Consider the following 57,671-nt stretch of genomic DNA (forward strand, 5'->3'; position numbering starts at 1 on the left):
TATAGGGACCAGCCTTCGCCCCCTCCCCCGCCTCGGCGTCGACGTCGTCCATCAGGCGTTCGGCCTGGGCCTCGGTGAGCACGGTGGGCAGGGTCCGTGGGATCTTCGGGGTCATCAGCATGGCCGCGGGATCCGTGGGGATCATCTCGTGGTCATACGCCCACGAGAAGAAGGAGCGGACCGCGACGGTCTTGCGGGCCATGCTGGAACGGGCGTGGGTGCGCGACTCGGACGCCATCCAGCCACGCAGGTCGTCGATCGTGATCTCACGCAGGTCCTCCACGCCGCGCGCGGCGAGCGTGTCGAGGCATCCGGCCACGTCGGCCAGGTACGCCTTGAGCGTATTGGCGCTCAGTCCTTTGTTCGCCTTGAGGAACGTACGGTATGCGTCCAGCAGTCCGTCAAAGGCCATATCACTCCCCTTCGCTTGGGACCGGGCGTCAGAACCCGGTCAGTTAGACTATAACCGTTCGGACAACAGGGGTTGTTGGCTGAGGAGGGCGTAAGGAATCATGGCACGGCATGCGGCGAAATCGACGGCGAAATCGACGAGGAAAGTCAGGAAGACATCGCGCAGGGTCCCGAGGACGGCCTCCGGCTCCGGCGCGCTCCGGCCCGCATCCGACACCACGCCGATGGCTGCGGGGTCCGGAACCGGCGACGGCATCGTGGCACGCGCGATCGACCTGACGAAGACGTACGGCGAGCGCGACTCGCAGGTCGTGGCGCTCGACCATGTCAGCGTCGGGTTCGCGCGCGGCGAGATGACGGCGATCATGGGCCCGTCCGGTTCGGGCAAGTCGACGCTGATGCACTGCATGGCGGGGCTCGACCAGCCGACGTCGGGCAAGGTGGTCGTCGAGGGGCTTGAGGTGTCGTCGATGAACCAGCGTCAGTTGACGAAGCTGAGGCGTGAGCAGATCGGTTTCATCTTCCAGTCGTTCAATCTGGTGCCGACGCTCACGGCCGAGGAGAACATCCTGCTGCCGTTGCAGATCGCGAAGCGTCCGATCGACCGCGCGTGGTTCAACAAGGTCGTCGACGTGGTCGGCCTGCGCCCGAGGCTCACGCACCGGCCGAGCCAGCTGTCCGGCGGCCAGCAGCAGCGCGTCGCGTGCGCCCGCGCGATCATGGCCCGTCCGGCGGTGATCTTCGCCGACGAGCCGACCGGCAACCTCGACTCGCGTTCCAGCAGGGAAGTGCTGGGCTTCCTCAAGGACTCCGTGCGCGAATACGGGCAGACCATCGTGATGGTCACGCACGACCCGCGCGCCGCCTCGTACGCGGATCGCGTGCTCGTGCTCGCCGACGGGCGCATCACCCGCGATCTCAAACACCCCAGCTATGAGGAGATCCTCGACGTGTTCGCCACGGAGGGCGACGAGGACGCGGAAGTCGCCACACACGTCGCCGCGGACGTCGTGGAGGGCCGCGCATGATCCGGATCGGCCTGCGCGACGCACGCGCGCATTTCCCCCGTTTCCTGATGTCGATCATCGCGATCGCGCTGGGCGTGTCCTTCGTGGTCGGCTCGTTCTGCTTCCGCGAGATGATGAACGATCAGGTCGACCAGATGATGGGGTCGAACACCGACCACGACGTGTACGTGCGCGGCACGGTGGAGAAGAAGGACGATGCCTCCTCGGCGGAGGGTTCGAGCTCGTCGTCGTCCGACGCATCCGCCGGCTCGTCGCTCAAAACCTACAACGACATCGACGACTCCCTGGTCGACGACGTCGCCGCGGTGGACGGCGTGAAGACCGCCGAGGTCACGTATTCGGTGTCGGGCTCGCTGGTGCTGGTCAGGAAGGACGGCAACGCGGTGTCCACGATGGGCTCTCCGACGATGGGCATCGGGCTGGCGAAGGGCACATGGCGTTCCGCGCATCTGACCGAGGGCCGTTGGGCGGGGAACGACGGCGAGATCGCCCTGCACGCGTTCGCCGCCGAGACGGCCGGACTCAAGGTCGGCGACACGACGAAGCTCGTCTACCCGTCGGGGCCGAAGGACGTGAAGGTCGTCGGCGTGTTCGACACGGATTCCTCGCAGGCGGGCGCGATCATCATCGGACTCGCGCCCGATGTGGCGAAATCCCTGTATCAGGAGAAGACCGGCGAGATCGGCACCACGCAGTACATCGGCGTGTACGGTTCGGCGAACGGCGGCGCGCCGCTGAGCGACGAACAGCAGCGGGAGCTCGCGAAACGCATCGACAAGGCGCTGCCCGCCGGCTCCAAGGCGACGGCCGTGACCGGCGACCAGCTGCGCGACGAGTATTCGCAGGCCATCAAGGACCAGCTCGGCTTCATCCAGCCGCTGATCCTGATCTTCGCGGTGATCGCCCTGTTCGTCGGCTCGTTCATCATCGCGAACACGTTCTCGATGATCGTGCGCGAGTCAATGCGCGGCTACGCGCTGCTGCGCTCGGTGGGCGCCTCCCCCGCGCAGGTGTTCTCCACGGTGATCGTGCAGGCGCTGCTGTTGGGCGTGGTCGGCTCGGCGGCCGGCATCGGGCTCGGCTGGGGCATGGTGAAACTGATCGTCGCCGGCATGGCGCGTATGGGCACGCCGATGAGCGGCGTGGCCACCCCGAGCGTCACCGACATGCTCGCCGGGCTCGTAGTGGGTCTGCTGGTGACGCTCGTCGGCGCCGCCCTGCCGGCCCGCCGTGCCGCGATGGCCCCGCCGATCCAGGCGATGAACGAGACCGTGAATCCGGAGAGGCCGGTGTGGCCGCGTGGCGTGGCGGGACTGGTGATGATCGCACTGGGCGTCATCTCGTGGGTGTTCTGCGTGGCGATCGCCGCGGCCGGCGACGACGGCGACCCGACCCCGGTCGCGTTCCTCAACGATCTGGCCTCGCGCTACGGGACCGGCTGGCCGCTCGGCATCGGCGCCGGGCTCATCGTCATCGGCGTGATCGTGCTCGCCCCGGCGCTGGTCGGCCCGGTGGGCGCGGTGCTCGGCTGGATACCCTCGCATGTCTTCCCCGTGACCGGGCGTCTCGCCACGCGCAATCTGGCGCGGCAGAAGCGCCGCACGGCGAACACGGCGGCGGCCCTGTTTGTGGGCGTCGCGATCGTCAGCTGTCTCGGCGTGGTCGCCTCATCGGCGAAGGCGTCAGTCGCGGGCATCGTCGACACAGGACTGAAGTCCGATTTCACCGCAATGTCCGCGTCGTCGGGGCGCATCCCGGACGACGCGGTCACAGCGATCGAGAAGGTCAAGGGCGTGAACTCGGTGTCGAGGAGCCGCATGCTCATGGGCGTCACCTACGGCAGCGGGGACGACAAGGCGCAGGCGATGACGTTCGCCGAACAGCCGTCGCTATTCGCGAAGGTGTTCGCGCCCGTCACCAACTCGGGCGACGCGGATCGGGCGCTGCGCGACGGCGAACTCGTCGTCGGCCTCACCGTGGCGCAGGACAACGGCTGGAAGGTCGGCGACACGGTCCGGGTCAACGGCAGGCAGGTCGTGGTCGACGAGGAGGCGACCGCCAAGGCGCAGGCGGAGTATCAGGCGCAGGTCCAGCAGCAGGTCGCCGGATTGCAGGCCGAGGCGCGGCGTCTGCTCGCCGCGGGCGACCGCGCGGGCGCGCAGGCCAAGTCGGCCGAGGCGCAGCAGGCCGCCGCGGACGCGCAGCACGTCGACCCGTCGACGCTCGTCAAAACGAAGACCGAGGAAACGCACCGCGATGTCAAGGTCGGGGCGATCATCGAAAACTCCGTCTACCGTTCGATGGTGCTCGTGAACGACTCGCTAGCCGAGAAGCTCGCCAACGACTACACGATGTTCACGATCATGCTGTTCATCAACGCCGACCCCGGCGCGGACGTGGCCGCGGTCAAGGAGCGGCTCGTCAAGGCGGTCAAGCCGTTCTACGTGATCACCGTGCAGGACCGCGACGAGTTCAAGTCGTCGATGAGCTCGATGGTCGACCAGATCCTCATCATCCTGTACGCGCTGCTCGCCCTGTCGATCGTGATCGCCGTGTTCGGCATCGTGAACACGCTCGCGTTGAGCGTGTCGGAGCGCACGAGGGAGATCGGCCTGCTACGGGCGATCGGCACGTCGCGCGGTCAGGTGCGCGGCATGCTCGCGATCGAGGCGTCGCTGATCGCCGTGCTCGGCACGCTGCTGGGGCTCGTCGTCGGCGTCGGCGCGGGCGCGGTCATCCAACGGGTGTACCAGTCCAACGGCCTGGAACGGCTCGCGGTGCCGTGGGACCAGCTGGGCGTGTTCCTCGCGCTGTCGATCGTCGTAGGCGTCATCGCCGCCTTGCCGCCGGCCCGCCGCGCGCTGAAGGTCCCCGTCCTCGACGCCGTCGCCACCGACTGACCGACTGACGAGGCATTGCGCAGGAGACACGGCCCGATGGCGTCGACGGTGTACGTGCCGAGTACCGCCGGCTGGACGTTCCTGCGCGCATATGCGGCGTAGGTCCCCTACCGCATGGTGTATACAGAACTATTCTTGACTAGGAATAGTTCTGTATACAATAGTGATATGGCCATTAGAACAAATCACACGTTGCTTACACGGCGGGAAGCAGCCCGCAGGCTCGGAGTGAGCGAGCGGCGAGTCAGCGCGCTTTGCGCTGTCGGCCGGCTCGAATCGTTCTCCGCGGGAAGCGGCACACTGGTCACAGAGGATTCCGTGCGACGCCAAGCACAGTGGCGAGGTGCGGACGGACGCCCGTATTCGCCGGACATGGCGTTCGCCGCATTGTACGTGCTCAGCGGGCTCGAAACGCCGTGGCTGGGCCGGCAGCAGCGGTACCGACTCAAGGGGTACTTGAGGCAGGCGGATGCGGAAAATCTGACCCGTCTTGTCCGGAGGCGTGCGACGATGGTCGAATACTGGTGCAGGGACTCCAATCTTGCAAAGGTCGCTGGTCTCATTCGCCCTTCCGCAGCCACCGGAGCGTTGGCGGATTCGTTCCAGCTGACCGTCACGGATGTGGTGGAAGGCTATGTCACCGTCGACGATTTGGATGATGTCGTCCGGCAATGCCGCCTGAAGCAAGGCGTAACGCCCATCCGAGCGCGACTCCACGTCACCCGCAATCTTCCCGTCGGAGAAGGGCCGATGCCTCTCGGCGTCTGCGCGGCCGACCTGACCGAATCCAACGATCCGAGGGAACGCCGCGCCGGACTGGAAACCCTCCAACAGCTGATCGACGACTACCACCGCAAGGAGCATCAGCAATGATCCCAACAATCCACATACCTAACACGGGCCACCCATGGAGCACCGTGTACGCGGTCGCCGCAGCCGACATCCCGGAATCATGGCTACTGACGGGCGGGCTCATGGTCCAACTGCACGCCATCACGGGAGGATTGACCGCACGCCCCACCACCGACGCCGACCTGCTCGCCGACCTCATGACCGACCGACGCGGCATCGCCAGACTGCGCAGCATCCTTGCCACTCGCGGGTTCGAGACGCAACCGGGCACGCTGACCGGATACACAACCCGAATGAGCACGCCAAACGGCGACGTCGTGGATCTGCTGGTCGCCGACCATCTGCCCAAGTTCCTCGGTGCCGATCACGCCGGCTACGGCGACCGTCATCTCTACGACGCCGCCATGCTCGCATCGCTCATTCCGGATCCTGATACCGAACTCACACGCCTGCACAGCGGCACCGACCGTAAACGTATCAGACTCCTGCATGACAAGCTCACCGAGGACTCCCCGTACTGGAATAACCTCGACGAATCACACCGTCAAGACGGACTGGACACCATCGAGACACTTGCCACATGGTAATTGTTGTCGGCAATTCCATTTTTCCGTGAAGTCGGCCGATGGTGTCAACGTTCTTAACCGTTCGATTATCATGCACTGCGATTCTTGTTCCTGGACAGGAAAATCCTTACGGAATAGATGATTTCCACGAGTATGGAGGCTGCCAACAGGATGGAGACCAAAGGCATATAGGAGATATAGAAATCCCTCATATCAATATCCGCTTTCGCCGAATACGCGACATCGCAATATGCCAGCATTGCGAAAGCGGCGGAGACGATCGAGACGAGCACAGGCGGAACGAACACGTGCGCGGGAATCCGCTGAGATCGGTGCCGATCAAGATGACGCAGATAATGCATGTTACATCCGATCATTGAGCAATAGAGAAGCAGCGTCCACATCGGAGCCAACTCGATGGTGTTGAATACGGTCATTTCACTCCTGTCTTGTTCGCGGGCCGAGCAAAGTGCAGCTAGACACGTTTCACCGCTTTGCGCAGCAGCCATGCGCTTGCCGCGGCGATGGCGACGCCTACCGGGATCACATAGGCGGCGAATCCCACCCCGTTCAACATCCATGTGGTCGGTATGGCGGCGTACAGGATCGGCGCGTCCTCGAACATGCCGGAGCTGACTGTAAGACCGGCGATAATGAAGAAACCGACGATGCCCCAAGCGGCAACGGGATCGATCCAGAGCCGTAACACGAAGCACGCCGGAGCAAGAGCGGCGGCGGTGAATGCAAGCATCAGAACGGTATGCGACGAAAGCGGCCGCCCATTGACGACGAATCCGATGGCAAATCCATACAACAGGGTCAGACAGACGTTGACCGTGACACCGAACGCCAGCGACTTCAAGGTAAAACGAAGCAGAAGCTGGTCGTGGATGCTGAAGGAACGATACGAGCAGGGCACCCTCGCATGGGAGAAAACAAGGCCTGCAGAGGCTATGGGAAGCGCCATCACCATCGCAGTCTGCGCCACCGCACCCGTGTTCCCGTAACGCAGAAAGAGCAGCGGAAGAAACAGGACGGCCATGAAGGCGAGCGTCGGCCAGCGGATCAACGCCACGTATCCAATACGCAATAAGGATTTCATTTTTTCGCTCCTTTGCAATGGAACCAGCTCAACAGAACATGGGCAGCCAAGAGCGCCACAATCGGGACGACAACCATCACGGGACCGACGGGTGGCCGGCTCACCGCTTCCGCCGGCGACATCACGGTGCCGTTCAGGTTCAATCCGACGAGCCGCAAGGCATTCGCAACGTAGGGCGTCGCATAATCGGGAAGATCGCCCGGCAACAGGATCCACACATAGAAGAGGATGCCCGAGACGACTCCGGCGGCCGTGGGATTGGCGGCGATCTCGATGATCGAGTAGACCAGCGCGATCAGCAGGCTTTGCAATACGACGAAGCACAGGACCGTGGCCAGGTGCGGGTGCATTGCGGCGCCCGTCAGGATCATGATGGCGTCGAAGCCCAAGACGCCCAATAGGTTCACGGCGATCAGGACCAGCGCCCGGAATACGGTTCTGAGCGAGCATGGCTTCCATGCGAAATACATCCGTGGGGGCAAGCCTCCGTAGTGCGCTTTCGCGACCCTGGCATCGCACATAAAGAGCAGCGCGAGACAGATCAGTGGCTGGGTGCCGGTGAAGAAGAAGCTGTACCCTCCGGTGATCGGGGTTCCGTTCGCCTCGCTTGAAATCCACGAGCCCATCAGGAGGGACGCTACGGCCCCGAGCAACGCGGCGAGGAAATACCACGCGCTCCAGTAATACATGACCAGCGCGCGGACAGGGTAAACGGCTCTCACGACTCGACCTCCCGTGATCTCTCGTGATACAGGTCCGCGATGTTCACCCCGGTCAGATCCGGGATCTGCACGGCCCGGCCATGGCGGATCACAATGCATTCGTCCGGGACCCCCTGGATCTCGTGGAGCAGATGCGTGGAAATCACTACGCAGTTTCCCGCATCCCGATAGGCGCGCAGCGTTGCGGTCAAGGAGATCATGCCGTCGGCGTCCAGACCGTTCTGCGGCTCGTCGAGGAACAGGAACCTTGGGTGCGACAGCATGGCAAGGCACAGCTCCAGACGCTCCTTCATGCCCGTCGAGTAGTCCTTCGCCTTCCGCCCATGCGCCGCGCGGGCGATGCCCACACCGTTCAACGCCGACTCCGGGTCCACGTCCAGTCCCCAGAACGCCGAGGCCACCTGGACGTTCTGCCTGCCACTCAGGTAGGGGAAGTAGCTCGGATGGTCTATCGCCGCGGCCATCTCATCGATACTCGTCCGCGTGTACGTGACGCTCCCGCCCACGGGCCTGATCCGCCCGAGCAGCGTCTTCATCAACGTGGTCTTGCCCGCACCGTTCGGCCCGAGCAGACAGATGATCCTGCCTGTCTTCAACTGCAGGTTGATGTCGTTGACGATCGGGGAACCCTTATACCCGATCGAGAGATTCGTCGCCGATATCGCTGGCATGGTCCGCCCTCCACATAACTCTGGATTGACGTGAACCGGTTGTGTTCACGGTACGGGATTGTGTCACCGATGAGAATCCGCGGCCATCATTCGTGGGAATGAAAGCCGTATCAACGGGCGAGACGAGATTCAGCCCTACGGACGATGGTGTCCGTTGCGTCTCCCGTCCGCTCCGTCCGCCTATCTCAGGGAATTCAGCGTGAAGCACGTGGGGAATCGTGTCGAGTCCCCCGGGCTCGTGGGATTCAGCGCGATTGTGGATGGTTTCGTCGTTGAGTCCCGCGACTTGAACGCCAGCCCCGCAACCGCCTGTCGGTCGTGAAATGGAAATCATTGGAATTCCGCCGTTTTGCGGCGGCGCTGACAGGTCGTCTCTGGTCCGATGCCGGTGTGGGAGGGCTTTGCTGCGGGACTCAGCGTGAGAATCGCGGGGAATCGCATTGTTTCCCCCGGACTTGCGGGATTCAGGTGCGGAATCGGCTTTGGCTGCGCTGAATCCCTGCAGGCCGTGGTTTCCTCAAGACCGACCCAACGCTCCCGGCGTGGCGTCCGGGACGAGGTACAGTTAGAGAGAAGTGATGACAGGCGGACGCGGTGGTCCGCCGCCGGTTCGTCCATCGATCCATACGGGTCTATGTGGGAGGAATATATGGCATTGCCGCAGTCGATTCCGAACGGCGCACGCATCGTCGTGCGCGTCATCGAGGGCGTGGATCCGGACGACGGGCGCACGAAGTTCCGCGATTACGTGGGGCATGTGCTCTCGTGGGACGGTCGCACGCTCGAGCTGTCGCGGGACGCGGCCGCGAACGGCTCGCGCCCGAAACAGCATGTGATGATCGAGGCCGACACCATTGCCACGCTGAAGCCGGTGCCGGAACGCCCCAAGCCGCGGCCGTAACGGCCGCCTCGTTGCGGCTCCCCTTGTCAGGGGAGCTGGACCGCGAAGCGGGACTGAGGGGTAGTCCGGTGCGGAATACAGGAACAACCGGTATCACAGGGCGGAACGCAGCTGGACGCGAACCGTGCGCGGGCCCGCGAGCGCGATGATGTGCTCGCCGCGCCTAGCCGAGGCCAGCAGATCCGTCTGCCAGTGTTCCGGGGTGAAGTCGACGAGCCGTTCCTCGTAGGCGAGCTCGCCGGAAGTGCCATCCGTGCCACCCCCCTGCGACGCGATGGCGCGCTGTCGCGCCTTGTAGTCGCGGAACGGCTGGCCTTCGGCGAAGAAACGCTGCATCGCGGCCACCTGCGGATCGGACGCCACCTCCGACGCGGCGGCGGTCCGTTCGTCGCGCAACAGGTCCGCGACGGCGTTCAGGCGCGCGGCCATGTCGCGCAGCAGCCCTTCGACATTGGCCGCGTCCTCCTCGACCATCGCGCGCGTGCGGTCGGGGTCGGTCAGGGCGACGCGGGTCATGTCGCGCCAGCTGCCGGCGGCGAGCGCGGCGGCGATGTTGCGGTTCGGGTCGGCGGTGAGTTCGTTGATGAGGGCCGTGGCGACGACGTGCGGCATGTGGCTGATCATCGCGGCGGCCTTGTCGTGCGTGTCGTCGTCGAGGACGATCACGCGGTTGCCGACGCCGTCGACGATGAGCCGTGCGACGGTGAGGAACCGATCGAACTCGGTGTCGGACGTGACGGTGATCGCCCACAAGGCGTCGTCGTAGAGGGCCGGGTCGGCGGCCGTCCAGCCGGACAGCTCGTTGCCGGCCATCGGGTGCGCGCCGACGTAGCGGTTCCCCAGTCCGGCGGCCTCGACCTGATCGCGCACCATGCCTTTGACGCTGCCCACGTCCGTGAGGATGATGTCCGGCGCGGCGTCGAGCAAGGGCTTGAGCTCGGCGAGGATCGCGGGCATGGCCTTGAGCGGGTTGCACAGGACGATGACGTCCGGTTCGGTTTCAACGAGCGCGGTGAGCGTCGGCACGCAGTGGATGCCGGCCCGTTCGGCCTCGGCGTACGGGTGCGGTCGGTGGTTCCACGCGACGACCTTCACGCCGCGATCGACGAGTCGGCGGGCGAGGGAGCCGCCGATCAGGCCCATGCCGACGATGCCGACGGTCATCGAGATCTCTCCCCCGGTCAGCTTCGCTGACAGCCCCCTCGTCAGAGGGGGCCGAACATCTGCACGATTGCTCGTGCCTGTTTCGTTCTTCTCTACCACAGCAGTTCCCTTTCCACGGCGGCGGCCGTCTGCCAGTCGCGTTCGATGCGCATCGCGTCGAGATGTACGCCGCCCTGAGGCAGCATCCACGCGTCGACCGGCGGGTTGGGACGCTCGCGCCTCGGATAGACGGCGAGGGTCTTGAGCCAGATGCCGTGCGTGGCGAGCGTGTCGAGCACCTCGCGGAAGCGCGGCTCCCACGGGGCGGCGTCAAGCGTGTCGATGAAGCTGTAGGTGCCGTCGTGGCCCTTGATCGGCCGGGACATGAAGCTGGTCATGTTGAGGCCCGCGTCGCGCAGGATGTCGAGCACGTTGGCGACGACGCCCGGTCCGGTGACGAGCGGGATGAACGTGATGATGGTCTCGAATTCGCCGACGCCGTGCGCGCGGAACGTCGCGGACAGGTCACGCACGTCGTCACGGCGGGCGAGGACGAGGAATTCGGTGCGTGCGCCGTCGAAGTCCTGCACGCGCTCGGCGAGCGTGTCGAGACCGTACAGGTCGCCGCAGATGCGCGGGCCGAACGCGACGCGCCCCGGCTTCAGGTCGCGGCATGCGGCGGCGTTGGAGGAGGCGGGCACGGCCTTGAGCCGGTGTTCGGCGATGAACCGCTTGCACTGGGCGAGCCCGTGCGGATGGGCGGAGACGACGACGGGCTCGCCTCCCCCTTGTCCGCTCAGCGGGTCGTCACCCGCCACGGCGAACGCGTCGAAGGCGACGTCGACGCCGACGCGCGCGAATCCGGCGAGGTCAGTCGCGTCGATCAGGGCGTCGAGGTTCGGCACCACGTACCCCTCGACGTTGTTCTCCCACGCGATGACGCCCCAGCCGCGTCCTGACTGGACGGCGTCGATGATCGCGGGGACGTCGGGCAACGCGGTCAGCGTGAACCCGGAAGCGCCGCCGCCCGCGGCATCGACGCCGGACTCGGCATCAGCGTCTTCGACGTACGGGCGCAGCTGGTCGGCGGCCTCCATCGCCGCCTGATGGGTGAAGGTGCCTTCCGGCCCCAGATAGAACAGTTCCTTGCGTGCCATAGGCTCCTACTGTAGCGGGAGGAGCGGCGATCGGAGCGCAGTCACACGCATATGGTGGACGCCGGGCGGGAAACACCACGGTTCAGTCGGCCTTGCGCGGCGGGATCGCGAACCAGCGGGCGGGAAGGACGAGCAGGACGACCTGCAGCACGATCACGCCGTAGAGCCAGATGTAGCCGACGTGCTGGCTCATGAACGGCACGGCGGCGGAGAAGCCGGCGACGGTGAGCGCGTCGCCGCCGGGGCCGCCGACGATCGCCAAACCCCACGCGACGGCCGACGAGACGGTCAGGTGCAGGCCGATGCCGACCGCCCCCTGACGCGCACGCGCGCAGTAGGTGGAGAGTCCCACGATGAGCAGGGCCAGCACGAGGCCGTAGGGGATGTTCATCGACGCGCCCATGCGGTGCGCGAACGTGCCGACGAACGCCGACCCGACGCCGGTGGCCATTGTGACCAGCGATCGGCCGACGGGGCCGAACCGGTGCGACCACGGCATCAGGGACGGGTCATTATGGCGTTGCGGTTGCTGCTTCATACCGGATCACTGTACCCGCCGCCCCGCCGAACCGGTGTCACGAGACGCCACGGGCGTTCTCTTCCCCCCGTCGGCTTCGCCGGCAGCCCCTTTCGCGACGAATGTGACGAAGACGACATTTTTCGTTTTCCCGCGTTCGCGGAGCCTCGTTGAACCCCTGACGCACCTACTGTTCACTGGATTCCCGAACACTACATGTAGTGGCGACACGCTCGACATGCCACAGGGGTAGTGTTTCCGATCAAATCACATGGATGTAATCTGGTTCCCCAGCGAGCGCGCGTGACCTCCTCACGGTTCGCGCCCCAGCCAATACAACAGCCATACACCAAACCAGCTACGGGATTCGATCGGACCCCGCATCCACTGAGCCTCAAGACAAGGAACAGCCATGACCGTCACCGTGTTCACCAAGCCCCGTTGCCCGCAGTGCGACGCCACCAAGCGTCAGCTCACCAAGCTCGGCGTGCCCTTCGACACCGTGGACCTGTCCGAGAACCCGTCCACTTTGGAGCAGCTGCAGGCCGCCGGCTTCCGTCAGGCGCCGGTCGTCATCACCCCGGACAACTCGTGGACCGGCTACCGTCCGGACCTGATCAGGGAGCTCGCGAAGGCGCAGGCCGCCGAGGCCGCGGCCAACGTCACCGCCTCCGCCGAGGCGACCGTCAACGCCTGATCGCGGGGCCGACCGTTCGATGCCGTTCACCTCGAAGATCACACCGAAGATCAGCACCAGCGCCGCCGGCACGCGCGGCGAGGCCGACGCGTACGCCGCAGACGGACCGACCGGGCGCACCGGGCGCACCGGCCGCACCACAGCGCCGAAGAGCGCGCCGGTCGCGATGCACGCCGACCCGACGCCCGCGAGCGACGACACCGCCTCCAGCACGCCGGAAGCGGCGGCCGACACCGCGGATGGCGGCGGCAAGGCCATCGGCGCGCTGGTGTACTTCTCCTCCGCCTCCGAGAACACGTCGCGGTTCGTCGCCTCATGCCATCTGCCCGAGCTCGGGATCAACGTCTACCGCATCCCCCTGAAGCCCGGCCAGCCGCCGCTCAGGGTGCGTGAGCCGTACCTGCTCATGGTGCCAACCTACGGCGGCGGCGACGCGGCCAAGGCCGTGCCCGTGCAGGTCAAGAAGTTCCTCAACAACGCGGCGAACCGCGCGTGGATCCGCGGCGTGATCGCCTCGGGCAACACGAACTTCGGTTCCGCGTACGCCGCCGCCGGCGACATCATCGCCGCGAAATGCCGCGTGCCCTACCTGTACCGCTTCGAGCTGATGGGCACCCGCGAGGACACGCGCAAGGTGCGCGAGGGCATCGTTCGCTTCTTCCGCGGGGCGTGACCCCGGCGGCGCACCGGCATACCGCCGGCACACAGCCTGCAGACCACCGACATTATCGACATCATCGACAACACCGACCGATCGACCAACAGGACCAATCACCCCATGACCACCACCTACGATCCCTCCACCGACTACCACGCGCTCAACGCGATGCTCAACCTCTACGACGAGCACGGCCTCATCCAGTTCGGCAAGGACAAGGAGGCGGAGCGCGCGTACGTCGCCTCCGAGATCGAGCCGAACACGATGCGCTTCGACTCCACCGCAGCCCGTCTCGACTACCTCATCGGCCACCAGTACTACGAGGGCGACGTGTTCGCCCGTTACTCCCCCGAGTTCCTCGACTCGTTCTACGAGCGCGCCGCCTCCAGCGGCTTCGAGTTCGAGACGTTCCTCGGCGCGTTCAAGTTCTTCCGCTCCTATGCGTTGAAGTCGTTCGACGGCAAGACGTACCTCGAGGACTTCCCACAGCGCTGCGCCGCCGTGGCGCTCGACCTCGCCGCCGGCGACGAGCACGCCGCCGTGCGCTACCTCGACGAAATGCTCTCCGGCCGCTTCCAGCCGGCCACGCCGACGTTCCTCAACCTCGGCAAAGCGCAGCGCGGCGAGCCGGTCAGCTGCTTCCTCGTGCGCATCGAGGACAACATGGAGTCGATCTCCCGCGGCATCAACGCGGCCCTGCAGCTGTCCAAGCGCGGCGGCGGCGTGGCGCTGCTGCTGTCGAACCTCAGGGAGCTTGGCGCGCCGATCAAGCACATCGAGAACCAGTCCAGCGGCGTCGTGCCGGTCATGAAGCTCCTGGAGGACTCGTTCTCCTACGCGAACCAGCTCGGCGCGCGACAGGGCGCCGGCGCCGTGTACCTGAACGCCCATCACCCGGACATCATGCGCTTCCTCGACACCAAGCGCGAGAACGCCGACGAGAAGATCCGCATCAAGTCGCTCGCCCTCGGCGTCGTCGTCCCGGACATCACGTTCGAACTGGCCAAGCGCAAGGAGCAGATGGCCCTGTTCAGCCCGTACGACGTCGAACGCGTCTACGGCAAGCCGTTCGCCGACATCTCCGTGAGCGAGCACTACGACGAGATGGTCGCCGACGATCGCATCAGCAAGACGTACATCGACGCGCGTAAGTTCTTCACGACGCTCGCCGAACTCCAGTTCGAATCCGGCTACCCGTACATCGTGTTCGAGGACACCGTCAACCGCGCCAACCCGATCGACGGGCGCGTGACCATGTCGAACCTGTGCTCGGAGATCCTGCAGGTGCAGGAACCGAGCGCGTACGCGGAGGACCTCTCCTACACGCATGTGGGCCGCGACGTGTCCTGCAACCTCGGTTCGCTCAACATCGCCAAGGCGATGGACGGCGGCCTCGCCGACACGGTCGAGACGGCGATCCACGCGCTTACCGCGGTGGCCGAGCACACGAGCATCGACGCGGTGCCGTCGATCCGCCGCGCCAACGAGGAGGGCCACGCGATCGGCCTCGGCCAGATGAACCTGCACGGCTTCCTCGCGCGCGAGGGCATCATGTACGGCTCCGACGAGGCGCTCGACTTCACCGACATGTACTTCATGACCGTCGCCTACCACGCCTACAAGGCCTCGCACGATCTGGCCGTCCGCCACGGCAAGGCGTTCGTCGGCTTCGAGCGCTCCGACTACGCCAAGCCCGCCGGAGCGGGCAACTACTTCGACAAGTACACCGACGGACGCCGTTCGATCGAACCGCGCACCGCACGCGTGCGCGAGCTGTTCGCGCGATTCGGCGTCGCGATCCCGACCGTCGCCGACTGGGAGGCGCTACGCGATGAGATCCTCGCCGACGGCATCTACAACCAGAACCTGCAGGCCGTGCCGCCGACCGGATCGATCTCGTACATCAACCACTCCACGTCGTCGATCCACCCTATCGCCTCGAAGATCGAGATCCGCAAGGAAGGCAAGATCGGCCGCATGTACTACCCCGCGCCGTACATGACGAACGACAACCTCGAGTATTTCAAGGACGCCTACGAGATCGGATGGCAGGCGATCGTCGACACATACGCCGAGGCCACGCAGCACGTCGACCAGGGCCTGTCGCTGACGCTGTTCTTCCCCGACACCGCCACCACTCGCGACGTGAACAAGGCGCAGATCTACGCCTGGCGCAAGGGCATCAAGACCCTCTACTACATCCGCATCCGCCAGCAGGCCCTCGAAGGCACCGAAGTGGCCGGCTGCGTGTCGTGCATGCTGTGAGTGCTTAACCGTTGACCGTGGGTGGTGGGGTGTGCGATACCCGACACACTCAAGGCCGTTCGGCCAAGCCTACGGTCGTGCATCGCACACCCCACCACCCACTCCGTTGGTCTCACCACGCACGAAACGTAGGAGGAACAGCGAACGAGCAGCCGGTCGTGGAACGCAATTCGCGACCATGAAGACTTGGCCAGAGCGGCCCGGAGCGTGTCACGAAATGCGTTCCACGACCGGTTGCGGACGACACGAAAGAGGTCCACATGTCACCGATGATCTATCGCATGATCCTGCGTCTGACGGCGCCAGAGGAGTATGCGGACAAGTACGATACACGCGATAACGACAACGCAAACGAGTAACGAGTAAACACAGGAAACGAGGAAGAATATGGCACCGATCTCCGTACCGCGCAAACCGCTCAAGCTCATCGACCGCGTCAGCGCGATCAACTGGAACCGTCTCGAGGACGACAAGGACCTCGAGGTGTGGGACCGTCTGACCGGCAACTTCTGGCTGCCGGAGAAGGTCCCGGTCTCGAACGACATCCCCAGCTGGCAGTCGATGAGCGAGGAGGAGCACACGCTCACGATGCGCGTGTTCACCGGGCTCACGCTGTTGGACACGATCCAGGGCACGGTCGGCGCGGTCTCGCTGATCCCCGACGCGCTCACCCCGCACGAGGAGGCCGTGTACACGAACATCGCGTTCATGGAGTCCGTGCACGCGAAGAGCTACTCGTCGATCTTCTCGACGCTGTGCTCCACCGAGCAGATCGACGCCGCGTTCTCGTGGAGCGAGGAGAACGAGTTCCTGCAGAAGAAGGCGCAGATCGTCCTCGACTACTATGAGGGCGACAGCCCCCTGAAGCGCAAGGTCGCCTCCACGCTGCTGGAGTCGTTCCTGTTCTACTCGGGCTTCTACCTGCCGATGTACTTCTCGAGCCACGCGAAGCTGACGAACACGGCCGACGTGATCCGCCTCATCATCCGCGACGAGGCCGTGCACGGCTACTACATCGGCTACAAGTACCAGCGCGGGCTCGAGCAGGTGAGCGACCAGAAGCGCGAGGAGATGCGCGAGTACACGTACGACCTGCTCAACGAGCTGTACGACAACGAGGTGGAGTACACCGAGTCGCTGTACGCGAGCGTCGGACTCGTCGAGGACGTGGAGAAGTTCCTGCGCTACAACGGCAACAAGGCGCTGATGAACCTCGGCTACCCGGCCCTGTTCCCGGCTGAGATCTGCGACGTGAACCCGGCGATCATCGCGTCCCTCTCCCCCAACGCCGACGAGAACCACGACTTCTTCTCCGGCTCCGGCTCCTCCTACGTGATGGGCAAGGCCGAGGAGACCGACGACGAGGACTGGGACTTCTGAATCGGTGACGTTCCCGCGCCGGACATCCGGCACCCCCGAATCAGCCCCCGCATCGGACGCATCGGACGTTCGGATGCGGGGGCGTGTCACAACGTGGTTCCTGGCGTCTTTTCGATACGTTGTGACGATTTCCGTTGTCACAACTCACCCGAATCATCGTGAATCGCACGTTGTGACAAGAACGCCGGACCGACGTCGTAAGACGACGGGGAGACGACGGGGAGCTGGTCGGCGGAAAGCTTGGAATTCCGCCATTCCGTCGATTCCCTTTGCCACGCGATCCCACGCGCCGCCAACGATCCGTGTCACGACGCGCGAAAATCGCCGGGAATTGCGCGTTGTGACAGCTTTTCCTGTCACAACGTACCGGGATCGGCGTGGATCTGCACGTTGTGACAATCACCGGAAACCACCGGAATCACACCAGAATCACCAGAAACCATAAAAGGCTTTCCAAGGATCCGTGATGGATCTTTGGAAAGCCTTTTTAGATTTGACCGACGGTCACTTGCCCTGGGCGGCGGCCTCCTGAGCGGCGTTCTGGCGGCGCTGCTTGGCGCGCCACTTGTACCAGTCCTCGCGGCCGAGGATGATCTTGCGCACGCGGACGGACTCCGGGGTGACCTCGACGCACTCGTCCTCGTTCGCGAAGTCGAGGGACTCCTCGAGGCTCATCTTGATCGGCGGGGTGAGGGTCTCGAGCACGTCGGCGGTGGAGGAGCGCATGTTGGTCATGTGCTTGGCCAGCGTGATGTTGACGTCCAGCTCGTCGGGCTTGTTGTTGACGCCGACGACCTGGCCCTCGTAGACCGGGGACTGCGGCTCGACGAAGAAGTTGCCGCGGGCCTGCAGGCGCTGCATGGCGTACGGGGTGGCGACGCCCTTGCGGTCGGAGACCATGGAACCGTTCTGGCGGGTGACGATCTGGCCCGCCCACGGCGCGTAGCCGGCGGAGATGGAGGCGGCGATGCCGGTGCCGCGCGTGGCGGACAGCAGCGCGGTGCGGAAGCCGATCAGGCCGCGGGACGGCACGGTGAACTGCAGGCGCACCCAGCCGGAGCCGTGGTTGGACATGGAGTCCATGCGGCCCTTGCGGTCGGCCATGAGCTGGGTCACGGTGCCCATGTACTCCTCGGGCACGTCGATTGTGGTGTTCTCCATCGGCTCGTTGACCACGCCGTCGATCTTCTTGGTGACGACCTGCGGACGGCCGACGGTCAGCTCGTAGCCCTCACGGCGCATCTCCTCGGCGAGGACGGCCAGCGCCAGCTCGCCGCGGCCCTGCACCTCCCAGGCGTCCGGACGGTCGGTGGGCAGCACCTTGATGGACACGTTGCCGATGAGCTCGCGGTCGAGGCGGTCCTTGATCATACGGGCGGTGAGCTTGTGGTCCTTGCCCTCGGTGCCGGCCAGCGGGGAGTCGTTGACGCCGAAGGTCATGGAGATGGCCGGGTCGTCGACGTGGATGAGCGGCAGCGGCTTCGGGTCGTTCGGGTCGACGATGGTCTCGCCGATCATGATGTCGTTGACGCCGGCGACGGCGACGATGTCGCCCGGGCCCGCGGATTCGACGGAGATGCGCTCGAGGCCCTGCGTGCGCAGCAGCTCGGTGACGCGGAAGTTCTCGATGGTGCCGTTGACACGGCTCAGGCCGTAGTTCTTGCCCTTCTCCAGCGTGCCGTTGTAGATGCGCACGAGGCCGAGTCGGCCGAGGAAGTCGGAGGAGTCGATGTTGGCGACGTGCGCCTGCAGCGGGGCGCCCTCCTCGTACTCCGGGGCGGGGATGTACTTGATGATGTCCTCGAACAGCGGCTCGAGGTTGTCGTTGTCCGGCAGGGCGCCGTCGGCCGGCTGGTTGACGGACGCGTAGCCCGCCTTGGCGGCGCAGTAGACGACCGGCAGCTCGAGCAGGTGGTCGAGATCGAGGTCGACGCCCTCCTCGACGACGTCCTGGGCGAGGCCCAGTAGCAGGTCGGTGGACTCGGAGACGACCTCGGAGATGCGGGCGTCCGGACGGTCGACCTTGTTCACGCACAGGATGACCGGCAGCTTGGCCTCGAGGGCCTTGCGCAGCACGAAGCGGGTCTGCGGCAGCGGGCCCTCGGAGGCGTCGACGAGCAGGACGACGCCGTCGACCATGGAGATGCCGCGCTCGACCTCGCCGCCGAAGTCGGCGTGGCCGGGGGTGTCGATGATGTTGAGGGTGATGCCCTCCGGGTGACCGTACTTGGCCGCGAGCGGGCCGGTGTACTCCACGGCCGTGTTCTTGGCGAGGATGGTGATGCCCTTCTCACGCTCGAGATCGTTGGAGTCCATCACTCGGTCCGGCACTTCCTCACGCTCGGAAAAGACGTGGGACTGCTGAAGCATCGCGTTCACCAGCGTGGTCTTGCCGTGGTCGACGTGAGCCACAATCGCCACATTACGGATATCACCGCGAACCGCCATCGAAACCTCTCTTAGTACTTACTGTTGTGTTGATTCGTCGCGTAACCCTCCGACGCCGTGCGGCGCCGGGACGCTTGCTTGGTATTGTTCCGGTTCTTCACCTGTCACTTACACACAAACCGACATGATGATACCCAACCCGCGCGACCGTGGCCATCGGACCGCCGCCGGCCATCCCCGAGACATCCCCGAGACATCTCCGGTTCAGTGTCGGGTCAGCGCGGCGTACGACTCCTCGATGGCGAGGCTGACGCGTTCGATCTCGACGCGGGTCAGGGGTTCGCGGAAGGTCATGCGCAGGGCGGATTTGGCGATCGACGGTTCGATGCCCATCGCCAGCAGCGTCGGCGGGATCTCGTGGCGTCCGATCGCGCAGGCGGACCCGGACGAGCAGGCGATGCCGCGCGCGTCGAGGTCGACGAGCAGCGCCTCGCCGGTGACGCCGGGGAACACGAACGAGACGTGCCCCGGCAGGCGATGTTCGGGGTCGCCGGTCAGTTCGGCGCGCGGCACGACCCGTCGCACCGCGTCGATGAGCATGTCGCGCGAGGCGACGAGCTCGCGGTAATGGGCGGCCATGCGCGTGTCCGAGCGACGCAGGGCGATGGCGAGCGCGACGGCGCCGGCCACGTTCTGCGTGCCGGAGCGCAGCCCGCGTTCCTGTCCGCCGCCGGAGACGAGCGGTTCGATGGGCGTGCGGCCGCGCACGAAGAGGGCGCCGAGCCCCTTGGGCGCGCCGAACTTGTGTCCGGAGACTGCGAGCGAGTCGACGTCCCAGTCGCGCATGCGGATGGGGATGAGCCCGGCGGCCTGCACGGCGTCGACGTGGACGGGGACGTGGGCTCCGTGGGCGATCGCGACGATCCGTTCGATCGGTTCGACGGTGCCGACCTCGTTGTTGGCGAGCATCACGGCGACGAGTGTGGTCCGCTCCCCCGCCTCGCCGTCGATCGCCCGTTCGAGCGCGTCCAGATCGAGGTGGGCCTGGCCGTCGACGGGGATGCGCACGACCTCGAAGCCGAACCAGCGTGCGAGCCAGTCGGCCGATGCGGCGACGGCGGGGTGTTCGATCGACGAGATGACGATGCGCGGGCGGCGGGCGGCGGGCACGGTTCCCGAGGCGTTATTTCCGGCGCTCCCACTCCCCTGCACCCCGAGTCCCATCCGACGCATCCGTGCCATCGCGATGCCCTTGACGGCGAGGTTGTCGGATTCGGTGCCGCCGGAGGTGAAGATCACGTCGTCGGGCTTGGCGCCGAGGTCGGCGGCGAAGGAGGCGCGCGCCGCGTCGAGGGCGCGGGCGGCGGTCCGTCCGGGCTGGTGGACGCTGGCCGGGTTCGCGTAGGCGTCGGTCAGGAACGGTGTCATCGCGTCGATGACATCGCGGCTGACCGGTTCGGTGGCGGCGGCGTCGAGATAGAGTTCCTCGGCATCGGTCATGATCGTCTCCTTTGCGTTCGGTTCCTGCATTCGGTTCCTGCGTTCAGTTCCGCCAGTCGAGGCCGAGGTCGATGGAGCGCACGGAATGCGTGAGCTCGCCCACGGAGATGACGTCGACGCCGGTGGCGGCCACGGCGGCCACGCGGTCGAGGCTCATGTTGCCGCTGGCTTCGACGATGGCGCGCCCGTCGATGAGTTCGACGCCGCGGCGGGTGTCCTCGAGCGTGAAGTTGTCGAGCATGATGGTGTCGGCGCCGCCTTCGATGACGGCGGGGATCTGGTCGAGCCGGTCGACCTCGACCTCGATGTGCGTGGTGTGGCCGACCTGTTCGCGCACATGCCGGATCGCGCCGGCGAGGTCGATGCCGCGCGCGGCGAGCGCCGCCAGATGGTTGTCCTTCATCATGACCGCGTCGGACAGACCGTAGCGGTGGTTGTGCCCTCCGCCGCAGGTGACCGCGTATTTCTCGAACGGGCGCAGTCCGGGCGTGGTCTTGCGCGTGTCGGCGATGCGCGTGCGCGCGTAGCGGCGGGACATCGTGACGGGGCCGTCCGCTTGGCCGCCCGCTTGGCCGTCGGCGTAGATCGCGTCGACACGGGCGACGAACGCGGCGGTCATCGTGGCGATGCCGCACATGCGCTGGGTGAAGTTCAGGGCGACGCGCTCGGCGGTCAGCAGGTCCCTGACCGGACCGGCGACGGTGGCGAGCGCCTGCCCGGCGCGGAAGGGCTCGCCGTCGGCGATGGCCGGCGCGACCTCGATTCCGGGGTTCTGGGCGTGGAATGCGGCGGCGAACACGTCGATGCCGCTCATCACGCCGTCCTCGCGGGCGGTGAGGGCCGCGCGACCGGTTTCGTCGGCGGGGATGGTGGTCTCGCAGGTCACGTCGCCGTAGGGTGCGTCCTCGGCGAGCGCCGCCTCGACGGCGGTGCGGATGATGTGCTGGGTGAGCATGGCGTCACCTCCTGACGTAGGCGACGGAGTGGGCCCACTCGTCGCGCGGTTCGGGGCAGTCGGTGCGCGCATGGGCGCCACGCGATTCGGTGCGGGCGAGCGCCGCGACGGCGGCGACGCGTCCGACGGTGAGCATGTCGCGGTTCTCGAGCGCGGTGACGTCCCCGGCCGCGGCCGCCTCGCCGGCGTGCGCGTTCGCGGCGGCGAGACCCCGACCGAGCCCGTCGATCGCGTGGGCGAGGCCTTCGGCGTCGCGCAGGACGCCGACGCCGTGCCACATGGTGTCCTGGATGCGTGTGCGGTCCCAGACGCCGGTGTCGTCACCGGCCGATCCGGCCAACCCATCCGTATCCGGGGCATCCGGGTCGGTGAGGCTGACGGGCGCTGCGGTGTACGCCTCGCCGGTCGCGGAGTTGAGCAATGGTTCGGGCGACCATACCGTGTCGTCGGTGTCGGCGACGGCGGCGAGGCCGGCGCGCCGGCCGTAGACGAGTCCTTCGAGCAGCGAGTTGGAGGCGAGGCGGTTGGAGCCCATGACGCCGGTGCGCGCGCATTCGCCGGCCGCGTACAGTCCGGGGACGGACGCGCGGCCGTCGAGGTCGGTGCGCACGCCGCCCATGTAGTAGTGGGCGGCGGGGGCGACGGGGATCGGCTCGCGGCTCCAGTCGAAGCCGAGCGATCGCGTGTAGGCGTCGATGGTCGGGAACCGGTGCGCGAGGAACGCGGCGAGGTCGGGGTGTTCGGCGCGCATCGGCGAGACGTCGAGCATGACGGGGCGTCCGCCCTGACGTTGCATGACGCGGAAGTTCTCGCGGGCGACGACGTCGCGGGGGGCGAGTTCGGCGCGCGGGTCGACGTCCCGCATGTACCGTCGGCCGTGCTCGTCGAGCAGGACCGCGCCCTCGCCGCGCACCGCCTCGGAGACGAGGAAGTGCTCGCCGACGGCCATCGCGGTGGGGTGGAACTGGTAGAACTCGAGGTCGGCGACCTGCGCCCCGGCGCGCCATGCGGCGGCGAGTCCGTCGGCGGTGGCGACGGCCGGGTTGGTGGTGTACGGGTACATGCGCCCGGCGCCGCCGGTGGCGAGGATGACGCGGGAGGCCTCGACGAGGCGGCTCGTCGCGCCGGCCGCGCCGTCGTCGACGAGCAGCCTCACACCGGCGATGCGCCCGTCCCTGACGACGAGGTCCTCGAGGAACGCGTGTTCGACGATGTGGATGCGCGGGTTGGCGCGCACCATCGCGGACACGTCGAGTTCGAGCACCTTGCCGGTGGCGTCCCCGCCTGCGTGGACGACGCGGGCGCGCGAGTGCGCCGCCTCGAGCCCGCGCAGCATGTGCCCCTCGGCGTCGCGGTCGAACCGCACGCCGGCCGCGGCGAATTCGCGCACGCGCTCGGCGCCCTCGCGCGTGAGGATGTCGACGGCCTTCGGGTCGCACAGGCCGTGTCCGGCGGCGATGGTGTCGGCGGCGTGCAGCCTGGGGTCGTCGTCGGCGAAGATGGCCGCGGCGATGCCTCCCTGCGCGTGGTAGGTGTTCGATTCGACCAGTTCGTCCTTGGTGACCAGCGTCACGTCGTGTCCGGCGCCGGCCACGGCCAGCGCGGCTGACAGTCCCGCCACGCCGGCCCCGATGATCAGGATGCGCGTGTCCTCGTTCATTGCCGTTCTGCTCTTTCCTCTCGTATGTCCGCTCTCGTATGTCCGTTATGCGTGGCTATGTCGCGATCCGCTCAGTGGACGCGCAGCATGCGCTCCAGCGCGACCTTGGCCTCGCGCGCGGTGTCCTCGTCGACGGTGATGCGGTTGACCACGTTGCCGGCCTCGAGGTTCTCCAGCGCCCAGGCGAGGTAGGCGGGGTGGATGCGGTACATCGTCGAGCACGGGCAGACGACCGGGTCGAGGCAGAACACGGTCTTGTCCGGATACTGGGCGGCGAGGCGGTTGACGAGGTTGATCTCGGTGCCCACGGCCACGGCGGAGCCGGCGGGCGCGTTGGCGATCTCCTTGACGATGTACGCGGTGGAGCCGACGCCGTCGGCCGCGTCGACGACCTGCATCGAGCATTCAGGGTGCACGATGACCTTGACGCCCGGGTACGCCTTGCGGGCGCGTTCGATCTGCTCGACAGTGAAGCGCTGGTGCACGGAGCAGAAGCCCTTCCACAGGATCATCCTCGCGTTCGCGTAGTCGGACGGGTCGGAGGCGCCGCCCATCGACTTGAACGGGTCCCACAGCGGCATCTGGCTCAGCGGGATGCCCATCGCGCGCGCGGTGTTGCGGCCCAGATGCTGGTCGGGGAAGAACAGGACGCGCCGGCCGCGGGCGAACGCCCATTCGAGCACGGCGTGCGCGTTGGACGACGTGCACACGATGCCGCCGTGACGTCCGCAGAACGCCTTCAGGGCGGCGGAGGAGTTCATGTAGGTGACGGGGACGATCGGCTGCATGCCGTCGGCGTCCTTGTCGCGCCCGCAGATCTCGCCAAGCTGGTCCCACGCCTCCTCGACCTGGTCGATGTTGGCCATGTCAGCCATCGAGCAGCCGGCGGACAGGTTCGGCAGGGTCACGCTTTGTTCGGGCGTGGAGAGGATGTCGGCGGTTTCGGCCATGAAGTGGACGCCGCAGAAGACGATGTGGTCGGCGTCGGGGCGTTCGGTCGCGTTCTTGGCGAGCTGGAAGGAGTCGCCCACGAAGTCGGCGTGGCGGATGATCTCGTCGCGCTGGTAGAAGTGGCCGAGGATGAGCAGCTTCGAGCCGAGGCGGCGCTTGGCGTCGGTAATGCGCCGCTGAAGCTCCTCCTCGGAGGCGTTGCGGTACTCGTCGGGCAGCACCTGCTGCCGGGGCGAGTTCGCGGGCAGGCGGTCGAGCATCGAGGCGCCGGGCCCGTAGCTGGGCTTGGTGGTGTCGAAGTGCCACGGGTCGAGGGTGAGCCCCGCGTCGCAGGTGCTCTGTGCGCCGAGTCGGGCGATGATCTCGTCGACGGACGGCGCGGTGAATGTTGCGGTCATGGTTGTTCCTTTCTGGATACGGCTTGAAAATCTTGGGAAATCCGGCGCGACGGCTCGCTCAGCGGGCGAGCGCCGCCAGCGCGTCGGACGCCGGCCGAGGGGTCTGCGGCCCGGCGTCCCACTGCGCGGGGTTCCACAGGTCGCGGCGTTGGCTCGTCTCCCCCGCCGCGTCGGACGGGGTGACGTAGCGGTATACCGCGGCCGGGCGGTGCCGTCCGACGCGCTGTTTGGCTCCCGTGTCCTCGAGCTGGCCGGAGGCGAGGATCCTGCGTCGGAAGTTCGCCAGGTCGATGGATTCGCCGGTGATGGCCTCGTACACGTCGTGCAGCTGTCCGAGGGTGAAGGTCTCGCCGACGAGGCGCACGGCCACGTCCGGGTATTCGATCTTGTTCCGCAGGCGCCACAGCGCGTAGTCGATGATGCGGCGGTGGTCGAAGGCGAGTTCGGGCAGCTCGTCCTCGGGGAACCACTTGACGTTGTCCCCTTCGACGAGGTCGCGCGTCTCGGCCCGCCCGACGAGCGCCCAGTAGACGACGGACACCATCGGCAGCCCGCCGCGCGAGCGGTCGGGGCCGCCGAACGTGTACAGCTGCTCCAGATAGCGCGGGTGCATCGAGGTGGTCGATTCGAGCGCCGCGTACGCGCAGTCCTCGAGCGAGCGGTCGGCGAAGAGGTCGCCGCCGGGCAGCGCCCAGCATCCTAGATAGGGCTGCCGCACGCGCCGGACCAGCGGCATCCACAGGCGTCCGCGGCCGGTCTCGCCGCCACCCGGCGCGAGCGCGAGGATGACCACCGACACGCCCACCTGCGGTGGCGCGAGCCGTCGTTCCGAAACGTTGCCGATGCCCAATTCGACCTCTTTCCCAGCGCGGATCACGAGCCGATCCGTCGATGGTCAAGAAGCATAGCATCATTTATAGTCATAATGACCATAAATAGAAACGCCTGAAATTCCAAGGGTTTTAAAGGCGAAGATATGAGTCACCCCTCGGAAAACTCCCCCACGGGCCGGCTCCCCCAGTCCCTACAGGGAGCCGGAGTCATCTCGTCTCGAGGGTCTCGAGGGTCTCGCCCTGTCCGATCGCGTCGTCGGGATCGGGCAGGAACGGGGCGAGCGCGGGCAGTTGGTCGAGCGAGTCGAGTCCCATCATCTCGAGGAACAGGTCGGTGGTGACGAGCAGGGCGGCGCGGGTCTCCTCGTCGACGCCCCGCTCCTGGACGAGCCCGCGCACGCACAGCGTGCGGATCACGCCGTCGCAGTTGACGCCGCGGATCGAGGAGACGCGGGCGCGGGTGACCGGCTGGCGGTACGCGACGACGGCCAGCGTCTCCAGCGCCGCCTGACTGAGGCGCGAGGTCTGCCCGTCGGTGACGAACGCGGCGACGACCGGCTCGAACTCGGCCCGGCTCGCGAACCGCCATCCACGGGCGGTCCGGCGCAGCTCGAACCCGCGTTCGGCCATCGCGTAGGAGGATTGGAGACGTTCGAGCGCCTCGGTCACGACCGTGCGGTCGACGCCGAGCACACGGGCCAGATCATCGGCATCCTGCGGCTCGTCCGCCGCCATGAGGATCGCCTCGAGGCAGGCCTTGAGCCCGCCGGGGTACTCCTCGACCGGCAGTCCCGCGCGGTCCGTCCTTCCGGCGCGCGCGGCACCGCCTCCGTTCGCGGCGTTCATGTCCTCCGTCACGTCAGCGACGCCCATTACCGTCCTTTCCTTCCCGATGTCCCGATATGTTCGTTTCGATGCACGCGTTCGTTTCGACGCACGCGTTCACGCCGCCGCGCCAGCCGCCCGGCGCAGGTGCAGCGGCGCGTAGGGGGCGTCCTGCCGGAACTGCACCTCGCCGCGCTTGAACAGCAGCAGTACGGCGAGGAAGCGCGCCACCACCTCGACGCGGCGCGCGGCGTCGGCCACGAGCCCGTCGAAGGTGATCGACTCCCCGGCCCCCAGCGAGACCAACCGTTCGCGCACGATGCGCAGCTGCTCGTCGAGATCGGCCTGCGGCACATGCAGCTGGTGGACGCTCACCGTGTCGGCCGGGGCGGCGGCGAACACGCGCGCCGCGATCCCGGCGAGGTCGTCGGGGCCGATCGTCCACACCAGTTCCGGCAGCATGGCGCGCACCCGCTCGTCGACGACGCCCGGATGCGCGAATACGCCGGCGTGCTCCTCGAGGCTGCGTCTGAACGCGCGGGACGCCTCCTTGTAGGCGCGGTACTGCAGCAGCCGCGCGAACAGGAGGTCCCGTTCGCGCAGCGCCTCCATGCTGGACTCGTCGCGTTCGCCGGATTCGTCCGCGGGCAGGAGCGCGGCGCTTTTCGCCTCGACGAGGACCGAGGCCACGTCGATGAACGCGCTGGCCTCGTCCATGCCGTCCGCGTTCAGCGACGTGTCCGCCGCCGGCGACTCACGGCGCACGTAGTCGAGGAACTCCTCGGTGATCGCCGCCAGCGACACCTCGGTCAGTTCGAGCCGCCTGCGGGCGATCATGCCGAGCAGCACGTCGAACGGGCCCGAATACACGTCCAGATCGACCGAGAACCCGGAATCGGCCATCGCCTCGAGCTCCGACGCACCCGAGGCACCCGTCGGGGAGCCCGGAACGGCGACGGGCGCGGCCGGGTTCGCCCCGCTCAGGCGATCACCCCGTTCGCGACGAGCTCGCGCGCCACCTCGCGGTACTCCTGGCTGGTCTTGTGGTTGGGCGCGTACATGGTGATCGGCGCGGCGGCCACGGTGGAGTCTGGCAGTTTGATCGAGCGGGAGATGACGGTGTGGAACACCTTGTCCTGGAACGCCTCGTAGATGCGCTGCATGACCTCCTCGCAGTGCAGGGTGCGCGTGAACATCGTCACCAGCACGCCGTACACCTTGAGGTTCGGGTTGATGCGGCTCTGCACCTTCTCGATGGACTGCATGAGCAGGGCCACGCCGCGCAGCGCGAAGAACTCGGCCGCCACGGGGATGATCACGCCGTCGGCGGCGGTCAGCGCGTTCACCGTCAGCAGGCCGAGCGACGGCTGGCAGTCGATGATGATGACGTCGTATTCGCTCCTGAGCGGGCGCAGGACGCTGTTGAGGATCTGCTCGCGGCCAACCTCGGTGACGAGCTGCACCTCGGCCGCGGACAGGTCGATGTTCGCCGGGATGATGTCGAGGTTCTCGAAGGCGGTGTGGCGGACGACGTCGTGCACGTCGACGCGCAGGTCGAACAGCGCGGTGTAGATGGTGTTCTCCACGGTGTTGGCGTTGATGCCGAGACCGACGGTGGCGGCGCCCTGCGGATCGAAGTCGACGATCAGGCAGCGGCGGCCGTACTGGCTCAACGCGCCGGCGATGTTGATGGAACTGGTGGTCTTGCCGACGCCGCCCTTCTGGTTGCACATGGCGATGACCCTCGCCGGGCCGTGCTGTCGCAGCGGTTCGGGAACGGGGAAGGTCTGATAGTCGCGTCCAAGCATATCCGTAGGCATATGTTCACCTTATCATTCCGGCATCATTCCGGTTCACTTCGCGCGGGGGTGGGCCGTCAGGTACGTCGCGATGAGGTTCTCCGGGCTCACATGCGTGTAGATCTGGGTGGTGGTCACCGAGGCGTGTCCGAGCAGCTCCTGCACGGTGCGCACGTCCGCGCCGCCCTGGATCAGGTGCGTGGCGAACGAGTGGCGCAGCGTGTGCGGATGCAGCGGACGGGTGACGCGGGCGCGCTCCCCCGCGGCCCTGACGACCTCCCACACCGACTGGCGCGACAGCCGGCGGCCTCGCTTGTTGAGGAAGATCGCCCGGCGCTCGGGCTGCGCGGCCCCCTTGATGCGCGCCTCGAGGGCGGGACGCCCCTTGGCGAGGTAGCGCCGCATCGCCTCGCGGGCGTAGCTGCCGATCGGCACCAGACGCTGCTTGGATCCCTTGCCGGTGAGCCGGGCGACGTGCGCGTCGTCCAGATCGATGTCGTCGAGGTTTGCCGCGACGGCCTCGGAGACGCGGGCGCCGGTCGCATACATGAACTCGAGCAGCGCCTTGTCGCGTAGCATCACCGGGTCGTCGCCCTCGGTCGGCACCGCGTCGAGCAGGCGCGCGACCTCGTCGACGGTGAGCACGTCGGGCAGTGTGGACGCCCCCTTGGGCGCCTTGACCGCGGCGGACACATCGTCGTCGACCACGCGCGAGGCGAGCGCGAATCGGTGGAACTCGTGCACGGCGGCGAGGCGGCGGGCCTTGGAGCGGGCCGACTCCCCAAGATCGTCGAGGAAGGCGACGTAGTCCTCGACGTGTCGGCGGGTGACGTGCGCGATGCCGTCGACGCCACGGGACGCGAGCCAGCCCGTGTACTTGTGCAGATCGGACTCATAGGCCGTCACGGTGGCGTCGGCCAGCCCGCGCTCCACGCCGATGTGCGCGAGGAACCGCTCGAGCAGCCGGTCGAACCCGTTCTCCATTCGCGTCTCCTCCTTCACATCCTCCATACGTCCTCCACGCCGCTTCCCACGACGAGTCTTTGCCGAAAAAGCGAAGACCCCGCGCGATGCGGGGTCTTTCGTCTGTCCGTCAGGGTCTCTTCCGGCCCCGACGATCCATCGTTTGGTGTCTGGCTCAGGCCTCGACCGGGGCGTTGACGTCCTCCGGCAGGGCGGCCTTGGCGGCCTCGACGATGGTCTTGAAGGTCTCGGCGTCGGAGACGGCCAGCTCGGCGAGGGCGCGACGGTCCAGATCGATGCCGGCGAGACGCAGGCCCTGGATGAAGCGGTTGTAGGTGATGCCCTCGGCGCGGACGGCGGCGTTGATGCGCTGGATCCACAGCTTGCGGAAGTCACCCTTGCGGGCCTTGCGGTCGCGGAAGTTGTAGTTGAAGGAGTGGAACAGCTGCTCCTTGGCCTTGCGGTACAGGCGGGAGCGCTGGCCGCGGTAGCCGGAGGCCCTCTCGAGAACGACGCGACGCTTCTTGTGGGCGTTCACTGCGCGCTTGACACGTGCCATAATCTATTTCCTCAGCTTTCTAAAGTTCTAATTCTGGTGAATCGATGCCGTACGGCACGTGGTCACTTCTGCAGAAGCTGCTTGAGCTTCTTGGCCTGGCCGCCGCGCAGCACGTCGTCGGCGGACAGGGCGCGACGCTTGCGGGCGGACTTGTGCTCGAGGTTGTGGCGCATGGCGGAACCGACCTGCATCACCTTGCCGGAGCCGGTGATACGAACGCGCTTGGAAGCGGCGGAATTAGTTTTCATCTTCGGCATTGCTGCCCTCCTTATTGGTGTTCTTGCTGGAGGTCGAGGGGGAGATCGCGTTCTGCGCCTCGGCCGCGGCCTGTGCCTTCGCGTCCTGCTTGGCGGCCAGACGCGCGGCCTGGCGGGCCTGACGCTCGGCGCGGGACTCGGCCCCGCGACGACGCTGCTCGGACTGGGTGTGCACCTTCTTGCCCTTGGGCGCAAGCGTCATGATGATGTTGCGGCCCTCCTGCTTCGGCTTGGACTCGATGGTGCCGTACTCCTCCACATCGGCGGCGAGACGCTGCAGCAGCTCGACGCCTCCGATCGGACGGGACTGTTCGCGGCCACGCAGCATGATGGTGACCTTGACCTTGTCTCCTCCGTTGAGGAAGCGGACCACATGGCCCTTCTTCACTTCGAAGTCATGGTCGTCGATCTTGAGGCGGAAGCGGATCTCCTTGATCTCGGCCGTGTTCTGGTTACGGCGAGCCTCACGAGCCTTGATCTTCTCGTTGTACTTGAACTTACCGTAATCGATGAGCTTGGCGACCGGAGGCTTCGCGTTGGGCGCCACCTCGACGAGATCGAGGTTCGCTTCCTTCGCCAGGTTGAGGGCGACCGAGGTCGCGATGACTCCCACCTGTTCGCCGTTCGGGCCGATCAGGCGCACCTGCGAGACGCGAATCTCGTCGTTAATGCGTGGTTCGTCGCTGATGATGACTCCAATCCTCAAATTTCCTCTACGGGACTCGCCGTCTGGACGTCGTTCATCGCTCCGGTTTCATGGCAGGCCGATATGCGCCGTATGGCGCTATGTTGCAACTTCCACGCTATGCGTGATTCCTTGTGTCTCCCGCGTATGCGAACGCATGCATCGCATGCATATGCCGCATGATGAAGCGGAAGGAAGGCCTATGCCTTGAACCCGAGGCCTTGAAAGGCTTCCAGGTGGGGTTGCCCCGCTTTCTTGATTTCTCAAGCCGAATGGTTACTATACCACACCCGGCGACAGCCGCGTGTCGCGATGTCTTTCGATGCCGCCGTGGTTACTGCACGGCGCGCAGCAGACCGCCGATGCCCTCCTTCTCGAGGATCTCGCGGTACGGCCCGGCCTCCTCGGCGATGAGCTGGTCGATGGCGCGCATGCCGAGCAGCTCGACCGGCGCGTGGTCGTCGGTGAGGACCAGCGACTCGTCGCCGGCGGCAGGGTCCTTCACGGCCGTCATGCGCCCGGCGACCTCGCCCATGTACGCGGTGAGCTCCGCGTCGCCGGTGCGCTCACGGGTGACGGCGCGCAGCGCCCCGGCGGTCACGTCGTCCCCCATCGTGGAGGTGAACGGCTCGGAGACGGTGGCGATCCGCCCTGTGGCGCGCCAGGCATCATCGCAGCCGTCATAGCGGCCGGTCTCGTCGGCGGTCGGCGCCTTGGCGAACAGCTCGCGGTTGGTGGTGCCGGGCACGTCGGCCGTGTAGGTGGTGCCGATGCGGCACGCCCCGTTGAACACGTTGGCGATGGTGGTCTGCAGGGCCTCGTTGATCGAGCCTTCACCGTCGGAGATCATGTTCATGTTGACGACCATCACGCCGCCGGGGTTGAGGTGGGAGCGGACCATCGAGAAGAACTCGTCGGAGCTCATCTGGAACGGGATGGTGATGTCCTGATAGGCGTCGACCATGATCACGTCGTACGTGTCATGCGAGGCGGCGAGCCACGCGCGCCCGTCGTAGGTGGAGACCGGCACGTCGGCCGGCTCGTCGAAGTATTTGACGGCGAGGTCGGTGATCTTCTGGTCGATCTCGACGCCGGTGACCGACATGTCCGGGTAGTAGCGCTTCAGCTGCCTCGCGTAGGTGCCGGTGCCCATGCCGAGGATCAGCGCGCTGTCCGCGTGGTCGGCGAGCGCCGGGGCCGCCAGCGCGGTGTCGTAGTACATGCCGGTCAGGCCCTTGTCCTTCATCGTGACCGACTGGACGCCGAAGAGCACGTTGGTCGACAGGATCGTGCGGTCGGACAGGTTCTTGACCTGCAGGTAGTTGTAGATGGACTCGCCCTCGTAGGCGAGGGTCGTGTGGTTCTCCCAGAACGCGAACCCGGTCATCGGGGACAGGACCGCGGAGACGGCGAAGACGACGGCCGATGCGGCGCAGGCGATGCGCCGGGCCTTCATCGAGACGAAGTAGACGAGCGGGATCGCCAGGAGGACTCCGGAGAAGAGCAGGAACGTGACGAACGTGCCGGCGGCGGGGATCGTGACGAACGTCGGCAGGAACGTGCCGAGGATCGAGCCGACCGTGTTGCACGCGGACAGGCGGCCGACGACGGAGGCGTTGTCGTCGAGCGAGTCGGTGGCGAACTTGTTGAGGCCCGCGGTGACGGTGCCGAGCAGGAACAGCGGCGGCACGAAGACGAGCATGCAGGAGACGAACGCGGCGATGACGAGGAAGTTGGTCGACACGGTCACGATGAGCAGGCCCGAGACCAGGAGGATCACGAACTTGCCGACGAGCGGGATCAGCGAGATCCACACGGCCGCGGCCATGATCCTGAGGTAGAGCTTGTCCGGGTCGGGGTCGCGGTCGGCCCATTTGCCGCCGAACACGGCGCCGAGCGCGAGGGCGATCATGATGGTGCCGATGATGATGGTCCACACGATCTGTGAGCTGGAGAAGTAGGGCGCCAACAGCCTCGAGGCGCCGAGCTCGGCGGCCATCACCGCCATGCCGGAGAAGAATTCGGTGACGTACAGGAACGTCTTGGACTTGAGGATCGGCCTGTCGCTCGCCGCTGTTTTCACTGCCATAGACGACAACGGTATTACGCCGCGGGTACACACCGGGTACGCACCGCGCGTAGACTTGCCGGCATGAGCATGACAGGCGATATGGCGGACGCGGCGGGAACGGCGGGGAACGCGGGCGCGACGTGCGTGGTGTTCGCCGCGGGCGAATACTATGATCCGTCCCGCAACCCGGCGAACGCGGTCCGGGTGCCCCACGGCGCGTTCGTCGTCGCGGCGGACGGCGGATTGGACCACGCCCGCGCGCTCGGCGTCGCGCCGGACGTGGTGGTGGGCGACTTCGACTCGCTTGAGGGCGATCGGCCGGCGGCCGGCGAGGACACGATCACGCTGCCGCCGCAGAAGGACGATCCGGACCTGCTCAGCGCCCTGAAGGTCGGCTGGGCGCATGAATGCCGCACGTTCCATGTGTACGGGGCCCTCGGCGGGCGCGTCGACCACACGCTTTCGGCGATCCGCCTGACGGCGCGGATCGCCCGCCACGGCGGGATCGGGTTCCTGCACGGCGACGGCACGGTCGTCACGGCGATCAACGACGGGCGTCTCGACTGGCCGGCGTTCGACGCGCGGCCGGGACGCATGGTGTCGGTGTTCTCCCACGCGGACGTCTCGCGCGGCATCGACGAGCCGGGTCTCAAGTACCGTCTGATGGACGGCGTGCTCGACTCGGATTCGGTGCTGGGGCTGAGCAACGAGTTCCTGCCCCTCACCCCGGCCGCGGTCTCGGTGCGCGAGGGCACCCTGATCGTCACCTACCCGGCCGAGGCGCCGGAGCCCCGGGTTTCGTGGCTGCATGGGTTCTCCGGCGATCTGGGGGCGCTCGACACCTCCGTCTCCTCCCTGCTGGCGCTCTGACCGCCTCTGAACCAGGCCCGCGGGCCGCGTCGCGTCCAGTATGTGAACGCTCACGGAATTTCCTTCGTTTTCAGCCGAAACACCCCGCGAAACGTTGCCTGAAGTACAGGTGAGGCATTACAGTAAGGAGCGTTGGTAAACAATGGTTCCGTATGCGTCCACGCATCCGGGGCCTTCCCCAAGGGAGAATTACATGACAGTTAAGATTGGTATCAACGGCTTCGGTCGCATTGGTCGTCTCGCCTTCCGTCGCATCTTCGAGCTGCAGGCTCGCGGCGGTCAGGCTGGTGACATCGAGGTTGCCGCCATCAACGATCTGACCACCCCGGCCACCCTGGCCTACCTGCTGAAGTACGATTCCACCCATGGCACCTTCCGCCACGACGACGGCACTCCGGTCGACGTCAAGGCCACCGAGGACTCCATCGTCGTGGACGGCAAGGAGTACAAGGTCTACGCCGAGAAGGACGCCAACAACATCCCGTGGGTCAAGAACGACGGCGTCGAGTTCGTGCTCGAGTGCACCGGCTTCTACACCTCCGCCGAGAAGTCCCAGGCCCACCTCAACGCCGGCGCCAAGAAGGTCCTGATCTCCGCCCCGGCCAAGGACGACACCACCCCGACCGTCGTCTTCGGCGTGAACCACGACATCCTCAAGGCCTCCGACAACATCGTGTCCGCCGGCTCCTGCACCACCAACTCCATGGCCGCCATGGTCAAGCTGCTGGACGAGAAGTTCGGCATCCGCGCCGGCTTCATGACCACCATCCACGCCTACACCGGCACCCAGATGCTGCTGGACGGCCCGCGTGGCACCAAGTCCGGCCGCAACCTGCGCGCCGCCGGCATCAACACGATCGCCCACTCCACCGGTGCCGCCAAGGCCATCGGCAAGGTCGTTCCGTCCGTCAACGGCAAGCTGCAGGGCCACGCCCAGCGCGTGCAGGTCCCGGACGGCTCCGTCACCGAGCTGACCACCGTGCTGGAGAAGGAAGTCACCGCCGACGAGATCAACGCCGCGTTCAAGGAAGCCTTCTCCGACACCGACTACTACGGCTACAACGACGAGGGCATCGTGTCCTCCGACATCCTGGGCGACACCCACGGTGGCGTCTTCGACCCGACCCAGACCGACGTGAACAACATCGACGGCCTGACCCTCGCCCGCACGGTCTCCTTCTACGACAACGAGTACGGCTTCACCTCCAACATGATCCGTACCCTGCTGTACTTCGCCGAGATCTCCGAGTGAGTCGTCGCAGCCCCGCGCTGCATGACGTGATCGATTGATCGGTCGAAACCCCCGCCTTGCGCGGGGGTTTTCTCGTATAGGCTCGTATACGGGCCGGCGGGACGCATCTGTCATTTACGAAGGGTATTACTGGAGGGCATGACCAAGAAAAAGAAGCATGAGAAGGGAGCCGGCTCCACCCCGGCGACCGTCGAACTGGAACGCGCGGGCGTGGAGTTCACCCCGTACGAGTACGAGCACTCCAACGACCACATGGACGACGGTTATGGCGTGGAGGCCGCCACGAAGCTCGGGTTCGACGAGCATCAGGTGTTCAAGACGCTCATGGCCGACACCGGCGACGAACGCGTGGTCGGCGTCGTGCCGGTGAGCGGGCACATGGACTTGAAGGCGTTGGCCGCCGCGGTCGGCGCGAAGAAGGCCGCGATGGCCGACCCGAAGGTCGCGATGCGCGAATCCGGCTATGTGGTCGGCGGCATCTCACCGCTCGGGCAGAAGACGCGCCACAAAACCGTGCTCGACGAGAGCGCCCTGAAGTACGACGTGATCCTCGTCTCCGGCGGCAAGCGCGGATTCTCGGTCGGCGTCAACCCGAACGACCTGCTCAAGGTCCTCGACGCCGTCGCCGCCCCCATCGGCACCTGGTGATTGCCGGCATCAGCCTTCGGCTGATACTGCATTTCTCGCGACCCATTCGGGCCGCTTCATTTCTCTCCCCCAGTCAGCCTCGGGCTGCCAGCCCCCTCGTCAGAGGGGGCCATTTGTATCGCGACGCCTGATGAGATTGAGTTATCTCGATTGTCGGCGAAGCTCAGCCGGCAGCACGAAGTGCATGTCCTCGCGCGTGGTCTCCACCGAGGTCGTCTCGGTGTAGCCCTTCGCCTTGAGCGCCGTGATGACGCCGGCGACGTACTCCTCCGGCACCGATGCGCCCGAGGAGATGCCGACCGCCTCGACCCCGTCGAACCATGCGTCGTCGAGGTCGCCGGCGTCGTCGACGCGATGCGCGCGGCCCCGCTGCCCGAGCCCCTCCTGCGCGACCTCGACGAGGCGCACCGAGTTCGAGGAGTTCGCCGACCCGACGATCACCACGCAGTCGGACTGTTCGGCGACGACCTTGACGGCCGCCTGACGGTTGGAGGTCGCATAGCAGATGTCCGAGCTGGGCGGCATCTCGATCCACGGGAAGCGCGCCTTCAGCGCCGCGATCGTGCCGGCGGTCTCGTCGACGCTCAGCGTGGTCTGCGTGAGCAGCACGAGTTTCGTGTCCGGCGTGAAGTCGAGCGAGGCGACGTCGCCCTCGTGCTCGATCAGATGCACGTGCTCGGGGCTCTCCCCCACCACGCCGACCGCCTCGTCGTGGCCCTTGTGCCCGATGTAGACGATCTCGTAGCCGCCGCGGGCGAAGCGCGTCACCTCGCGGTGGACCTTGCCGACCAGCGGGCAGGTGGCGTCCACGACGTTGAGTCCGCGCGCCTTGGCCTCCGCCTTGACCTCGGGGGACACGCCGTGCGCGGAGAAGACCACCGGCACGCCGGCCGCGGCCGCCTCGTCGGGGATCTCGCCGAGCTCCTCGACGAACACCGCACCCTGGGCGGACAGGTCCTCGACCACATGCTTGTTGTGCACGATCTGCCGGCGCACGTACACCGGCGGCAGGCCTGTTCCCGCATCCCGGACCGTGTCCCGACCATCGCCGGAACCTGCGCCGACGCCTCCGCCGGCACCCTTGAGGATCGTGCGCACGGTGAGGATCGCACGGTCCACGCCCGCGCAGAACCCCCTCGGATCGGCCAGTACGATGCGTTTGCCCATGATCGAAATCCTCCTCGTGTCGTCCCGCTCCACACTAGCAACCCGGGCGACTCCCCCGGGCGCGAAACGCGTGGGGAAACCGTGTGGAAACGCCGCGGGCGCGACCGGCCGGCACCCGTCGCCCAGCCCGATCACGCATTAGGATGGTAGCGGTAACATCACCTCTCACTATGGAGTGAACATGAGCAAGACACCGCGCACCGGCAACCAGTATTCCATCCACTACGGCGATTATTCCGCCGTCGTCTGCGAACTCGGCTCGAAGCTGCGCCGTTTCGACTGGAAGGGCGAGGAGATCTTCTGCCCGTTCGGCCCGGACGACCTGACCCCCACCTGCAACGGCTACATCCTCGCGCCGTGGCCGAACCGCATCAAGGACGGCGAATACGATTTCAACGGCAGGCACTACTGCGCGCCGGTCAACGAGTGCCACCCCGCGCCGCGCCACAACGCGAACCACGGCTACGCCTACCACTACATGTGGAAGCTGGAATCGCTCACCGACAACGCGGTCACCCAGTCGCTGCGCTTCCCGAACCTCGACGGCTACCCGTTCGACGTGACCGTCACCGTCACCTACGAACTCGGCGAGCACGGCATGACCGTCACCGTCACCGCGTCGAACGACGGCGACGAGCCGGCGCCGTGGGCCCTGGGCCTGCACCCGTGGCTCGCGAACGGCAAGCGGGGCGCGACCAGCGAGGAGCGCGACGCCGACTCCGCCGCCTGCCGCCTCAAGATCGATGCCAACCGTCATGTGGTCGTCGACGACGGGCTGATCCCGACCGGCACCGAGCCGGTTGCGGGCGTCACCGACCTGCGCGAGGGCCCGACGCTCGAGGGCCGTGCCTTCGACGACGCGTGGCTGGACGTCAACCGCGCCGCCGACGGCACGACGACCACCGTGTTCACCCGCCCCGACGGCATCGAGGTGAAGCTCATCGGCGACGAATCCATCAACGCATGGCAGTGCTACACCGCCACCGGCGCCCCGTTCGCCGAGCACCCGTACGGCGTCGCCGTCGAGCCGATGACCGCCCCGGCCAACGCGTTCCGCTCCGGCGAGCACCTGACCGTGATCGAGCCGGGCGAAAGCGTCACCACCGTCGTGCGCTACGAGGTGAGCCGCGCCTGAATGGAGTGCGTACCGCACGCCGGTCGCTTGTCTCTCCCCCAGTCAGCTTCGCTGACAGCCCGTCCCGCAATTACGGACGCGCTGCGCGCGCAGCTGACTGGCTCGCCTGTCGGCTCGCACGTTGCCTACAAACAGCTCCGCTGTTTGCTTCACGGCAACGTCCCATCAGAGGGGGGCCAAGGGGCGGCGGTCCTCACACTGAGGTGAGGTATCATTGTGAGCGGTAACAATCCGCTTTTGCAAAGTGCAGAATCACGAAGGAGTGTGCTTAAAGACCATGGTTCTCAAACCCCGCACCGGCAACCAGTATTCGATTCGCAACGGCGAGTGGAGCGCCGTCGTCACCGAGCTTGGCGCCAGCCTGCGCGAGCTCAAGTGGCAGGGTGAGGACATCATCGTCCCGTTCGACCCGAACAAGGTCATCCCCTGCTGCAACGGCTGGGTGCTCGCCCCGTACCCAAATCGCGTGACCGACGGCCAGTACACGTTCGACGGCGAGGACTACCAGATGCCGATCGACGAGTTCGACCGCTCCGCCTCGCTGCACGGCTACGCCTACCGCTACATGTGGCAGCTCGAGGATCTGGGCGAGTCGCATGTCACGCTCTCCTGGCGATCCCCCGATCTGGCCGGCTACCCGTTCGACATCACCGTCACCGCCACCTACGCGCTTGAGGAGGACGGCCTCAACGAGACGTTCACCGTGCACAACAACGACTCCGTCAGGGCGCCGTGGGCGTTCGGCATCCACCCGTGGCTGGCGAACGGCAAGCGCTCCGTCGGCGCCGACATCACCCCGGACAACGAGCCGTGCCGTCTGACGATCCCGTGCGACACGCATGTCACCGTCGACGAGCATCTGCTGCCCACCGGCGAGGAGCCGGTCGCCGGCATCTACGATCTGCGCGACAACCCGACGCTCGAGGGCCGCGGCTTCGACGACGCGTGGACCGGCATCGTGGACCGCGACGCCGACGGCGGCACGTCCGCGGTGTTCACCCGCCCCGACGGCATCAGGGTCACGCTGACCGGCGACAAGACCATCAACTCGTGGCAGGTGTGCACCGGCAACGAGATCGGTGCCAAGGTCCGCCAGCCCGGCGTCGCCGTCGAGCCGATGACCGCCTACGCCGACGCCTTCCGCACCGGCAAGGATCTGGTCGTCCTCGAACCCGGAGACGACTACACGACGCGCGTCACGTTCCGAGCCGATCGCGTCTGAAACACGCGATCGCGCATACGGTCCGCAAAACAATTGGGCGGTGCTCCACACACGGGGCACCGCCCAATTGTTTTGCGTCACCCGACTCGAAATCGCTTCAATTTTCAACAACTGCATGGTTTATCGACAGTTGTCGAAGAGTGTTTGCTATGATGTCGTCGAGACAACGGACCACGACCGAAAACCGAAGTCCCCGGCACCTCCGGCCGGCGTGACGTGGCGGACCAAAGGCATTGGAGGCACTGAATGGCAGACGCAAACACTCGGACGAGCGCCGGCGAATCCCCCGAAGGGCAGCCCGGCAGGCCCGTGGACAGACGCACGCGCCGCACCCGGGCGATGCTGCAGAGCGCGTTGGTCAAGCTGCTGGAGGTCAAGCCTCTCAACAAGATCTCGGTGATGGAGCTCACCCGTCTCGCGGACGTCAACCGGGCGACGTTCTACGTGCACTACACGGACATCTACGCCCTGTTCGACCAGCTCAAACGCGAGCTCATCGACTCGTACAAGAACATCATCACCCGCCATCGCGGGGAGATCCTCCAGGACGACTACGAACCCCTCATCCGTGAGATCTTCGAGTTCGCCGCGGCCGACGAATCCACATCCCTGCTGGTGGCCGGCAAGTCCGGGGACGCGCTTTCCGGCGACCTCATCGACGCCATAGGCGCGTACTGCAACGAGCTCATCGACCCTCTTTCCGCAACGCAGGTGGACCCGGTGGGACCGGCGGTGGACGGACGGACGGCCGGAGCCGTGCGGGATTACCACTTCGTGTATCTGGCGGCCGGGCTCGTCGGCTCGCTCAAGGAATGGTATCGGCGCGGGCGCAGGGAGCCCATCGACCTTGTGGTCAGGATCGCGGCCAACAACACGCATGCGATCGGGCTGGCCATGCTTGCTAGGAATATCGGCGCATCGGCCTGCGAATCGGCGGATGCCCAGACGAATCCGTCGCGGCGGTGACGGTCGGTAGGTGAATTCACGAGGGAACGGACAACTATCATGCATAACGTGTTGCGCGTCTTCATCCGCGATGTGAAGCGGATCTGCGCGGTGCCCTTCGTCGTGTTCATCGTTCTGGCGTCATGCTTCGTGCCGGGACTGTATTCATGGCTCAACGTCGCGGCGAACATGGACCCGTACGCGAACACCGGCGACGTGCCGATCGCGGTGGCCAACAACGACGCGGGAACCATGGTGAACGGTTCAACACTGAATGTGGGCGATCAGACCATGGACGCCCTGAAGGACAACCACGATCTGGGATGGCGGTTCGTGGATGAGTCGGCCGCCGTCAACGGCGTGAGATCCGGCGAATACTACGCGGCCATCGTGATTCCCAAGGACTTCAGCAAGGATCTGACCAGCGTGCTGCAGGGCGATTTCACACGCCCCGAACTGTCCTTCTACGTCAACGAGAAGGTCAATACGCTCGCGCCGCGGGTGACGCAGTCCGGCGCCTCCGCCCTCGAACAACAGATCAACGCGTCATTCGTCTCCACCGTGAGCAGGACCGTCACGAAGACACTCGCCAAGGAAGCCGGACGGATGAACGGCCAGCTCGACGGGACGGCGAACCAGTTGGACGGCAAGTTGGACGAAGCCCGATCCAGCATCACCGCGGCCCGCGGAAAAGTCGACGACGCGCAATCCTCCATCACCGATGCGCGGGCGACGATCGCGAAGGCCCGCCACAACATGACGGGCATCGCCGGTCGCGCCGACGCGCTTTCCGCGAGCGTCAACGACACGGCATCCTCCGTCGACTCCGCGCGCGCCGGTTTGTCGGCGTTCCAGCACTCCATGAACTCGACCATCAGACAGGTGCAGTCCGGTTCCGGCGCCCTTGCCGGGCACATCGACGGCGTCAAGGACACCATCAACGGCAATGCGGCGGACGTCTCCGGCCGCGTCGACGCATCACTGTCCACGCTCGAATCCGCGAACGACTCCCTGGGGGATGCGATCGCGGCGATGGAATCCGATCCGCAGCTTGCAGGCTCAGACGTCCTCGCGCAGGCGAAACGGCATCAGCGCGACCTCGCCGCGCAGATCGAAGCGATGAGGCAACTGAACAATGGCATCCCCTCGGCGATGCAGTCGGGCGGCAAGAAGCTCTCCGATTCCCTAGACGCATTGAACGGCAAGGCCGACGGGCTCTCCAGCCTGTCCTCGGACGCTTCGAGCAGGATCGACTCCACCCTCACCGGCGTCTCCACCCAGCTCGTCGGCCTGTCCGGCACCGTGGGCGGAACGGCCGAATCGATCGACCGCATCGACGCCGATCTCGCCCAGCTCGACACGACCCTCGAATCGGCATCCAAGGTGATGGGACAGACAGGCAAGGCCCTCGACCGCGTGGACGAGTCGGTGAAACGCACGCAGGCCGATTTCGCCGTCCTCCGCGCGAGCGACGCATGGACCGGCGTCAAGGGCCTCGCGCACGTGGACGCCGATCAGGTGTCCTCGTTCCTCGCCTCCCCGATCGGTCTGGAGACCCGCGAATACTATCCGATGAGGAACTACGGCACCGCCATCGCCCCGTTCTTCACGAACCTGGCCTGCTGGGCGGGCGCCTTCGTGGCGCTCACCTTGTTGCGCAACGACGCCGATTCGGAAGGCGTCGACGCGCTCACGCCCAAGCAGGCGTTCCTCGGACGCTGGCTGCTGCTCATGGCCGTCGCCGTGCTGCAGGGCGTCGTCATCGCGTCGGGCAACCTCGTCATCGGCATCCAGTGCAACGTGCCATGGGCGTACTATCTGGGCACCATCGTATGCTCGATGACCTACGTATCGATCGCCTACAGCTTGGTCATGATGTTCCGGCACATCGGCATGGCATTGAGCGTGATCTTCCTGATATTGCAGGTACCGGGCGCAGGCGGCATGTACCCGATCGAGATGATGCCCCACTTCTACCGACTGCTGTACCCGGTACTGCCGTTCACCTACGGCGTCGAGGCGCTCCGTGAGACGATCGGCGGCTTCTACGGCACGGACTTCTGGACACGCATCTGGCAGACCTCCACGTTCGCCGTGATGTTCCTGCTCGTGGCGATGCTGTGCCGCCCGGCGCTCGCCAACCTCAACGACCTGTTCAACAGGGAACTGGAGCAGACCGATCTGGTCAATGCGCAGCGCATGGAGATCGTCGTATCCGAACGCAACGCCATGATTACCGTGCGCAAGATGCTCGCCGACCCGACATGGGGCGCAGGCATAAGGCGCAGGGCGGAGAAATTCGAGCGCCTGTACCCGCATCTGGTGCGCATCGGATTCCACCTCATCTGGATCATCCCCGTCGTGTTCCTCATCGCCATGATGATCGTCGGACCGAGCATCGGATTCCTCGTGGCCTGGCTGGCGATGGTGATCGTGGTGGACGTCGCGCTGATCATCCTCGAATACATCCACCTCCACCTGCCGCGGCAGGCGCATGACAGCACGATGGGCGCCGAAAGCCTGCTGCGCTCCGTCGTGGCCGCAGGTGATGTCAACACCAATGGAAAGGACGGCCGCTGATGAAGAACGTATGGGCCATATTCCGCACCGATATGCTGCACATCCGCAGCAGCGTGATCGCACTCATCATCGCCATCGGCCTGATCCTCATGCCGTCGTTCTACGCATGGTTCAACATCTACGCCAACTGGGACCCCTACGACAGCACCGGCGGCATGAAGGTCGCGGTCGCCAACTCGGACAAGGGCTATCAGGGCGACCTGCTGCCGGCGAAGGTCAACGTGGGCGATCAGGTCTCCAACGCCCTCAGGGCAAACGACAGCCTCGACTGGACGTTCGTGAACGAGGATAAGGCCAAAAGCGGCGTGGAATCAGGCGAATACTACGCGGCCATCGTGATTCCCGAGGACTTCAGCACGGACCTGTTCTCCCTGCTGAACGAAGGGACCGCGGATTCCGGGAAGACGGACAAGACCAAGGCGAGGCAGGCGCAGCTCGTCTACTACTCCAACCCCAAGAAGAACCCCATCGGCTCCACCGTCACCGATCAGGGCGCATCCACAGTACGCCAGCAGATCAGCGACACCCTCACCTCGTCCGTCGCCCAGGCCGCAGCCGGCACGCTTGATTCCGTGGCCTCCTATCTCGACACGGACCAGAGCGCACGATCCATCAGCGCATTAAGCGCCAATCTGCGGCGACAATCGGCCGACCTCTCCGATGCGGCCGACCTCGCTTCGAGCTACGCGGGTCTTGCCGATTCCGCGGCATCCCTGCTCGACGCATCCGGCAAGTCGATGGAACGGACGAAGCGGTCGCTGCAATCCTCCACCGTCGACATGGACGGCATCACCGGCAAGCTCGGAGACGCATCCACGTCGATCGACCGCGTCAACGCGAACATGGCCGATGGACTCGATTCCGCGGCGAACGCCTTCGACAACGTCGGCGATAACGCCGAGGAGGCGCTGGGCAAACCCGCCGCGGGAGCCGCCAACACCGCGGCGGCCCTGCGCGCGATCTCCACGAACCGCATCAGGCCGATGATCGCAAGCCTGACCCAGTACCGCAACACGCTGGTCTCCATCCGGGAGACGCTGCACACGGAACCGGCCAAGGCCGCGATCGACCGGGCCATCGCCGACGTGGACCGCACCCTCAAGCGTCTCAATGCCACCGATACGAAGATCAATGACGCCGCGGACCAGGCGGAAGCCAAGGGACAGGCGATCAACGACGCGGGCAAGGACATCGCCGCGCAGGCGCAGGCCAGCGCGCAGTCGATCCGCGACCTGAACAAGTCGTATCAGGACAACGTCGTCGCCACCCTCTCCGGCGTGACCGACTCCGCCAAGCGGACCGGGACGGACGCCAAGGCGCTGGTCGACGAGACAACCTCCACGCTCGCCGACGTGACCGGGCGAACCGACGGCAGCGGCTCGGCCGGAGCGCTGACCAATATCGAGGAGCTGACGGCCAACATCGACACGGCGCATGACACGCTGCTCGAGCAATCGAAGAAACTCGGCGAGACCGCCGACAAGCTGGACGAGGCCATGGCCTCCGGTGGCGTGGAGGAGGTACGCAAACTGCTCTCCCAACCCACGGACACCATCGCCCTGGCCATGACCACACCCGTGACGACGAAGCGCATAGCCGTGTACCCGATCGCGAACAACGGCTCCGCGATGACCCCGTTCTACACACTGCTGGCCATCTGGGTCGGCGCGATGTTCCTGAGCATCATCCTCAAGGCGAACGTGTCGGACAGGGTCTCCGCGGCCCTGGACCGTCCGAGGCCATGGCAGCTGTATCTGGGCCGCGGCCTGACCTTCGTCGCGTTCTCGCTGGCGCAGACCACCGTGCTGGGACTCGGCGATCTGCTGTACCTGCGCGCGCAGGCGACGGATCCGCTCCTGTTCATGCTGTGCCTGTGGTGGTCGTCGCTGGTGAGTTCGATGCTCGTTTACACGCTGGCGGCCGTATTCAACACCGTCGGCAAGGCGATCTGCGCCGCGCTCATGATCTCGCAGATCGCCGGCATAGGCGGCACGTTCCCGGTGGAGATGCTCCCAGGCGTGTTCAAACAGCTGTACCCTTATCTGCCGTTCTCGCATGGCATCACCGCGCTGCGGGAGGCCGTCGGAGGATTCTACGGCAACGTCTACTGGGAGCAGATGGGCCGCATGGGCATCTATCTCGTGGTCGCCCTGCTCATCGGCTTCACGCTGTACACGCCGGTGACCCGCGCCATGGCGAAGACCAGCACCCTCATCTCCAGCACGATGGCGATGAACTGAGAGGCGACCGAACAGGAAGAACGAAAAGGAAAACCCGCCGAACCGTGAGGTTCAGGCGGGTTTTCATATGTCTTGCGACAGGATCGATCAGGTGTTCGGGCGCTTGCCGTGGTTGGCGGCCTTCTTACGACGATCCCTGCGCTTACGTCCGCGCATGCCCATGATTGGACTCCTTTTTTCTAGAAAAATAAGCCTTCGGAATTATGCCACAACACACAGACGTTCTCAACCGCGCGTCTCACCGGGCGTTGCCGGCGGGACATGCGCCGTTCACCCGGGGCGCCCCGGCGGCGTCCGACGGCACACCGCGGAACTCATCCGCCCCGCCGCTCACCGCTCGCCGCAGCAGTGGTCGAGGCACTCCTTGATACGGGTCTTGAGGCACTCCGGCGCCTCGTCGGGGCGCAGGTAGGCGCGCAGCGCGGCGATCATCGCCTGCTCGCGTTCGGAACAGCAGGTCGACGGGTCGAAACAGTCGCCGTCCGCGGACTCATCGCGCGCATCCGTGCCGTAGACGTCGTACGTGTCGGCGTCGTCCGCGCCGGTGATGCGCACCTCCGTATGACTGATATGACTGACCACGCCGTCGGCCGATGTGCGGGTGATGGAGATATGACGCACATGCTCCACATGCCGTCCGTTCATCGTATCTCCTTCCTTCGCTTCGAATGCGGGGCTTCGTCGATTCCGTCGATTCCACGGCCCCTCAGGGAGGCATCATCTTCATTATCGCCGGAATTAAGTCCCCGAAGCGGTTTTTCACCGGACTTTGCCTTCGGCGAACCGGATGGCGTCGAGACGGCGGACGCATTACCGGACTTACCGGACCTTGCCTTCGATGAACCCGACGGCAGCTGCGTTCCGTAGCCGTGCTCGCGCGCGTAGGAGGCGAGCTCGCGCTTCAACTGCGTGCGCGCCCGGTTGAGACGGCTCATCACCGTGCCGATCTTCACGCCCTGCTCCTCGGCGACCTGCTTGTAGGACTTGCCGTCGATCGCCGTGTCGATGAACACCTGCCGGCGTTCCGGCGACAGCTTGGAGAGGGCCTGCATGATCTCCTCGGGGGCGAAGGCGTCGAGGTACTCGTCCTCGGCGGACTTCAGCCCGTCCGAGGTGTGCTCGGAGGCCTCGTAGATGTCCCAGTCGTCGTATTCGCCGTCCGCGTCGTTGGCGCGCTGCGGGCGGCGCTTCGCCTTCGCGTACTGGTTGAAGTAGGTGTTGCGTTCGATCGTGGTCATCCACGCCTCGAAGTTGGTGCCCTCCTGGAACGAGTCGAACGCCTTGAAGCCCTTCTCGAACGTGTCCTGCACGAGGTCCTGCGCGTCGTCCGGGTTGTTGGTGAGCCGCATCGCCTGCCGGTAGAGCGCGTTGAGCGCGGGCATGGCGAGCCGCTCGAACCTCGTGCGCCGTTCGGTCAGGGTCTCGTTCGTCTGTGTGGTCACGTCCGCCCATTGTAATCGGCCCTGTGCGCGCTCACGGTCATTCCGTCCGGACGACATTCAGATGATTTTCAGCATCGACGCGCACAGTAGGAGCGACATGATCGACCAGCCGAAAGGATCCCTCCCCATGGCACTGACCCTGAACTCCGCCGCCGAACTGCTTGCACGGCATCATCTGCTGCGGGAGGTGATCCACGACGGCGCATGGACCCGCACCGCGGCCAACGTCACGGATGCGGATACGCCGTTCGCGTCGATCACCTATGACACGCGCACGGTGTCCGCGGGCGCGATCCTGGTGTGCAAGGGACGGTTCAGGCCCGAGTTCCTCGACGGCTGCGACGAGAAGGGGCTCGCCGCGTACGTGGCCGAAACCGACCTGTCCGAACGCACGAAGGCGCCCGGCCTGATCGTCGACGACGCGCGCAAGGCCCTCGCGCTGCTCGCCGCCGAGTTCTACGGCCGGCCGCAGGACGAGTTCACCCTGATCGGCATCACCGGCACCAAGGGCAAGACCACCACCGCGTACTTCACGCAGGCCGTGCTCAACGCGTACTCGGGCGGCCGCTGCGCGCTGTTCTCGTCGGTCGACAACTGCCTCGACGGCCACACCTACGTCGAATCCGACCTGACGACGCCCGAATCGCTCGACGCGTTCCGCATGATGCGCGAGGCGGTCGATAACGGCATGCGCTACCTCGTCATGGAGGTCAGCTCCCAGGCGTACAAGGTCCACAGGGTGTACGGCCTCACGTTCGACGTGGGCGCGTTCCTCAACATCTCCCCCGACCACATCTCCCCGATCGAACATCCGACGTTCGAGGACTACCTGCACTGCAAGCGCCAGATCACCGCGAACTGCCGCACGCTCGTGCTCAACGCCCATGCCGCGCACGCCGACCTGATCCGCGAGGACGCGGCCGCCGCGGGCGTGCCCGTGCGTGACTTCGCGCTGCTCGACGAGACGCCGTCCGATCCGGCCGACGCCCCGGCCGACCCCGGCACGACCGCCTACGCGTGGCCCGCCGACGCCTCCCACGACTCCTATCTCCTGCGCCTCGACGGGCGTGACCTGGGCCGCTACCGGCTGCATCTGGTCGGCGACTTCAACTACGAGAACGCCCTCGCCGCCGTCACCCTCGCCCACGCGGCCGGCGTGCCCGCCGACGCGGTCGAGGCGCTGCACGCGATGGAGCCCACGCGCGTCTCCGGACGCATGGAGCTCACCCGCGACGAGGCGAGCGACACCGACGTGATCGTCGACTACGCGCACAACTACACGTCCGTCAAGGCGCTGCTCGACTTCGTCTACTCGCGCTACGCCGGGCGCGACCCGCACATCACGCTCGTCGCCGGATCGGCCGGCAACAAGGCGTACGACCGCCGACGCGAGATCGTCGAGGCCGCGCAGGACCGCATCGCCCGATTCGTGTTCACCGCCGAGGACACCGACACCGAGCCGTATGCGGACATCTGCCGCGACATGCTCGCGGCCGTGACGAACCCGCAGGTGGCCACGACGACGATCCTCGACCGCGTCGAGGCGATCGCCGACGCCCTCGCCGACGCCAAGGCCCACCCCGACCGCCTCGACGTGGTGCTCGTCATCGGCAAGGGGCACGAACGCTGGATCAAGGACCTCAACAAGCACGTGCCGTACGAGGGCGACGACCACGTCGTCCAACGCCTGCTCGGCGCCTGACGCACGGCGATGCACGGCGGGCACGGCGACGAACGGCCCGATAGGCCACCCCATGATGAACATCGGATGAACACATCCGTGGAGTAGTATCGTGCGGTGACGCACGCGAGACCCGCGCGCCGCACGACACTAGGAGAGAGAACATGCCCACCACGACTTCGCCGCTGAGCCTCGCCTCCGCGGCCAAGCTGTTGGAAGACCATCACCTGCTGCGCGAGATCATCACGCCCGGGCTCTGGACCATGGACGCGACGCGCCTGCCCGGCGCCGACAGGCCGATCCCGGCAATCACCTACGACACGCGTCAGGTGCGCGAAGGCTCGCTGCTGTTCGTCAAGGGCCGGTTCAAGCCCGAGTTCCTCAACGGCATCGACGAGCGGGGCCTCGGCGTGTACGTGGCCGAGGAGGACCATTCGGACCGCACCAAGGCCCCCGGTCTGATCGTCGAGAACGTGCACAAGGCGATGAGCCTGCTCTCCGCCGAGTTCTACGGCCGCCCGCAGGACGAGTTCACCCTGGTCGGCATCACCGGCACCAAGGGCAAGACCACCACCGACTACTTCACGCACGCGATCCTCAACGCCTACTCCGGCGGCCGCGCGGCGATGATGAGCTCGATCGCCGTCTGCCTCGACGGGCGCACGTTCGCCCCGTCCAAGCTCACCACCCCGGAGCCGCTCGACGCGTTCCGCATGATGCGCGAGGCTGTCGACAACGGCATGACATACCTCGTCATGGAGGTCAGCTCCCAGGCGTACAAGATCCAGCGCGTCTACGGGCTCACCTTCGACGTGGGCGCCTTCCTCAACATCTCCCCCGACCACATCTCCCCGATCGAACACCCCACGTTCGAGGACTACTTCCACTGCAAGCGCCAGATCATCGCCAACTCGCGCGCGATGGTGATCGGCGCAGACTCGGCGCATGTCGGCCTGCTCTTCGAGGACGCCGAAGCCGCAGGCGCGCCCGTCTCCACCTTCGCGCTGCACGACCCGGCCGCGGGCCGGCACACGCCCGCCGACGTGGTCGTCGCCGCCGACCCGAGCCGCAAGACCGGTTTCGTCGTGGCCCACGGCGACGACGCGGAGCTGTTCGAACTCGACATGCTCGGCGAATTCAACTTCCTCAACGCGGCCGCCGCGATCGCCATCGCGATGAAGGCCGGCGTGCCGTTCGGCGACGAGGCGATGCACGCGATCGAGACCGTGCACGTGCCGGGGCGCATGGAACGCTTCATCGGCTCCGACGGCATGCACGTCTACGTCGACTTCGCCCACAACTACCTGTCCACCAAGGCGCTCGTCGACGAGATGATCCGCGTGTACGGCGAACGCAACCCGCGCATCACGCTCGTGTCCGGCACGACCGGCGGCAAGGCCATCGACCGGCGCGAAGGCATCGTCAAGGGCGCGCTGGGACGCGCCGAATCGTTCATCTTCACGCTCGACGACCCCAACTTCGAGGACCCGCGCAAGATCTGCGAGGAGATGGCCTCCTTCGTGCCCGACGACGGCCGGCAGACCGTCGACATCATCGTCGACCGCGAACAGGCCATCGCCACCGCGATCCGCGAGGCGCGCGAATCCACCGACCGCGACGGACGGTTCAACATCGTCCTCGTCATCGGCAAGGGCCACGAGACGCGCAACATCATCGACGGCAAGCCGGTCGACTGGCCCGGCGACGCGACCATCGTGCGCCGCGAACTCGGACTCGACTGACGGTCACCGCACCCCATCACACCCACGAAACGCAGAAACGCAGAAACGAAAACAGAAGCGAGGAACCCAATGAACCCACGCACGCTCATCAGATCGGAACGGGACGTCTCCCGCTACCTGCAGCCGGTCATCTTCGGCGCCGACACGCTCGGATACTCCTACATCCGCTGCTTCCACGAAGCCTACGGCGTCACAAGCATCGTCATCGGCACCGCCGACCAGAAGTTCTGCTCCACCAGCCGCTTCGCCGATTACCGGATCGTCCCCCACGTCGACCAGGAGGACGTCATGCTCGACTACCTCGACAAGCTCGGCGCCGAACTCGCCGGCCGCAAGGTGCCGATCCTCGTCGGCTCCGGCGACTGGTACGCGCGCATCTTCTCCCAGAACAAGGAACGCCTCGAACGCTACTTCGTCGTGCCGTACATCGACTTCGACCTGCTCGACCGCATCACGCAGAAGGGCGAGTTCTACAACATCTGCGAGAAGCTCGGCATCCCCTACCCCAAGACGTGGCGCTTCGACTGCTCCGACCCGGACGTGAGGATCCCCGTCGACGAATTCACCTACCCGGTGATCGCCAAGCCCTCCAATTCGGCGCGCTACCACTACGCCGAATTCCCCGGCAAGGAGAAGGTCTTCACCATCGAGACCCCCGAGGAGCTCGAACACGTCTTCACCGAACTGCAGAACTCGGTGTACGACAAGGAGCTCATCGTTCAGGACTGCATCCCCGGCGACGACTCCCACCTGCGCTCCATCACCTGCTTCTCCGACGCCGACGGCAACGTGCGCGTCTCCTGCATCGGGCAGGTCCTCCTGCAGGACCACCACCCCACCGCCATCGGCAACCCGGTGTGCATCATGGACGACAACCAGCCCGACGTGGTCGCCCAGGCCGAGAGGTTCCTCAAGGAGGTCAAGTACGAGGGCTTCTCGAACTTCGACGCCAAATACGACGAGCGCGACGGCACATACAAGTTCTTCGAGATCAACACGCGGCCGGGCCGCAACACGTATTACCTGGCCCTCGCCGGCGTCAACTTCGTCACCCTGTTCGTCGACCACTTCGTACTCGGCAAGACGATCGACAGGCGCGTGCTCGACGGCGAGTTCCTGTTCCAGATGGTGCCGAAGTCGGTCATCAAGCGCTACGTCGCCGAACCGGAGCGTTCGCGCGCGCTCGAGCGCATCCGCTCCGGCAAGGCGGGATGCCCGCTGTTCTACCGCAAGGACACGCTGGCGCACCTGTTCTGGTCGGCGGTGAACTACTTCCACCAGATCACGAAGTTCCGCAGGTATCTGGGCAAGGCGCAGAAATAAGTCCTTGTTGATGGCGTCCGTCCGACGTGACGGTATCATGCTCTCTTTTTCCGCAGAAATGACTTCCGGGAGCCGTGTGGGGCGCCGGATTATGGTACACGACACACTCAAGGCCGTTCGGCCAAGCCTACGGTCGCGTACCATAATCCGGCGCCCCACACTCTGTTCCAGCAAATGTCGCGTTTGCGGGACTACCGGATCATGCGCCTTGTCAGGTATTGCTCGAGGGGTTGGGGCGCGGGAGGCGCTGGCTGATGATGGCGGTGACGCCGTCGGAGCGCATCGTGACGCCGTAGAGGGCGTCGGCGATGGACATCGTGCGCTGCTGGTGGGTGATCACGATGAGCTGGGCGTGCTCGCGCAAGCGGTCGAGCGCGTTCAACAGACGGGTCAGGTTCACGTCGTCGAGCGCGGCCTCCACCTCGTCCATCACGTAGAACGGGCTGGGACGCGCGGTGAAGATCGCGAACAGCAGCGCCAGCGCGGTCAGCGAGCGCTCGCCGCCGGACAGCAGGCTCAGCTGCTTGACGCGCTTGCCGGCGGGGCTGGCCTCGACGATCACACCGGTGGCAAGCAGGTCGTCAGGGTTCTCGAGGCGGAGCCTGCCGGTGCCGCCGGGGAACAGCGTGGCGAACATCGACTCGAACGCCTTGGCGGTGTCCTCGAACGCGGTGCGGAACACGTCGACCATCGTCCGGTCCAATCCCTGAATCAGGTCCATCAGGTCGTCGCGGGACTTGGCCACGTCGTTACGCTGGTCATTCAGATACCGGTGTCGCTCCTCGAGGGCGTCGTATTCCTCGGTGGCGAGCGGGTTCACCTTGCCCAGCGCCTTCAGGTCGCGCATCGCCTTCTCGAGGCGTTTCTCCTGTTCGGCGCGCACGTACGGGACGGTGCGGATGGCGGGTCCGGTGTCCTTGCTCTCCTCGCTGTCCTTGCCATCCACCGGGATCGGGGCGCCGGTCTCGTCGAGGACAGGGACGGGCCGATCGGGGCCGTATTCGGCGATCAGGTCGTCCAGTCCCATGCCGAGGTCGTCGTTCGCCTTCTGGGTCAGCTGGCCGTATTCGGTGGCGAGGCGCTCGCGGGTCACGTCAAGCTCGTGCTCGCGCGCGGTCAGGTCGGTGACCGTCGGCTCGATCGCGTTGCGGCGTTCGCGCAGGGTCTTCAGCTCCGCATTGTGGTCGGACGCGGCGGCCTGCAGTCGGTCGCGGCGTTCCACGACGTCGGCGATCGCCCGCTCGACCATCGCGGCCGCGTCCCGCGCGTCCAGGGCGATGCGATGCGCGCGTTCCGCCTGTTCGCGGCGTTTCGCGTTCAGCGCCTCGATGCGGGCGCGGCGCTCGGCGACCTCCTTCGCGTTGGCGTGCAGCAGGCCGGCCTGACGGGTGAGCGATTCCGCCTTGCGGCTCGCCTCAGTCCATGCGATCTTCGCGGCCGTCTCCTGATCGCGTGCCATGCCGAGCGCCGACTCCAGTTCGCGCCCGCGCCCGGCGAGCTCGTCGGCGTCCGCATGCCCGTTCTCGGCCTGTTCGGCCGTGTGCAATGCGTGGTTCAGGTCGTCGAGTTTCGTCTGATGGGTGTCTTGCTCCCCGTCGATGCGCACGGCGCGGTCGCGCAGCTGGACGATCTGACGGTCCAGTTTCGCGACGAGCTCGTCGGCCGACGCAAGGGACGCGGCGGCCTGACGCGCCTTGAGCCGCAGCTCGGTGTGACGTTGCGCGGCGGTGTCGACCGCCCGCGACGCCTCGTCACGGGATGCTTTTGCGGCCGTGACCTTCTCGTCGATCCCGGCGAGTTCGGCGGTCAGCTCCTTGACACGCTTCAGGGCGCGCGAGCGCTTCGCGGCCAGTGACAGGTCGCTTTGCGACAGCGACGAGCCGCCGACCGCGGCGACGCCGGCGGTGAACACCTCGCCGTCGCGCGTGACCGCGTGCACCGGGGCCGCGGCACCGGCGGCGGGGGAATCCGAGACCAACTGCTGCGCCTGCCCGGCGGTCTCGGCGATCGCATAGCCGCCGAGCAGCACCCGCACCGCGTCGACCACGCGGGCGGCCACGGCCGGATCGGGGGCGTCGGGATTGGCGGAGACCAGCGACGAGAGTCGCTGCGGGTCCGCCGGGGATGAGTCGTCCGCATCATCCGTCGAATCCACCGGGGTGACGACGACGGCCCGTCCGAGACGGTCGGCGCCGGCCCGTTCGAGGGCGTGCAGCATGTGTGCGGCGTCGGGGACGACCAACGCGCCCGCGAAGCCGTCGAGGGCGCGTGCGACGGCCTCCTCCCAGCCGTCGGCCACGGCGATGAAGTCGGCGAGGCGGCCCATCACGCCGAGTCCCTTGTCCGAGGCGAGCGATCCGGAGGCGCTGCGGTTCGCCAGCGTGTCCTCAAGCGCGTCGGCCTTGGCGTTCAGCGAGATCACCTGCGCGTTGAGGTCGCGCTGGCGGTCAAGCAGGTCGTTGAGCTCGTCGCGGCGTCGGGCGAGGAGCCCTCGGGCCGCGTCCAACGCCTCGGAGCCGTCGTCGGCATCGGGGTCGGACGCCTCGCGCAGACGGTCGCGCTGAGTCAGGGCGTCGGCGCGCTGGGCGGCGAGCGACTCCGACTGCGCGGCGAGATCCTTCGCCCGGCCCTGGGCCAGCTGCACGGCCGATTCCTCGCGCGCGATCATCTCGCGCAACTTGGCGACGCGCGCGTCACGCTCCTGGGCGGTGCGGCGCAGCTCGTCCAGCGTCTGACGCACGGAGGCCAGCCGCTGCTCGCCGGCGGCGCGGGACTCGGTGGCCTTGTCGAGCGCGAGCCGCGCGTTCGCGGCCGCCTCGGACTGCACCTTGGCCTGTGATTCGAGCTCGGCGGCGCGGTGTTCGAGGATCGATGGGTCCTCCCCCGGATTCGCGACCACCTGACCGGCGAGGGAGCGGCCGCGTTCGTCCGCGAGCGCGGCGAGCGCGTCCAGCCGCTCCCGGATCTGCGTGAGCGCGCGCCACGTCTGGTTGACCGTGTCGATGGCGGGGCTGGAACGCCCCACGGCGGTCTCGACCTGTTCGATGCGCACCTTGACCTGCGCGAGCTCGCGCCGGGCCGCGCCGAGGTCGCCGCGCACGCGCGTCAGATCGGCGTGCACGGCGTCGCGGCGTCGCATCGCGGCGACGGCGTCGTCGGCGTACAGGCGGGATCGGGCGTCACGCAGGGAGACCCGGATCGCGTCGGCGCGGCGTGAGACGCGCGCCTGGCGTCCGAGCGGCCCCATCTGACGTCGGATCTCGCCCAGGAGGTCGTCGAGACGGTTGAGGTTGGTCTCGGTGTTGGCGAGCTTGCGCAGCGCGCGCTCCTTGCGCTTGCGGTGCTTGAGGATGCCGGCGGCCTCCTCGATGAACGCGCGGTGGCCGGACGGGTCGGCCTTGAGGATCGAATCGAGTCGCCCCTGACCGACGATCACATGCATCTGCTGGCCGAGACCGGTGTCGCTCAGCAGCTCCTGGATGTCGAGCAGACGGCATGGCGAGCCGTTGATCGCGTATTCGGAGCCGCCGTTGCGGAAGATCGTGCGCGAGATCGTGACCTCGCTGTAGTCGATGTCCAGCGCGTGATCGCTGTTGTCGATGGTCAGGCTCACCTGCGCGCGGCCGAGTGCCGGGCGGGAGGACGTGCCGGCGAAGATCACGTCCTCCATCGAGGTGCCGCGCAGGTTCCTCGCGCCCTGCTCGCCCATCACCCAGGTCAGGGCGTCGACGATGTTCGATTTGCCGGAACCGTTGGGTCCGACGACGGCGGTGATGCCGGGCTCGAAGCGCAGGGTCGTGGCGGATGCGAAGGATTTGAAGCCTTTGAGGGTGAGTTCCTTGAGATACACCTAGTTACTCGTCCTTGTTCGTCGCTTCCTCGTCGGACCGCTCGGCGTCCGTGTCGTCCATATCGTCCGGTTCATCCGTGTCGTCCGGTTCGACGACGGGCTGGTGGATGCTCATCGCCTGCTTCATGACCGGGCTCATGTGCTCCTTGAGCAGCGTGCGCGCGTCGCCGGCGGTGACGAAGCTGCCGCAGATGAGCACGCCGCGGCCATAGCCGACGCCGAGATCATCGGCCTCGTCGACGAGGTTCACGGCGGTCTGGATCGCGTCGGGCAGTTCCGGCTCCTTGATGACGCGGTCGCGGCCGAACACCTCCACGGCGATCTTCTCCAGTTCGTCGGCCGGCATGACGCGGCCGCGCCACGAGTTCTCGGTGACGACCACCTGGCTCAGGACCGGCTCGAGGACACCCAGATACTCCTCGACCTGCTTGTCCTCCATCATCGCGACGACGCCGACGAGCTGCTCGAAGCGGTAGTTCTCCTCGATCGCGGTCCTCAGCGATTCGGCTGCGTTCACGTTGTGGCCGCCGTCGATGATGATGGTCGGCGAGGTACGGACCTGCTCGATGCGTCCGGGGATCTTCACCGTGGAGAGCGCCTCGTCGACGATGTCGTTGTCGAGCGCGCCGGAGACGGGGATCACGGCCTCGCATGCGGCGAGCGCGGCGAGCGCGTTGTGTGCCTGATGCTCGCCGAACTTGGCGATCGGGACCTCCTCGTAGGTGCCGAGCGGCGTGGTGAGGGTGGCTACCTGGCCGCCGACGGCGGGCAGGCGGCTGACGACCTCCATCTCGTAGCCGTCGCGCACCAGCTTGGCGTGGTTGCGTTCCGCCGCGGCCTGAAGGATCGGCATGACGGCCTCGGCGTGCGGCTGCGGTCCGATGACGGCGGTGCAGTCGGGCTTGATGATGCCGGCCTTCTCGGTGGCGATCTGCTCGACGGTGTCGCCGAGCCACTGCATGTGGTCCATGTCGACCGGGCCGATGATCGCGGCGTCGGCGTCGAGCACGTTGGTGGCGTCCCATGCGCCGCCCATGCCGACCTCGACGACGGCCACGTCGACCGGCGCGTCGGCGAACTTCCAGATGGCCATCGAGGTGAGGACCTCGAAGAAGCTCATGCGCGGCTTGCCCTGCTCCTCCATCTTCTGATCGACCATCGCGACGAGGTCCTTGATCTGGTCCCACGCGTCGATGAAGTCGTCGTCGGAGAGCTCCTGGCCGTCGATGGCGATGCGCTCGTTGATCCGCTCGAGATGCGGCGAGGTGTACAGGCCGGTGCGCATGCCGTAGGCACGGCAGATGGCCTCGGCCATGCGCGCGGTGGATCCCTTGCCGTTGGTGCCGGTCACGTGGATCACACGGAACGAGTCCTCCGGATGCCCCAGCAGGTCGAGCATCAGGCTCATGCGGTCCAGATCAAGGTTGGTGGTGTTGTGCTCCGGCGGCCGGCTCATGATGTCCAGCTCGACGTCCTCGATCGACTCCCCGTTCCTGTTCGGATGTTCGAATGACATTCCTCTACGCTCCCTGATGTGCTTCACTGTGCCCAAACCCCACAATGATAGCGGAACGGCAGTCCGTCCGACATTCCCGACAGAGAAACCCCGAACCGTCCGCCAATCCGGCGTACAGTGGGCTCATGGGCGGACGTGATGGACGCCCATGACACCGATACATGACACCAATGAAGGGATCATCATGGCAACACTGCTTGAACCGCCGGCCATTCCCGTGCGCAGGGCGCATGACGGGCTGGAGCTGCCGGCCATCGGCTTCGGCACGTACAAGGTCAACGGGTTCGCCGGCGTCGAGGCGATCAAGTCGGCGCTGGAGGTCGGCTACCGTCTCATCGACTCCGCGTTCAACTACGAGAACGAGGGCGTGGTCGGCAGGGCGATCCGCGAGTCGGAGGTGCCGCGCGAGGACATCATCGTCGCCTCGAAGCTGCCCGGCCGCCACCACCAGTACGATCAGGCGCGCGCGACGATCGAGGAGTCGGTGGCGCGCATGGGCCTCGACTACATCGACCTGTATCTGATCCATTGGCCGAACCCGTCGCAGGGCCAGTTCGTCGAGGCGTGGCAGGCCCTCGTCGACGCGCAGAAACAGGGCATCGTCAGGCACATCGGCGTGAGCAACTTCCTGCCCGGACACATCGACCTGCTCATCCGCGCCACCGGCGTGACGCCGGCCGTCAACCAGGTCGAGCTGCACCCGTTCTTCCAGCAGAACGAGCAGCGCGCCTACGACGAGGCGCACGGCATCATCACCGAGGCGTGGAGCCCGCTGGGACGCGCCAACCAGATGCTCAAGGACCCGACCATCACGCGCATCGCCGACAAGCACGGCGTCTCCCCCGTGGCGGCGATCCTGCGCTGGCACCTGCAGCTGGGCGATGTCGCGATCCCGAAGTCGCTGCACCGCGAGCGTCAGCGCGCGAACATCGACCTGACCGGCTTCGCGCTCGACGAGCAGGACATGCGCGACATCGCCGCGATGGACAACCCGGAGGGCTACACGTTCGGGCAGAACCCGCACTGGCACGAGGAGGACTGAGGTCGGATCTCTCCCCAGTCAGCTTCCGCTGACAGCCCCCTCGTCAGAGGGGCCGGGAGGTGTGTCAGATACGGGAGCGATCCCACTCGCTCTTCCACGAGTACTGCATGTCGTAGGCGCTCGCCCAGAACATGTACTCGTTGGCGACGCCGGTGACGAAGATGTCGACCAGCTCCTCAAGGCGGGCCTCGTCAAGGCCCGC

At 66.4% G+C, this 57,671-nt stretch carries 50 protein-coding genes (1 of these 50 running past the window's edge); 21 read left to right on the forward strand and 29 right to left on the reverse strand.

The window, feature by feature from the left end:
• A partial coding sequence (locus tag CSQ85_RS02540) for a site-specific integrase (RefSeq protein ID WP_190972865.1) occupies positions 1-412 on the reverse strand: 412 nt, incomplete at its 3' end.
• Between the two features lie 223 nt (positions 413-635).
• Between CSQ85_RS02540 and CSQ85_RS02545 the strand changes: the two genes are divergently transcribed.
• From CSQ85_RS02545 to CSQ85_RS02560, 4 genes are all read left to right on the forward strand, one after another.
• Entirely contained in the window at positions 636-1,439 is an 804-nt protein-coding gene (locus CSQ85_RS02545; protein ID WP_150383009.1) for an ABC transporter ATP-binding protein, read from the forward strand.
• Positions 1,436-4,339: an ABC transporter permease gene (locus tag CSQ85_RS02550; RefSeq protein WP_150382750.1), complete on the forward strand. Its 2,904-nt coding sequence runs from the start codon at positions 1,436-1,438 to the stop codon at positions 4,337-4,339. Before CSQ85_RS02545 ends, CSQ85_RS02550 begins: the two co-directional genes overlap by 4 nt.
• A gap of 168 nt (positions 4,340-4,507) precedes the next feature.
• The gene (locus CSQ85_RS13335) at positions 4,508-5,212 is read left to right on the forward strand and encodes a helix-turn-helix domain-containing protein (protein ID WP_223846787.1); all 705 of its coding nucleotides are present in this window, start codon (positions 4,508-4,510) and stop codon (positions 5,210-5,212) included.
• The gene (locus tag CSQ85_RS02560) at positions 5,209-5,778 is read left to right on the forward strand and encodes a hypothetical protein (RefSeq protein ID WP_150382751.1); all 570 of its coding nucleotides are present in this window, start codon (positions 5,209-5,211) and stop codon (positions 5,776-5,778) included. The genes CSQ85_RS13335 and CSQ85_RS02560 overlap by 4 nt, the downstream gene beginning before the upstream one ends.
• Positions 5,779-5,846: 68 nt before the next feature.
• On the opposite strand, the gene CSQ85_RS02565 is transcribed toward CSQ85_RS02560, so the two are convergent.
• The 4 genes from CSQ85_RS02565 to CSQ85_RS02580 are packed head-to-tail and all read right to left on the reverse strand — an operon-like array spanning position 5,847 to position 8,252.
• Positions 5,847-6,194, reverse strand: coding sequence for a hypothetical protein (locus tag CSQ85_RS02565; RefSeq protein WP_150382752.1), 348 nt, complete (start codon positions 6,192-6,194; stop codon positions 5,847-5,849).
• A 38-nt stretch (positions 6,195-6,232) separates the two neighbouring features.
• Positions 6,233-6,859, reverse strand: a complete 627-nt coding sequence (locus CSQ85_RS02570) for a cytochrome C oxidase subunit IV (protein ID WP_150382753.1) — start codon at positions 6,857-6,859, stop codon at positions 6,233-6,235.
• Positions 6,856-7,581 (reverse strand): hypothetical protein, encoded by a 726-nt coding sequence (locus CSQ85_RS02575; protein WP_150382754.1) that lies wholly within the window; start codon positions 7,579-7,581, stop codon positions 6,856-6,858. The genes CSQ85_RS02570 and CSQ85_RS02575 overlap by 4 nt, the downstream gene beginning before the upstream one ends.
• Positions 7,578-8,252 (reverse strand): ATP-binding cassette domain-containing protein, encoded by a 675-nt coding sequence (locus CSQ85_RS02580; protein WP_150382755.1) that lies wholly within the window; start codon positions 8,250-8,252, stop codon positions 7,578-7,580. The genes CSQ85_RS02575 and CSQ85_RS02580 overlap by 4 nt, the downstream gene beginning before the upstream one ends.
• 649 nt (positions 8,253-8,901) lie before the next feature.
• Between CSQ85_RS02580 and CSQ85_RS02585 the strand changes: the two genes are divergently transcribed.
• Positions 8,902-9,153 (forward strand): DUF6725 family protein, encoded by a 252-nt coding sequence (locus CSQ85_RS02585; RefSeq protein ID WP_150382756.1) that lies wholly within the window; start codon positions 8,902-8,904, stop codon positions 9,151-9,153.
• A gap of 93 nt (positions 9,154-9,246) precedes the next feature.
• On the opposite strand, the gene CSQ85_RS02590 is transcribed toward CSQ85_RS02585, so the two are convergent.
• The 3 genes from CSQ85_RS02590 to CSQ85_RS02600 form a co-directional block, all read right to left on the reverse strand.
• Positions 9,247-10,317 (reverse strand): prephenate dehydrogenase, encoded by a 1,071-nt coding sequence (locus CSQ85_RS02590; protein ID WP_150382757.1) that lies wholly within the window; start codon positions 10,315-10,317, stop codon positions 9,247-9,249.
• Positions 10,318-10,409: 92 nt separating this feature from the next.
• Positions 10,410-11,453, reverse strand: coding sequence for a prephenate dehydratase (locus CSQ85_RS02595; RefSeq protein WP_150382758.1), 1,044 nt, complete (start codon positions 11,451-11,453; stop codon positions 10,410-10,412).
• Positions 11,454-11,535: 82 nt separating this feature from the next.
• Complete coding sequence (locus CSQ85_RS02600; protein ID WP_150382759.1) at positions 11,536-11,991, reverse strand: alcohol dehydrogenase; 456 nt, start codon at positions 11,989-11,991, stop codon at positions 11,536-11,538.
• 391 nt (positions 11,992-12,382) lie between these two features.
• On the opposite strand from CSQ85_RS02600, the gene CSQ85_RS02605 reads away from it, so the two are divergent.
• From CSQ85_RS02605 to nrdF, 4 genes are all read left to right on the forward strand, one after another.
• A complete protein-coding gene (locus CSQ85_RS02605; RefSeq protein ID WP_107040984.1) occupies positions 12,383-12,667 on the forward strand; it encodes a glutaredoxin family protein in 285 nt (94 codons plus the stop codon).
• A gap of 166 nt (positions 12,668-12,833) precedes the next feature.
• The gene (gene nrdI / locus CSQ85_RS02610) at positions 12,834-13,340 is read left to right on the forward strand and encodes a class Ib ribonucleoside-diphosphate reductase assembly flavoprotein NrdI (RefSeq protein ID WP_150383011.1); all 507 of its coding nucleotides are present in this window, start codon (positions 12,834-12,836) and stop codon (positions 13,338-13,340) included.
• 105 nt (positions 13,341-13,445) lie between these two features.
• Entirely contained in the window at positions 13,446-15,590 is a 2,145-nt protein-coding gene (nrdE, locus tag CSQ85_RS02615; RefSeq protein ID WP_150382760.1) for a class 1b ribonucleoside-diphosphate reductase subunit alpha, read from the forward strand.
• Between the two features lie 387 nt (positions 15,591-15,977).
• A complete protein-coding gene (nrdF, locus tag CSQ85_RS02620) occupies positions 15,978-16,970 on the forward strand; it encodes a class 1b ribonucleoside-diphosphate reductase subunit beta (protein ID WP_150382761.1) in 993 nt (330 codons plus the stop codon).
• A gap of 504 nt (positions 16,971-17,474) precedes the next feature.
• Here nrdF and typA read toward each other — a convergent pair.
• From typA to CSQ85_RS02690, 14 genes are all read right to left on the reverse strand, one after another.
• A complete protein-coding gene (gene typA / locus CSQ85_RS02625) occupies positions 17,475-19,418 on the reverse strand; it encodes a translational GTPase TypA (protein ID WP_150382762.1) in 1,944 nt (647 codons plus the stop codon).
• A gap of 204 nt (positions 19,419-19,622) precedes the next feature.
• Positions 19,623-20,858 (reverse strand): cysteine desulfurase family protein, encoded by a 1,236-nt coding sequence (locus CSQ85_RS02630; RefSeq protein WP_150382763.1) that lies wholly within the window; start codon positions 20,856-20,858, stop codon positions 19,623-19,625.
• Between the two features lie 43 nt (positions 20,859-20,901).
• Positions 20,902-21,813: a nicotinate-nucleotide diphosphorylase gene (locus CSQ85_RS02635; protein WP_150382764.1), complete on the reverse strand. Its 912-nt coding sequence runs from the start codon at positions 21,811-21,813 to the stop codon at positions 20,902-20,904.
• Positions 21,814-21,817: 4 nt separating this feature from the next.
• Positions 21,818-23,473: an L-aspartate oxidase gene (gene nadB / locus CSQ85_RS02640; protein WP_150382765.1), complete on the reverse strand. Its 1,656-nt coding sequence runs from the start codon at positions 23,471-23,473 to the stop codon at positions 21,818-21,820.
• A gap of 71 nt (positions 23,474-23,544) precedes the next feature.
• Positions 23,545-24,822: a quinolinate synthase NadA gene (gene nadA / locus CSQ85_RS02645; protein WP_150382766.1), complete on the reverse strand. Its 1,278-nt coding sequence runs from the start codon at positions 24,820-24,822 to the stop codon at positions 23,545-23,547.
• A gap of 58 nt (positions 24,823-24,880) precedes the next feature.
• Positions 24,881-25,672 (reverse strand): NUDIX hydrolase, encoded by a 792-nt coding sequence (locus tag CSQ85_RS02650; RefSeq protein ID WP_190972866.1) that lies wholly within the window; start codon positions 25,670-25,672, stop codon positions 24,881-24,883.
• 190 nt (positions 25,673-25,862) lie between these two features.
• Complete coding sequence (gene scpB, locus CSQ85_RS02655; RefSeq protein ID WP_223846789.1) at positions 25,863-26,528, reverse strand: SMC-Scp complex subunit ScpB; 666 nt, start codon at positions 26,526-26,528, stop codon at positions 25,863-25,865.
• Between the two features lie 69 nt (positions 26,529-26,597).
• Positions 26,598-27,383, reverse strand: a complete 786-nt coding sequence (locus CSQ85_RS02660; protein WP_150382767.1) for a segregation and condensation protein A — start codon at positions 27,381-27,383, stop codon at positions 26,598-26,600.
• A gap of 77 nt (positions 27,384-27,460) precedes the next feature.
• On the reverse strand, positions 27,461-28,300 hold the full coding sequence (locus tag CSQ85_RS02665; RefSeq protein ID WP_107040991.1) for a ParA family protein: 840 nt from the start codon (positions 28,298-28,300) through the stop codon (positions 27,461-27,463).
• 33 nt (positions 28,301-28,333) lie between these two features.
• On the reverse strand, positions 28,334-29,263 hold the full coding sequence (gene xerD, locus CSQ85_RS02670; protein WP_150383013.1) for a site-specific tyrosine recombinase XerD: 930 nt from the start codon (positions 29,261-29,263) through the stop codon (positions 28,334-28,336).
• A gap of 154 nt (positions 29,264-29,417) precedes the next feature.
• The gene (rplT, locus tag CSQ85_RS02675) at positions 29,418-29,801 is read right to left on the reverse strand and encodes a 50S ribosomal protein L20 (protein WP_107040993.1); all 384 of its coding nucleotides are present in this window, start codon (positions 29,799-29,801) and stop codon (positions 29,418-29,420) included.
• Between the two features lie 62 nt (positions 29,802-29,863).
• The gene (gene rpmI / locus CSQ85_RS02680) at positions 29,864-30,058 is read right to left on the reverse strand and encodes a 50S ribosomal protein L35 (RefSeq protein WP_107040994.1); all 195 of its coding nucleotides are present in this window, start codon (positions 30,056-30,058) and stop codon (positions 29,864-29,866) included.
• Positions 30,039-30,764 (reverse strand): translation initiation factor IF-3, encoded by a 726-nt coding sequence (infC, locus tag CSQ85_RS02685; RefSeq protein ID WP_107040995.1) that lies wholly within the window; start codon positions 30,762-30,764, stop codon positions 30,039-30,041. The genes rpmI and infC overlap by 20 nt, the downstream gene beginning before the upstream one ends.
• Before the next feature lie 313 nt (positions 30,765-31,077).
• Positions 31,078-32,832 carry a spermidine synthase gene (locus tag CSQ85_RS02690; protein ID WP_223846790.1) on the reverse strand — a complete coding sequence of 585 codons (1,755 nt, stop codon included), beginning with the start codon at positions 32,830-32,832 and terminating at the stop codon, positions 31,078-31,080.
• A 63-nt stretch (positions 32,833-32,895) separates the two neighbouring features.
• Here CSQ85_RS02690 and CSQ85_RS02695 point away from each other — a divergent pair, with 63 nt between their 5' ends.
• The 3 genes from CSQ85_RS02695 to ybaK all read left to right on the forward strand — a co-directional run bounded on the left by CSQ85_RS02695 (position 32,896) and on the right by ybaK (position 35,584).
• Positions 32,896-33,684 carry a thiamine diphosphokinase gene (locus CSQ85_RS02695; RefSeq protein WP_223846791.1) on the forward strand — a complete coding sequence of 263 codons (789 nt, stop codon included), beginning with the start codon at positions 32,896-32,898 and terminating at the stop codon, positions 33,682-33,684.
• A gap of 193 nt (positions 33,685-33,877) precedes the next feature.
• Positions 33,878-34,936 carry a type I glyceraldehyde-3-phosphate dehydrogenase gene (gene gap / locus CSQ85_RS02700; RefSeq protein ID WP_107040997.1) on the forward strand — a complete coding sequence of 353 codons (1,059 nt, stop codon included), beginning with the start codon at positions 33,878-33,880 and terminating at the stop codon, positions 34,934-34,936.
• 138 nt (positions 34,937-35,074) lie between these two features.
• Positions 35,075-35,584, forward strand: coding sequence for a Cys-tRNA(Pro) deacylase (ybaK, locus tag CSQ85_RS02705; RefSeq protein WP_150382768.1), 510 nt, complete (start codon positions 35,075-35,077; stop codon positions 35,582-35,584).
• A gap of 141 nt (positions 35,585-35,725) precedes the next feature.
• Here the strand turns inward: ybaK and CSQ85_RS02710 are convergent, their stop codons facing one another.
• A complete protein-coding gene (locus CSQ85_RS02710; RefSeq protein ID WP_150382769.1) occupies positions 35,726-36,751 on the reverse strand; it encodes a 4-hydroxy-3-methylbut-2-enyl diphosphate reductase in 1,026 nt (341 codons plus the stop codon).
• Between the two features lie 181 nt (positions 36,752-36,932).
• On the opposite strand from CSQ85_RS02710, the gene CSQ85_RS02715 reads away from it, so the two are divergent.
• The 5 genes from CSQ85_RS02715 to CSQ85_RS02735 all read left to right on the forward strand — a co-directional run bounded on the left by CSQ85_RS02715 (position 36,933) and on the right by CSQ85_RS02735 (position 44,873).
• Positions 36,933-37,886: an aldose 1-epimerase family protein gene (locus CSQ85_RS02715; RefSeq protein WP_150382770.1), complete on the forward strand. Its 954-nt coding sequence runs from the start codon at positions 36,933-36,935 to the stop codon at positions 37,884-37,886.
• A gap of 277 nt (positions 37,887-38,163) precedes the next feature.
• Complete coding sequence (locus tag CSQ85_RS02720; protein ID WP_150382771.1) at positions 38,164-39,108, forward strand: aldose 1-epimerase family protein; 945 nt, start codon at positions 38,164-38,166, stop codon at positions 39,106-39,108.
• Positions 39,109-39,354: 246 nt separating this feature from the next.
• Complete coding sequence (locus tag CSQ85_RS02725) at positions 39,355-40,074, forward strand: TetR/AcrR family transcriptional regulator (protein ID WP_150382772.1); 720 nt, start codon at positions 39,355-39,357, stop codon at positions 40,072-40,074.
• 39 nt (positions 40,075-40,113) lie between these two features.
• A complete protein-coding gene (locus tag CSQ85_RS02730) occupies positions 40,114-42,633 on the forward strand; it encodes a YhgE/Pip domain-containing protein (protein WP_150382773.1) in 2,520 nt (839 codons plus the stop codon).
• Positions 42,633-44,873: a YhgE/Pip domain-containing protein gene (locus CSQ85_RS02735; protein WP_150382774.1), complete on the forward strand. Its 2,241-nt coding sequence runs from the start codon at positions 42,633-42,635 to the stop codon at positions 44,871-44,873. Before CSQ85_RS02730 ends, CSQ85_RS02735 begins: the two co-directional genes overlap by 1 nt.
• 87 nt (positions 44,874-44,960) lie before the next feature.
• Here the strand turns inward: CSQ85_RS02735 and CSQ85_RS13605 are convergent, their stop codons facing one another.
• The 3 genes from CSQ85_RS13605 to CSQ85_RS02745 all read right to left on the reverse strand — a co-directional run bounded on the left by CSQ85_RS13605 (position 44,961) and on the right by CSQ85_RS02745 (position 46,255).
• Positions 44,961-45,035, reverse strand: a complete 75-nt coding sequence (locus CSQ85_RS13605; RefSeq protein WP_099327425.1) for a 50S ribosomal protein bL37 — start codon at positions 45,033-45,035, stop codon at positions 44,961-44,963.
• A 168-nt stretch (positions 45,036-45,203) separates the two neighbouring features.
• On the reverse strand, positions 45,204-45,518 hold the full coding sequence (locus CSQ85_RS02740; protein WP_150382775.1) for a hypothetical protein: 315 nt from the start codon (positions 45,516-45,518) through the stop codon (positions 45,204-45,206).
• On the reverse strand, positions 45,515-46,255 hold the full coding sequence (locus CSQ85_RS02745) for a sigma-70 family RNA polymerase sigma factor (RefSeq protein WP_223846830.1): 741 nt from the start codon (positions 46,253-46,255) through the stop codon (positions 45,515-45,517). The genes CSQ85_RS02740 and CSQ85_RS02745 overlap by 4 nt, the downstream gene beginning before the upstream one ends.
• Positions 46,256-46,442: 187 nt before the next feature.
• Between CSQ85_RS02745 and CSQ85_RS02750 the strand changes: the two genes are divergently transcribed.
• The 3 genes from CSQ85_RS02750 to CSQ85_RS02760 all read left to right on the forward strand — a co-directional run bounded on the left by CSQ85_RS02750 (position 46,443) and on the right by CSQ85_RS02760 (position 51,061).
• Positions 46,443-48,017 carry a UDP-N-acetylmuramoyl-L-alanyl-D-glutamate--2,6-diaminopimelate ligase gene (locus CSQ85_RS02750; RefSeq protein ID WP_150382777.1) on the forward strand — a complete coding sequence of 525 codons (1,575 nt, stop codon included), beginning with the start codon at positions 46,443-46,445 and terminating at the stop codon, positions 48,015-48,017.
• Positions 48,018-48,160: 143 nt separating this feature from the next.
• On the forward strand, positions 48,161-49,738 hold the full coding sequence (locus tag CSQ85_RS02755) for a Mur ligase family protein (protein WP_150382778.1): 1,578 nt from the start codon (positions 48,161-48,163) through the stop codon (positions 49,736-49,738).
• A 69-nt stretch (positions 49,739-49,807) separates the two neighbouring features.
• Entirely contained in the window at positions 49,808-51,061 is a 1,254-nt protein-coding gene (locus CSQ85_RS02760) for a carboxylate--amine ligase (protein WP_150382779.1), read from the forward strand.
• A 211-nt stretch (positions 51,062-51,272) separates the two neighbouring features.
• Here the strand turns inward: CSQ85_RS02760 and smc are convergent, their stop codons facing one another.
• Together smc and CSQ85_RS02770 are read right to left on the reverse strand one after the other, a co-directional pair.
• Positions 51,273-54,911 carry a chromosome segregation protein SMC gene (gene smc / locus CSQ85_RS02765; RefSeq protein ID WP_150382780.1) on the reverse strand — a complete coding sequence of 1,213 codons (3,639 nt, stop codon included), beginning with the start codon at positions 54,909-54,911 and terminating at the stop codon, positions 51,273-51,275.
• A 4-nt stretch (positions 54,912-54,915) separates the two neighbouring features.
• On the reverse strand, positions 54,916-56,427 hold the full coding sequence (locus CSQ85_RS02770) for a bifunctional folylpolyglutamate synthase/dihydrofolate synthase (protein ID WP_181281940.1): 1,512 nt from the start codon (positions 56,425-56,427) through the stop codon (positions 54,916-54,918).
• A gap of 193 nt (positions 56,428-56,620) precedes the next feature.
• Here CSQ85_RS02770 and CSQ85_RS02775 point away from each other — a divergent pair, with 193 nt between their 5' ends.
• Positions 56,621-57,469, forward strand: coding sequence for an aldo/keto reductase (locus tag CSQ85_RS02775; RefSeq protein ID WP_107042386.1), 849 nt, complete (start codon positions 56,621-56,623; stop codon positions 57,467-57,469).
• 64 nt (positions 57,470-57,533) lie between these two features.
• Here the strand turns inward: CSQ85_RS02775 and tenA are convergent, their stop codons facing one another.
• Positions 57,534-57,671 carry the end of a thiaminase II gene (gene tenA, locus CSQ85_RS02780; protein ID WP_150382781.1) on the reverse strand. It continues 612 nt past the right edge of the window, so the window shows 138 of its 750 coding nt (coding positions 613-750); its start codon lies beyond the right edge, outside the window; it ends in the stop codon at positions 57,534-57,536.

The sequence above is a fragment of the Bifidobacterium rousetti genome, from assembly GCF_008698235.1.
Taxonomy (GTDB): Bacteria; Actinomycetota; Actinomycetes; order Actinomycetales; family Bifidobacteriaceae; genus Bifidobacterium; species Bifidobacterium rousetti.

Coding starts and splice junctions, on each gene's coding strand:
- CSQ85_RS02545 (WP_150383009.1), top strand. CDS start 636: ATGGCTGCGGGGTCCGGAACCGGCGACGGCATCGTGGCACGCGCGATC.
- CSQ85_RS02550 (WP_150382750.1), top strand. CDS start 1,436: ATGATCCGGATCGGCCTGCGCGACGCACGCGCGCATTTCCCCCGTTTC.
- CSQ85_RS13335 (WP_223846787.1), top strand. CDS start 4,508: ATGGCCATTAGAACAAATCACACGTTGCTTACACGGCGGGAAGCAGCC.
- CSQ85_RS02560 (WP_150382751.1), top strand. CDS start 5,209: ATGATCCCAACAATCCACATACCTAACACGGGCCACCCATGGAGCACC.
- CSQ85_RS02565 (WP_150382752.1), bottom strand. CDS start 6,194: ATGACCGTATTCAACACCATCGAGTTGGCTCCGATGTGGACGCTGCTT.
- CSQ85_RS02570 (WP_150382753.1), bottom strand. CDS start 6,859: ATGAAATCCTTATTGCGTATTGGATACGTGGCGTTGATCCGCTGGCCG.
- CSQ85_RS02580 (WP_150382755.1), bottom strand. CDS start 8,252: ATGCCAGCGATATCGGCGACGAATCTCTCGATCGGGTATAAGGGTTCC.
- CSQ85_RS02585 (WP_150382756.1), top strand. CDS start 8,902: ATGGCATTGCCGCAGTCGATTCCGAACGGCGCACGCATCGTCGTGCGC.
- CSQ85_RS02590 (WP_150382757.1), bottom strand. CDS start 10,317: ATGACCGTCGGCATCGTCGGCATGGGCCTGATCGGCGGCTCCCTCGCC.
- CSQ85_RS02595 (WP_150382758.1), bottom strand. CDS start 11,453: ATGGCACGCAAGGAACTGTTCTATCTGGGGCCGGAAGGCACCTTCACC.
- CSQ85_RS02600 (WP_150382759.1), bottom strand. CDS start 11,991: ATGAAGCAGCAACCGCAACGCCATAATGACCCGTCCCTGATGCCGTGG.
- CSQ85_RS02605 (WP_107040984.1), top strand. CDS start 12,383: ATGACCGTCACCGTGTTCACCAAGCCCCGTTGCCCGCAGTGCGACGCC.
- nrdI (WP_150383011.1), top strand. CDS start 12,834: ATGCACGCCGACCCGACGCCCGCGAGCGACGACACCGCCTCCAGCACG.
- nrdE (WP_150382760.1), top strand. CDS start 13,446: ATGACCACCACCTACGATCCCTCCACCGACTACCACGCGCTCAACGCG.
- nrdF (WP_150382761.1), top strand. CDS start 15,978: ATGGCACCGATCTCCGTACCGCGCAAACCGCTCAAGCTCATCGACCGC.
- typA (WP_150382762.1), bottom strand. CDS start 19,418: ATGGCGGTTCGCGGTGATATCCGTAATGTGGCGATTGTGGCTCACGTC.
- CSQ85_RS02630 (WP_150382763.1), bottom strand. CDS start 20,858: ATGACCGATGCCGAGGAACTCTATCTCGACGCCGCCGCCACCGAACCG.
- CSQ85_RS02635 (WP_150382764.1), bottom strand. CDS start 21,813: ATGCTCACCCAGCACATCATCCGCACCGCCGTCGAGGCGGCGCTCGCC.
- nadB (WP_150382765.1), bottom strand. CDS start 23,473: ATGAACGAGGACACGCGCATCCTGATCATCGGGGCCGGCGTGGCGGGA.
- nadA (WP_150382766.1), bottom strand. CDS start 24,822: ATGACCGCAACATTCACCGCGCCGTCCGTCGACGAGATCATCGCCCGA.
- scpB (WP_223846789.1), bottom strand. CDS start 26,528: ATGGGCGTCGCTGACGTGACGGAGGACATGAACGCCGCGAACGGAGGC.
- CSQ85_RS02660 (WP_150382767.1), bottom strand. CDS start 27,383: ATGGCCGATTCCGGGTTCTCGGTCGATCTGGACGTGTATTCGGGCCCG.
- CSQ85_RS02665 (WP_107040991.1), bottom strand. CDS start 28,300: ATGCCTACGGATATGCTTGGACGCGACTATCAGACCTTCCCCGTTCCC.
- xerD (WP_150383013.1), bottom strand. CDS start 29,263: ATGGAGAACGGGTTCGACCGGCTGCTCGAGCGGTTCCTCGCGCACATC.
- rplT (WP_107040993.1), bottom strand. CDS start 29,801: ATGGCACGTGTCAAGCGCGCAGTGAACGCCCACAAGAAGCGTCGCGTC.
- rpmI (WP_107040994.1), bottom strand. CDS start 30,058: ATGCCGAAGATGAAAACTAATTCCGCCGCTTCCAAGCGCGTTCGTATC.
- CSQ85_RS02690 (WP_223846790.1), bottom strand. CDS start 32,832: ATGGCAGTGAAAACAGCGGCGAGCGACAGGCCGATCCTCAAGTCCAAG.
- CSQ85_RS02695 (WP_223846791.1), top strand. CDS start 32,896: ATGAGCATGACAGGCGATATGGCGGACGCGGCGGGAACGGCGGGGAAC.
- gap (WP_107040997.1), top strand. CDS start 33,878: ATGACAGTTAAGATTGGTATCAACGGCTTCGGTCGCATTGGTCGTCTC.
- ybaK (WP_150382768.1), top strand. CDS start 35,075: ATGACCAAGAAAAAGAAGCATGAGAAGGGAGCCGGCTCCACCCCGGCG.
- CSQ85_RS02710 (WP_150382769.1), bottom strand. CDS start 36,751: ATGGGCAAACGCATCGTACTGGCCGATCCGAGGGGGTTCTGCGCGGGC.
- CSQ85_RS02715 (WP_150382770.1), top strand. CDS start 36,933: ATGAGCAAGACACCGCGCACCGGCAACCAGTATTCCATCCACTACGGC.
- CSQ85_RS02720 (WP_150382771.1), top strand. CDS start 38,164: ATGGTTCTCAAACCCCGCACCGGCAACCAGTATTCGATTCGCAACGGC.
- CSQ85_RS02725 (WP_150382772.1), top strand. CDS start 39,355: ATGGCAGACGCAAACACTCGGACGAGCGCCGGCGAATCCCCCGAAGGG.
- CSQ85_RS02730 (WP_150382773.1), top strand. CDS start 40,114: ATGCATAACGTGTTGCGCGTCTTCATCCGCGATGTGAAGCGGATCTGC.
- CSQ85_RS02735 (WP_150382774.1), top strand. CDS start 42,633: ATGAAGAACGTATGGGCCATATTCCGCACCGATATGCTGCACATCCGC.
- CSQ85_RS02740 (WP_150382775.1), bottom strand. CDS start 45,518: ATGAACGGACGGCATGTGGAGCATGTGCGTCATATCTCCATCACCCGC.
- CSQ85_RS02745 (WP_223846830.1), bottom strand. CDS start 46,255: ATGCCCGCGCTCAACGCGCTCTACCGGCAGGCGATGCGGCTCACCAAC.
- CSQ85_RS02750 (WP_150382777.1), top strand. CDS start 46,443: ATGGCACTGACCCTGAACTCCGCCGCCGAACTGCTTGCACGGCATCAT.
- CSQ85_RS02755 (WP_150382778.1), top strand. CDS start 48,161: ATGCCCACCACGACTTCGCCGCTGAGCCTCGCCTCCGCGGCCAAGCTG.
- CSQ85_RS02760 (WP_150382779.1), top strand. CDS start 49,808: ATGAACCCACGCACGCTCATCAGATCGGAACGGGACGTCTCCCGCTAC.
- CSQ85_RS02770 (WP_181281940.1), bottom strand. CDS start 56,427: ATGTCATTCGAACATCCGAACAGGAACGGGGAGTCGATCGAGGACGTC.